General features: G+C 70.8%; 54 protein-coding genes, 1 pseudogene and 1 riboswitch (1 of these 56 only partly in view). Of the genes and pseudogenes, 45 read left to right on the top strand and 10 right to left on the bottom strand.

The features are described from left to right. The 3 genes from AB0E94_RS11390 to AB0E94_RS11380 form a co-directional block, all read left to right on the top strand. A protein-coding gene (locus tag AB0E94_RS11390) for a shikimate dehydrogenase (RefSeq protein WP_360325247.1) crosses the window boundary here: on the top strand, positions 1–448 show its 3' portion. 437 nt of this gene lie to the left of the window's left edge; the window shows 448 of its 885 coding nt (coding positions 438–885); the start codon falls outside the window, past its left edge; it ends in the stop codon at positions 446–448. A gap of 79 nt (positions 449–527) precedes the next feature. Then, on the top strand, positions 528–1706 hold the full coding sequence (aroC, locus tag AB0E94_RS11385) for a chorismate synthase (protein ID WP_360325244.1): 1179 nt from the start codon (positions 528–530) through the stop codon (positions 1704–1706). Beyond that, entirely contained in the window at positions 1706–2206 is a 501-nt protein-coding gene (locus AB0E94_RS11380) for a shikimate kinase (RefSeq protein ID WP_360325241.1), read from the top strand. The genes aroC and AB0E94_RS11380 overlap by 1 nt, the downstream gene beginning before the upstream one ends. Before the next feature lie 510 nt (positions 2207–2716). Here the strand turns inward: AB0E94_RS11380 and AB0E94_RS11375 are convergent. Together AB0E94_RS11375 and AB0E94_RS11370 are read right to left on the bottom strand one after the other, a co-directional pair. Then, positions 2717–3517 (bottom strand): polysaccharide deacetylase family protein, encoded by an 801-nt coding sequence (locus AB0E94_RS11375; protein ID WP_360325238.1) that lies wholly within the window; start codon positions 3515–3517, stop codon positions 2717–2719. A gap of 97 nt (positions 3518–3614) precedes the next feature. Next, positions 3615–4349, bottom strand: coding sequence for a Clp protease N-terminal domain-containing protein (locus AB0E94_RS11370; protein ID WP_360325236.1), 735 nt, complete (start codon positions 4347–4349; stop codon positions 3615–3617). Positions 4350–4427: 78 nt separating this feature from the next. On the opposite strand from AB0E94_RS11370, the gene aroB reads away from it, so the two are divergent. The 4 genes from aroB (at position 4428) to nusB (ending at position 6975) form a co-directional block, all read left to right on the top strand. After that, a complete protein-coding gene (gene aroB, locus AB0E94_RS11365) occupies positions 4428–5492 on the top strand; it encodes a 3-dehydroquinate synthase (RefSeq protein WP_360325233.1) in 1065 nt (354 codons plus the stop codon). Further along, a complete protein-coding gene (gene aroQ, locus AB0E94_RS11360) occupies positions 5489–5908 on the top strand; it encodes a type II 3-dehydroquinate dehydratase (RefSeq protein WP_360325231.1) in 420 nt (139 codons plus the stop codon). Before aroB ends, aroQ begins: the two co-directional genes overlap by 4 nt. 75 nt (positions 5909–5983) lie before the next feature. Next, on the top strand, positions 5984–6541 hold the full coding sequence (gene efp / locus AB0E94_RS11355; protein WP_360325228.1) for an elongation factor P: 558 nt from the start codon (positions 5984–5986) through the stop codon (positions 6539–6541). After that, entirely contained in the window at positions 6541–6975 is a 435-nt protein-coding gene (nusB, locus tag AB0E94_RS11350) for a transcription antitermination factor NusB (RefSeq protein WP_317791255.1), read from the top strand. Before efp ends, nusB begins: the two co-directional genes overlap by 1 nt. 1438 nt (positions 6976–8413) lie before the next feature. On the opposite strand, the gene AB0E94_RS11345 is transcribed toward nusB, so the two are convergent. Beyond that, positions 8414–8902: a transcriptional regulator gene (locus AB0E94_RS11345; RefSeq protein WP_014446326.1), complete on the bottom strand. Its 489-nt coding sequence runs from the start codon at positions 8900–8902 to the stop codon at positions 8414–8416. A 315-nt stretch (positions 8903–9217) separates the two neighbouring features. Here AB0E94_RS11345 and pyrR point away from each other — a divergent pair, with 315 nt between their 5' ends. The 27 genes from pyrR (at position 9218) to AB0E94_RS11210 (ending at position 40665) form a co-directional block, all read left to right on the top strand. After that, complete coding sequence (pyrR, locus tag AB0E94_RS11340; protein ID WP_360325225.1) at positions 9218–9778, top strand: bifunctional pyr operon transcriptional regulator/uracil phosphoribosyltransferase PyrR; 561 nt, start codon at positions 9218–9220, stop codon at positions 9776–9778. After that, positions 9775–10695, top strand: a complete 921-nt coding sequence (locus tag AB0E94_RS11335; protein ID WP_360325223.1) for an aspartate carbamoyltransferase catalytic subunit — start codon at positions 9775–9777, stop codon at positions 10693–10695. The genes pyrR and AB0E94_RS11335 overlap by 4 nt, the downstream gene beginning before the upstream one ends. Continuing rightward, positions 10692–11954, top strand: a complete 1263-nt coding sequence (locus tag AB0E94_RS11330; protein ID WP_360325220.1) for a dihydroorotase — start codon at positions 10692–10694, stop codon at positions 11952–11954. Before AB0E94_RS11335 ends, AB0E94_RS11330 begins: the two co-directional genes overlap by 4 nt. Beyond that, positions 11951–13057: a glutamine-hydrolyzing carbamoyl-phosphate synthase small subunit gene (carA, locus tag AB0E94_RS11325; RefSeq protein ID WP_360325217.1), complete on the top strand. Its 1107-nt coding sequence runs from the start codon at positions 11951–11953 to the stop codon at positions 13055–13057. Before AB0E94_RS11330 ends, carA begins: the two co-directional genes overlap by 4 nt. Before the next feature lie 5 nt (positions 13058–13062). Beyond that, positions 13063–16377, top strand: a complete 3315-nt coding sequence (gene carB, locus AB0E94_RS11320; RefSeq protein ID WP_360325214.1) for a carbamoyl-phosphate synthase large subunit — start codon at positions 13063–13065, stop codon at positions 16375–16377. Next, positions 16374–17402, top strand: a complete 1029-nt coding sequence (locus AB0E94_RS11315) for a quinone-dependent dihydroorotate dehydrogenase (protein WP_360325211.1) — start codon at positions 16374–16376, stop codon at positions 17400–17402. The genes carB and AB0E94_RS11315 overlap by 4 nt, the downstream gene beginning before the upstream one ends. Beyond that, positions 17399–18754 carry an adenosylmethionine--8-amino-7-oxononanoate transaminase gene (locus AB0E94_RS11310; RefSeq protein ID WP_360325209.1) on the top strand — a complete coding sequence of 452 codons (1356 nt, stop codon included), beginning with the start codon at positions 17399–17401 and terminating at the stop codon, positions 18752–18754. Before AB0E94_RS11315 ends, AB0E94_RS11310 begins: the two co-directional genes overlap by 4 nt. A 20-nt stretch (positions 18755–18774) precedes the next feature. Further along, complete coding sequence (gene pyrF, locus AB0E94_RS11305) at positions 18775–19605, top strand: orotidine-5'-phosphate decarboxylase (RefSeq protein WP_360325206.1); 831 nt, start codon at positions 18775–18777, stop codon at positions 19603–19605. Between the two features lie 183 nt (positions 19606–19788). Next, the gene (mihF, locus tag AB0E94_RS11300; protein ID WP_360325203.1) at positions 19789–20106 is read left to right on the top strand and encodes an integration host factor, actinobacterial type; all 318 of its coding nucleotides are present in this window, start codon (positions 19789–19791) and stop codon (positions 20104–20106) included. Positions 20107–20138: 32 nt separating this feature from the next. Continuing rightward, positions 20139–20726, top strand: a complete 588-nt coding sequence (gmk, locus tag AB0E94_RS11295) for a guanylate kinase (protein WP_360325504.1) — start codon at positions 20139–20141, stop codon at positions 20724–20726. A gap of 11 nt (positions 20727–20737) precedes the next feature. Next, on the top strand, positions 20738–21001 hold the full coding sequence (rpoZ, locus tag AB0E94_RS11290) for a DNA-directed RNA polymerase subunit omega (RefSeq protein ID WP_015623990.1): 264 nt from the start codon (positions 20738–20740) through the stop codon (positions 20999–21001). Positions 21002–21088: 87 nt separating this feature from the next. Beyond that, positions 21089–22297 (top strand): bifunctional phosphopantothenoylcysteine decarboxylase/phosphopantothenate--cysteine ligase CoaBC, encoded by a 1209-nt coding sequence (gene coaBC / locus AB0E94_RS11285; RefSeq protein WP_360325200.1) that lies wholly within the window; start codon positions 21089–21091, stop codon positions 22295–22297. Positions 22298–22350: 53 nt separating this feature from the next. Then, on the top strand, positions 22351–23541 hold the full coding sequence (metK, locus tag AB0E94_RS11280) for a methionine adenosyltransferase (protein ID WP_360325198.1): 1191 nt from the start codon (positions 22351–22353) through the stop codon (positions 23539–23541). 499 nt (positions 23542–24040) lie between these two features. Beyond that, positions 24041–24607: a histidine phosphatase family protein gene (locus tag AB0E94_RS11275; RefSeq protein ID WP_360325195.1), complete on the top strand. Its 567-nt coding sequence runs from the start codon at positions 24041–24043 to the stop codon at positions 24605–24607. A 134-nt stretch (positions 24608–24741) separates the two neighbouring features. Then, positions 24742–27300, top strand: a complete 2559-nt coding sequence (locus AB0E94_RS11270) for a primosomal protein N' (RefSeq protein WP_360325503.1) — start codon at positions 24742–24744, stop codon at positions 27298–27300. A 101-nt stretch (positions 27301–27401) separates the two neighbouring features. Further along, positions 27402–27974: a peptide deformylase gene (gene def / locus AB0E94_RS11265; RefSeq protein WP_360325192.1), complete on the top strand. Its 573-nt coding sequence runs from the start codon at positions 27402–27404 to the stop codon at positions 27972–27974. Positions 27975–27978: 4 nt separating this feature from the next. Next, complete coding sequence (gene fmt, locus AB0E94_RS11260) at positions 27979–28908, top strand: methionyl-tRNA formyltransferase (RefSeq protein ID WP_360325190.1); 930 nt, start codon at positions 27979–27981, stop codon at positions 28906–28908. Between the two features lie 37 nt (positions 28909–28945). Beyond that, positions 28946–30415, top strand: coding sequence for a transcription antitermination factor NusB (locus tag AB0E94_RS11255; protein ID WP_360325187.1), 1470 nt, complete (start codon positions 28946–28948; stop codon positions 30413–30415). Between the two features lie 90 nt (positions 30416–30505). Continuing rightward, complete coding sequence (gene rpe, locus AB0E94_RS11250) at positions 30506–31177, top strand: ribulose-phosphate 3-epimerase (RefSeq protein ID WP_360325184.1); 672 nt, start codon at positions 30506–30508, stop codon at positions 31175–31177. Positions 31178–31235: 58 nt separating this feature from the next. Next, entirely contained in the window at positions 31236–32234 is a 999-nt protein-coding gene (locus tag AB0E94_RS11245; RefSeq protein ID WP_360325182.1) for a response regulator, read from the top strand. A gap of 103 nt (positions 32235–32337) precedes the next feature. Beyond that, positions 32338–32511, top strand: a riboswitch (FMN riboswitch). A gap of 129 nt (positions 32512–32640) precedes the next feature. Then, the gene (ribD, locus tag AB0E94_RS11240) at positions 32641–33696 is read left to right on the top strand and encodes a bifunctional diaminohydroxyphosphoribosylaminopyrimidine deaminase/5-amino-6-(5-phosphoribosylamino)uracil reductase RibD (protein WP_360325179.1); all 1056 of its coding nucleotides are present in this window, start codon (positions 32641–32643) and stop codon (positions 33694–33696) included. Next, positions 33696–34295 (top strand): riboflavin synthase, encoded by a 600-nt coding sequence (locus AB0E94_RS11235; protein WP_360325177.1) that lies wholly within the window; start codon positions 33696–33698, stop codon positions 34293–34295. Before ribD ends, AB0E94_RS11235 begins: the two co-directional genes overlap by 1 nt. After that, entirely contained in the window at positions 34288–35496 is a 1209-nt protein-coding gene (locus tag AB0E94_RS11230) for a bifunctional 3,4-dihydroxy-2-butanone-4-phosphate synthase/GTP cyclohydrolase II (protein WP_317791272.1), read from the top strand. The genes AB0E94_RS11235 and AB0E94_RS11230 overlap by 8 nt, the downstream gene beginning before the upstream one ends. Before the next feature lie 45 nt (positions 35497–35541). Continuing rightward, a complete protein-coding gene (ribH, locus tag AB0E94_RS11225) occupies positions 35542–36018 on the top strand; it encodes a 6,7-dimethyl-8-ribityllumazine synthase (RefSeq protein ID WP_360325174.1) in 477 nt (158 codons plus the stop codon). Positions 36019–36109: 91 nt separating this feature from the next. Further along, complete coding sequence (locus tag AB0E94_RS11220; protein WP_360325171.1) at positions 36110–38341, top strand: glycosyltransferase; 2232 nt, start codon at positions 36110–36112, stop codon at positions 38339–38341. A gap of 4 nt (positions 38342–38345) precedes the next feature. After that, the gene (locus AB0E94_RS11215; protein ID WP_360325168.1) at positions 38346–39188 is read left to right on the top strand and encodes a hypothetical protein; all 843 of its coding nucleotides are present in this window, start codon (positions 38346–38348) and stop codon (positions 39186–39188) included. Beyond that, positions 39181–40665, top strand: a complete 1485-nt coding sequence (locus AB0E94_RS11210; RefSeq protein ID WP_360325166.1) for a hypothetical protein — start codon at positions 39181–39183, stop codon at positions 40663–40665. Before AB0E94_RS11215 ends, AB0E94_RS11210 begins: the two co-directional genes overlap by 8 nt. On the opposite strand, the gene AB0E94_RS11205 is transcribed toward AB0E94_RS11210, so the two are convergent. Genes AB0E94_RS11205 through AB0E94_RS11195 form a run of 3 tightly spaced genes read right to left on the bottom strand, consistent with a single transcriptional unit; the run spans position 40643 to position 43091 of the window. Then, positions 40643–41383 carry an amino acid ABC transporter ATP-binding protein gene (locus AB0E94_RS11205; RefSeq protein ID WP_360325163.1) on the bottom strand — a complete coding sequence of 247 codons (741 nt, stop codon included), beginning with the start codon at positions 41381–41383 and terminating at the stop codon, positions 40643–40645. The two genes, AB0E94_RS11210 and AB0E94_RS11205, sit on opposite strands and share 23 nt — an antisense overlap. After that, positions 41383–42222, bottom strand: a complete 840-nt coding sequence (locus AB0E94_RS11200; protein ID WP_360325160.1) for an amino acid ABC transporter permease — start codon at positions 42220–42222, stop codon at positions 41383–41385. The genes AB0E94_RS11205 and AB0E94_RS11200 overlap by 1 nt, the downstream gene beginning before the upstream one ends. Further along, positions 42219–43091 (bottom strand): ABC transporter substrate-binding protein, encoded by an 873-nt coding sequence (locus tag AB0E94_RS11195; protein WP_360325158.1) that lies wholly within the window; start codon positions 43089–43091, stop codon positions 42219–42221. Before AB0E94_RS11195 ends, AB0E94_RS11200 begins: the two co-directional genes overlap by 4 nt. A gap of 60 nt (positions 43092–43151) precedes the next feature. Between AB0E94_RS11195 and AB0E94_RS11190 the strand changes: the two genes are divergently transcribed. From AB0E94_RS11190 to pheT, 9 genes are all read left to right on the top strand, one after another. Continuing rightward, positions 43152–43433, top strand: a complete 282-nt coding sequence (locus AB0E94_RS11190; RefSeq protein ID WP_236642898.1) for a phosphoribosyl-ATP diphosphatase — start codon at positions 43152–43154, stop codon at positions 43431–43433. Positions 43434–43475: 42 nt separating this feature from the next. After that, the gene (gene hisG / locus AB0E94_RS11185) at positions 43476–44318 is read left to right on the top strand and encodes an ATP phosphoribosyltransferase (protein WP_360325155.1); all 843 of its coding nucleotides are present in this window, start codon (positions 43476–43478) and stop codon (positions 44316–44318) included. Beyond that, the gene (locus AB0E94_RS11180; protein ID WP_360325152.1) at positions 44318–44764 is read left to right on the top strand and encodes a PH domain-containing protein; all 447 of its coding nucleotides are present in this window, start codon (positions 44318–44320) and stop codon (positions 44762–44764) included. The genes hisG and AB0E94_RS11180 overlap by 1 nt, the downstream gene beginning before the upstream one ends. Positions 44765–45089: 325 nt before the next feature. Then, positions 45090–45698 (top strand): translation initiation factor IF-3, encoded by a 609-nt coding sequence (infC, locus tag AB0E94_RS11175; RefSeq protein WP_360325149.1) that lies wholly within the window; start codon positions 45090–45092, stop codon positions 45696–45698. A 60-nt stretch (positions 45699–45758) separates the two neighbouring features. Then, the gene (rpmI, locus tag AB0E94_RS11170; protein ID WP_282764755.1) at positions 45759–45953 is read left to right on the top strand and encodes a 50S ribosomal protein L35; all 195 of its coding nucleotides are present in this window, start codon (positions 45759–45761) and stop codon (positions 45951–45953) included. 39 nt (positions 45954–45992) lie between these two features. Continuing rightward, entirely contained in the window at positions 45993–46385 is a 393-nt protein-coding gene (gene rplT / locus AB0E94_RS11165) for a 50S ribosomal protein L20 (protein WP_093613778.1), read from the top strand. 66 nt (positions 46386–46451) lie between these two features. Further along, positions 46452–47225, top strand: coding sequence for an RNA methyltransferase (locus AB0E94_RS11160; protein WP_360325147.1), 774 nt, complete (start codon positions 46452–46454; stop codon positions 47223–47225). Positions 47226–47433: 208 nt separating this feature from the next. Then, a complete protein-coding gene (pheS, locus tag AB0E94_RS11155; protein WP_360325145.1) occupies positions 47434–48495 on the top strand; it encodes a phenylalanine--tRNA ligase subunit alpha in 1062 nt (353 codons plus the stop codon). Between the two features lie 4 nt (positions 48496–48499). After that, complete coding sequence (gene pheT / locus AB0E94_RS11150) at positions 48500–50977, top strand: phenylalanine--tRNA ligase subunit beta (protein ID WP_360325143.1); 2478 nt, start codon at positions 48500–48502, stop codon at positions 50975–50977. Positions 50978–51027: 50 nt separating this feature from the next. Here pheT and AB0E94_RS11145 read toward each other — a convergent pair whose 3' ends face one another. Beyond that, entirely contained in the window at positions 51028–51585 is a 558-nt protein-coding gene (locus AB0E94_RS11145; protein WP_360325141.1) for a TetR family transcriptional regulator, read from the bottom strand. Between the two features lie 105 nt (positions 51586–51690). On the opposite strand from AB0E94_RS11145, the gene AB0E94_RS11140 reads away from it, so the two are divergent. After that, on the top strand, positions 51691–53094 hold the full coding sequence (locus AB0E94_RS11140; RefSeq protein WP_360325138.1) for an FAD-dependent monooxygenase: 1404 nt from the start codon (positions 51691–51693) through the stop codon (positions 53092–53094). 49 nt (positions 53095–53143) lie between these two features. Here the strand turns inward: AB0E94_RS11140 and AB0E94_RS11135 are convergent, their stop codons facing one another. From AB0E94_RS11135 to AB0E94_RS11125, 3 genes are all read right to left on the bottom strand, one after another. Continuing rightward, on the bottom strand, positions 53144–53491 hold the full coding sequence (locus AB0E94_RS11135) for a hypothetical protein (protein WP_360325135.1): 348 nt from the start codon (positions 53489–53491) through the stop codon (positions 53144–53146). Further along, entirely contained in the window at positions 53491–54552 is a 1062-nt protein-coding gene (locus AB0E94_RS11130) for a DUF3616 domain-containing protein (RefSeq protein WP_360325132.1), read from the bottom strand. The genes AB0E94_RS11135 and AB0E94_RS11130 overlap by 1 nt, the downstream gene beginning before the upstream one ends. Positions 54553–54678: 126 nt before the next feature. Next, a complete protein-coding gene (locus AB0E94_RS11125) occupies positions 54679–55437 on the bottom strand; it encodes a GNAT family N-acetyltransferase (protein ID WP_360325129.1) in 759 nt (252 codons plus the stop codon). Positions 55438–55833: 396 nt separating this feature from the next. Between AB0E94_RS11125 and AB0E94_RS11120 the strand changes: the two are divergent. After that, a pseudogene (locus AB0E94_RS11120) lies at positions 55834–56859 on the top strand (hypothetical protein); the annotation flags it as partial.

Here is a 56859-nt window from a genome sequence, read left to right as displayed (position 1 = left end):
TGGCGGCACCGCCCGGGCCGCCCTCGCCGCCGCGGCCGAGCTGGGCGCCGAGTCGGTCTCCGTGGTCACCCGCCGTCCGGAGGCCCGCGAGGAGCTGGGCCCGGTGGCGGTCGCTCTCGGCCTGACCCTCAACGGTGTCGCCTGGGCCGACGCGGAGGGCGCGTTCGACGCCGACGCGGTCCTGTCCACCGTCCCCAAGGGCGCCGCCGACGAGCTGGCCGAGCGGGTCTCCTGGCGGCCCGGCAGTGTGTATTTCGACGCCCTCTACGACCCGTGGCCGACACCGCTGGCCGCCTCCGCCGGCAAGCACGACATCCCGGTGGTCTCCGGGCTGGACCTGCTGCTGGCCCAGGCGCTCAGCCAGTTCGAGCAGTTCACCGGCGTGCCGGAGGCCCCGCAGGAGGCGATGCGGGCGGCTCTCGGCGAGGCGGTCGCCAGCCGGGCCTGAGCAGCGGCACGGGTGTCCGTAGGGCGGGATGCGGGCGGCCTCGTGCCGCGCCGTGCGGGCGCCGTGCCAGACTGTTGCCGTGTTGCGCTGGCTGACTGCAGGTGAATCGCACGGACCGGCGCTCGTCGCGCTGCTCGAGGGTGTTCCCGCCGGGATCGAGGTGACGAGCGCGGACATCACCCGTGACCTGGTGCGCCGCCGCCTGGGCTACGGCCGTGGCGCCCGGATGAAATTCGAGCAGGACGAGCTGGAGCTGATCGGTGGCATCCGGCACGGGGTGACCCAGGGCTCGCCGGTCGCGATCCGGGTCGGCAACACCGAGTGGCCCAAGTGGGAGACCGTGATGGCGGCCGACCCGGTCGACCCGGAGGTGCTGGCCACGCAGTCGCGTAACGCCGCGCTGACCCGGCCCCGTCCCGGGCACGCCGACCTGGCCGGCATGCAGAAGTATGGGCACACCGACGCCCGCCCGATCCTGGAGCGCGCCAGCGCCCGCGAGACCGCGGCCCGGGTCGCCGTCGGTGTGGTCGCCAAGCAGCTGATCAAGCAGGCGCTCGGCATCGACATCGTTTCGCACGTCATCGAGCTGGGTTCGGTCGCCGCCAAGCCGGGTGTGATCCCGACTCCCGACGACTTCGACCGGATCGACGAGGACCCGCTGCGCTGCCTCGACCCGGAGGCCAGCGCCCGCATGGTGGCCGAGGTCGACGCGGCCAAGCAGGACGCGGACACTCTCGGCGGCATCGTCGAGGTGCTGGCCTACAACGTGCCGCCGGGCCTCGGCTCGCACGTGCAGTGGGACCGCAAGCTCGACGCTCGCCTGGCCACCGCGCTGATGTCGATCCAGTCGGTCAAGGGCGTGGAGATCGGCGACGGTTTCACCCAGGCCCGTTCGCGCGGCTCGGTCGCCCACGACGAGATCGTGCCGACACCCGACGGGGTGAAACGGGTGACCGACCGGGCCGGTGGCCTGGAGGGCGGCATCACCAACGGCGAGCCGCTGCGGGTGCGTGCCGCGCTCAAGCCGATCTCGTCGCTGAACCGGGCGTTGCAGACCGTCGACATCGTCACCGGCGAGCCGGCCACCGCGATCAACCAGCGGTCCGACGTCTGTGCGGTCCCGGCCGGCGCGGTCGTGGCCGAGGCGATGGTCGCGCTGGTCCTGGCCGAGGCGGCGACGGAGAAGTTCGGCGGTGACTCGGTCGCCGAGATCCGCCGCAACCTGAAGTCGTACCTCGACAATCTGATCATCCACTGATGGCCCCGGTCGCGGTCTTCGTCGGCGTGATGGGCGCCGGTAAGACCACCATCGGCCAGGCGGTCGCGGCCGAGCTCGGGGTGCCGTTCGGCGACACCGACGCGATCATCGAGGAACGGGCCGGCAAGCCGATCCCGGAGATCTTCGTCGACGACGGCGAGGCCGCGTTCCGCGCCCTCGAGCGCGAGGTCGTGGCGTCGTCCCTGGAGACGTTCGGCGGCATCCTCGCCCTGGGCGGCGGCGCGATCCTCGACGACGGTACGCGTGAGCTGCTAGCCGATCACACGGTCGTCTACCTGTCGGTGGAGCTGACCGACGCGATCCGGCGGGTCGGCCTGGGCGCCGGCCGTCCCCTGCTGGCGATGAACCCGCGGGCCACCCTGAAGTACCTGCTGGACCAGCGCCGCCCGCTCTACCTGGAGGTGGCCACGCACACGGTGACCACCGACGGCCGCGAGGAGCCGGAGATAACCGCCGAGGTAGTGGCAAAGCTCAGCTGACCCCACCCCACATCGCCTCAACCCCTCAACCGCCGGCGATCTTGTGGAGTTCGGCGGTCATGGAGCCGTCTGCGCAGCCATCTCAGCTTGAGAAGGCAGCCTCAGACGGATGACGCGTCCTCGGCCACATCGCCTCCGCCGGTAACGGCTCGCCGCCTCCGCCTCGCCGCCTCCGGCTCGCCGCTTCCGGGTCGCCCGTCTCTGCCTCGTTGCCCGCGGATCTTGCACGAATCTTCACCCTCGCGCCGATCTTGCAGCCCTTTCCACGTCCCGACGGGAAGAAGGCTGCAAGGTCTCCCCGGCGCAGTAGACCTTGCATGACAAACCACACCCAGACGTGAAGAACCATGCAAGATCGCCGCCAACGTGGAAAATCGTGCAAGATCTGCAAGGCCGAAAATGGGACGAATCCCTGCGAATACGACATTACTGACCTCGGGCCGGTGTCTCAGTTGGCCAGACGGTGGCAATAGGTCGGGTCGCGGGAGCTGGCTAGGTGGCGGGAGCGGGTCAGGCTGCGGGGGTGGCCTTTTCCAGGGCTATCAGCTCGGGGACTGTGACGAAACGGAAGCCGCGCGCCTTGAGACCGGCGAACATGGCGCCGAGGCCGCGCAGCGACACCAGCCGGTGTGGCTTGCCGACGTCGTGGGCCAGCACGATCGAACCCGGGCGGACGTTGTCGACGATGTCGCGGACCTGGCCGTCCGGGTCCTTCTCGAAGTACAGCTCGCGCATCAGGTGTGACCACAGCACGATGTCGTAGCCCATGCAGTCGGCGGCCAGCACGGTGGAGCCGCCGAGGTGCCCGTACGGCGGGCGCATCAGGGTCGCGGTCCGCCCGAACACCTTCTGGATCATCTCGTGGGTGCGCGTGAGCTCGTTCATCACGCCGGCCTTGTCCAGGGTGGCGAGGTCGTCGTGCGACCACGAGTGGTTGCCTATCGCGTGCCGTCCCATCCGGTCGCGGACCAGGCCGGCGTTGGCCTCCAGATTTTGCCCGACCATGAAGAAGGTGGCCGGGACCGAGGCCGCGTCGAGGGCGTCGAGCACCATCGGCGTGTAGTCCGGGGCCGGGCCGTCGTCGAACGTGAACGCCACCACCGGCTCGGTGGTCTCGACGTAGTAGCGCACCGACAGCCCGGGCCGGCGTAGGTCGGCGGGCGCGTCGGCGGCCGCGGCGTACCCACCGCTGAGCGGCGGACGATCCCATCCGAACACCCGTGGCAGCCCGGCGGCGCCGGCCGCGCCGAGAGCCACCCCGCCGGTGGCCAGGAGCGCACGGCGCATGACCGTGCGTCGATCGATACCCATGTTGATGTTCCCCCCGTTGCGGTCAGCGAGAGTATCCGAAGACCGCAACGGGAAGTTCAGCGGTTCGAGGGATCTCGTTCCGCCGCGAGCCGCCCGCTCACGCCACGGACGGCGATCCGGAGGCCGGCAGGCGGCTCTCCAGGGCCTCGATGCGGCGGACGAGAGGCGCCAGCTCGGCGCGGACCGCGTTCAGCAGGGCCGGGGGTGCGGCCTGGTCGGTGCTGGTGGCGCGCAGATGGGCGTATCCGGCGACGGCGGCGGCCACGGTCCGGCGGGCGGCCTTGCCGTCGACCGAGCGGGAGCGCAGCAGCTCGCCGGCGGCGCCGTCCGGCTCCGCGGCCAGGCCGACCAGCAGGTGCTCGCACCCGACGTAGTTGTGACCGAATCCGATCGCCTCGCCGACACTGAGCTCCAGGGCGACGGCGGCCGGGCCGCTGAACCGCAGCGCGCCCGGGGCGGCCGCCGGCTCCGCGGTGTCCGGGGCGGTCAGTGAACCGGGGGTGACGTCGATCGCGGTGAGGATCTGGAGCCCCAGGTTCTGCCCCTCGGTGAGCAGGCCGTGCAGCAGGTCGCCGGTGGTCACCGAGCCGGCGCCGGCCTCCCGGGCCCGGGCCGCGGCCAGGTTGAGGACGGTGATCAGCCGGGCGGTGAAGGTGGGCAGGCGCTCGGCGAGCCAGGCCGGATCGACGTCGGTCAGGACGGCCTGGCGGATCGTGGTGATGCGGCGGACCGCGTACTCCAGGGCGCGCTGGCAGATCGGCGAGACAGGCAGGCCGGTCTCCCGGACCGCTTCGGCGAGATCGTCCGGCAGGTACACGTTGATTTTCGGCATGCCCAATGTGTAACCCGCTTGGGGTCATCTGTATATAACCCCATAAGAGCCTGTGGCGGTACGCATAGGGTGTAGCCCGTGGTGACGCGGATTCCGGTGGCGGGCGACCGTCCATATGACGTGGTCGTGGGCCGAGGGCTGGCAGACGAGCTGCCCCCGATGATCGAGGGCGCGGCCCGGGTGGCGGTGCTGCACCCGCCGACGCTCCGCGAGCGGGCCGAGGCGGTCGCCAAGTCGGCCGGCGCGGCGACCGTGGTGCCGATCGAGGTGCCGGACGCCGAGCGCGGCAAGTCGATCGAGGTCGCCGCCCGGTGCTGGGACGAACTCGGGGCGGCCGGCTTCACCCGTACCGATGTGGTGGTCGGTGTCGGCGGCGGAGCGACCACCGACCTGGCCGGTTATGTCGCGGCGGCCTGGCTCCGCGGGGTCCGCTGGGTGCCGGTCTCCACCTCGGTGGCCGGCATGGTCGACGCCGCCGTCGGCGGCAAGACCGCGGTCAACATCGCCGCCGGCAAGAACCTGGTCGGCGCGTTCCACCCGCCGGCCGGGGTGCTCTGCGACCTGGACGCGCTGGACACGCTGCCCACCGAGGACATCGCGGCCGGCCTGGCCGAGGTGGTCAAGGGCGGGTTCATCGCCGACCCGCGGATCCTGGAGTTGGTCGAGGCCGATCCGGCGGCCGCTCTGGACCCGCGCAGCGACGTGCTGCGCGAGCTGGTCGAGCGCAAGATCCAGGTGAAGGCCGACGTGGTCGGGGTGGACCTCAAGGAGTCCGGGCTGCGGGAGATCCTCAACTACGGGCACACGCTGGGTCACGCGATCGAGCGACGTGAGAAATACACCTGGAAGCACGGGCACGCCATCGCGGTGGGCCTGATCTTCGCGGCCGAGCTGGGCCGGCTCACCGGGCGGCTGGACGACGCCACGGCCGACCGGCACCGGGCGATCCTGGAGTCGCTGGGGCTGCCCACGGCGTACCCGGAAGAGGCTTGGAACGACCTGCTGCCCGCCATGCGCGTCGACAAGAAGGCGCGGGCAGCCACCTTGCGGTTCGTGGTTCTGGACGGCCTGGCGAAGCCGGGCATCCTGGCCGGGCCGGACGAGGACCTGCTGCGCCGGGCGTACGCGGCGGTGGCCCGATGATCTACGTGCTGAACGGGCCGAACCTGGGCCGGCTGGGCCTGCGCGAGCCGGGCGCCTACGGGACGTCGACCTATCAGGACCTGGTCGAGATGTGCCAGACCGTCGCCGAGGACCTGGGCCTGACCATCGAGGTGAAGCAGACCAACGCCGAGCACGAGATGCTGGAGTGGCTGTACCAGGCCGCCGACGAGGGCGCCGACGTGGTGCTCAACCCGGGCGCCTGGACGCACTACAACTACGCCGTGCGGGACGCCTGCGCCATCCTGCGCGGCAAGCTGGTCGAGGTGCACATCTCCAACGTGCACGCCCGGGAGGAGTTCCGGCACCACTCGGTCATCTCGGCGGTCGCGACGGGTGTCATCGCGGGCCTGGGTTTCGACGGATATCGGCTGGCACTGGAGCACATCGCCCGGTAGGCCCGATTCGCTCCGGCCAGCTTCACGCCGGTAGAGTGGTTCGGTCACCGAATCGTATAAAGATCAAGGCAGGACATGGCTTCCACCAACGACCTGAAGAACGGCCTGGTGCTCAACCTCGACAAGGAGCTGTGGAGCGTCGTCGAGTTCCAGCACGTCAAGCCGGGTAAGGGTCCAGCCTTCGTGCGGACCACGCTGAAGCACGTGCTGTCCGGCAAGGTGGTGGACAAGACCTTCAACGCGGGCACCAAGGTCGAGACCGCGACCGTGGACAAGCGCACCATGCAGTACCTGTACCAGGACGGCGAGGACTTCGTCTTCATGGACCTGGACACCTACGACCAGATCCACGTCGCCGGCGCCACGGTCGGTGACAACGCCAACTACCTGCTCGCCGAGGCCGAGGCCACGGTCGCGCTGCACGAGGGCGTGCCGCTCTACATCGAGCTGCCGACCAGCGTGTTCCTCGAGGTCACCTACACCGAGCCGGGCCTCCAGGGCGACCGCTCGACCGGTGGCACCAAGCCGGCGACCGTCGAGACCGGCGCCACGGTTCAGGTTCCGCTCTTCATCACCACCGGTGAGAAGATCAAGGTCGACACCCGCGACGGCCGCTACCTCGGCCGCAGCTGATGGCTGAAGGCCCCAAGAAGGAACGGCTCGCGCGTCGCAAGGCCCGCAAGCGAGCGCTGGACGTCCTCTTCGAGGCCGACCTGCGTGATCTGCCGCCGAGCCAGGTGCTCCTGACCTACCTGGACCGGATCGCGAAGCCACACCCCGAGCATCTCGAGTATTCGAAGACGCTCATCGAGGGTGTGGCCAAGCACCTCGACCGGATCGACGAGCTGATCGCCAGCTACGCCGAGGGCTGGACGATCGACCGGATGCCCACGGTCGACCGCAACCTGGCCCGGATCGCGGTCTACGAACTGCTCTTCGAGCCGGACGTGGACGACCCGGTGGCGATCACCGAGGCGGTCGAGCTGGCCAAGGAGATGTCGACCGACGACAGTCCCCGCTTCCTGAACGGTCTGCTGGACCGGATCGCAGCCTTCGCGACCCGCTGACGCGCACGCCTGCCGGTACGGCCCGGACCCCTGAAGGTCCGGGCCGTCCGCGTCGCTTGTCTCTCGCGTCGCTTGTCTCTCGAGGCGTCGCTGTCTTCCGCGGCGCTTGTCCTCCGCGATCTTGTTGACTTCGGTCGCATTCGAGTTTCGCCATTTGGGCAGCTACTTTGCAGGTCAGGGCCCCAGCCGTAGTGAGTCGTGCGTTCGTCCTGGTCAGCGTCATCCCCAGCGAACTCCGCGAGATCACCGTGAGGTCTCATGCCCTTGGACGGGGCCGTCCAGGGGTGATGCCGGGAACGGACTGCCGAGGGTGGGCCCGCCGGCCGGAGCGGTGGTCAGCGCACACGTTCGCCGATTGTGTGCGCTTGCTTCGCTCTGACGGGGACAGGCGCACACGTTGTGCCGTCCGTGTGCGCTGGTCGTCGTCCCGGCGAGGGTGAAGTCGCACGTTGCCGCATTGTGTGCGCTGGTCGTCGCGCGCTGGCGACCACGCCCGGCCGAACACCGGCGACCACGTCTGGCGGCCGCGCGCTGGCGGCCGCGTCTGGCGGCCGCGCGCTGGCGATCGCGCCGGGCCGAGCGCCGCCGACCGCAGATTCGGCCTCGACCGACCTGGTGGATCTTGCGCGGTTCTCCACGCTGGCAGCGATCTTGCATGGTTCTTCATGTTTGGGCGTGGTATTTCGTGCAAGGTCTACTGCGCCGGGGAGACCTTGCAGCTTTCTTCCTGTTGGGGTGTGGAAAGGGCTGCAAGATCGGTGCGAGGGTGGAAAGTCGTGCAAGATCCGCGGGTGGCGAGCCGTAAGCGGCGGAGACGTTGCCGGCGGAGGAGAGGCCGACGTTCATGTGGTGGGTGCCGTCCACCTCGACGTGCAGGCGATAGGCCGGCCAGTAGGCGTCCAGATACCTGTTCCTCCCGTCCGTTCCTTTCCGGATATGTTGCATTTCCGGCTCCGGAAGTCCGTATCGGCGACAGAGAGCGACGAGGTTCGCCTCGCTGAGCGCAGTGGCGCCGCTCGAAGGTCGACCACTCGTATTCACCCGCTTCCTGTCCGGGCGGCTCCCGAAGCACGCCCCACCATGCTTCTTTCGGCGCTCTCCTCGCTTCAGGCCTGTGGATAACCGTCGATCTTGTTGACTTGTACGGGACAGGCGTGACCGAAGTTCACAAGATCGCGGAAAAGCGGGAGAAGCAGCGAGGCGGTGAGGCGGGAGAAGCGGTGAGGCGGGGGACGGGGAGGCAGGAGACGCGGTGAAGCGGGAGACGCGGCGAGGCGGTGAAGCGGGGGAAGCGGGAAGCGGGAGAAGCGGAGAGGTGGGCGGCGGGGGAAGCGGGCGTGGTGGGTCCGCTGGAAAGGCGAAAGCCCGCGTCGGGGGGACGCGGGCTTTACGGGGGGCGCTACTGGGTGTTGCTGATTTCGTTAAGCCGGCCTGTCGGTCAGCTGGCGAAGAACGCGCGCGGGTCGGCCACCAGGACACCCTGCTCGGTCAGGCGCTCGATGAGGCCGGACGGCGAGATGTCGTAGACGATGGCGAGCGCACGCAGGTCGTCGGCCCGGATCGACAGGACCCGGCCGTTGTAGTCGCCACGCTGCTGCTGGATCGCCCGGGCGTACCGCGCCACGTAGGCGAGGTCCTCACCCGTGGTGTCGTACAGCTTCTCCAGGTCGAGGACGATCTTGTTGGTGGCCTCGAGGCGGATGCCACTGCCGTCGGGCAGCAGCTCGGAGACGGGCACACGGTAGAAGTCGGCCAGTTCGGCCAGACGTGACACGGTGACGGCGCGGTCGCCACGCTCGTACGAGCCCACCACGACGGCTTTCCAGCGGCCGTTGGACTTCTCTTCGACACCCTGCAGGGACAGGCCCTGCTGCTGGCGGATGGAGCGCAGGCGGGCGCCCAGCGACTTCGCGTACTCAGACGGCATACGGACACTCCCGGTACTGTGCTGGCCCGGAGGGTTCTTTCCTCACGGATCGCTACGCTGCGTGACGGTACGGAGTTTGCGACCGCCGGTCAAGTGTTGGTTACCGATGAGTCGTGCGGGCCGCACCAAAGTAACCGGCTGTATCCCTAGACGGCGTGATTTGTCCGATCTGCTCCAGTCAGGCACGTCACCATGGCCAACGCCGAGTCCACTGATAACGTAGCGTCAGCCGTCGGGTCTGATTTTCATCAGGAGTCAAACCCGTACCGACGTCCTTTAACGACCCGTCCCGTGAGGCGGGGAAGGAGGTCCGCCGTGGCACAACCACGCGCAGACGCACCCAGCAAGATCATTTTGGCGGAGTCCGACCTGCACCGGGTCGTCGACCGGATCGCCCATCAGATTCTCGAGAAGACCTCCGGCGCCACCGGGACCGTGCTGCTCGGCATCCCGACCCGGGGCGTCCCGCTGGCCCACCGGCTGGCCGCCCGGATTCACGCCTTCGAGGGCGTCCACGTTCCGGTCGGGTCCCTCGACATCACGCTCTACCGCGACGACCTGCGCCTCAAGGCCACCCGCGCGCTCGGCCGCACCGAGCTGCCGCCCGGTGGCATCGACGGCCTGCGGGTCATCCTCGTCGACGACGTGCTCTTCTCCGGCCGGTCGGTGCGGGCCGCCCTGGACGCCCTCAACGACGTCGGCCGGCCCAGCTCGGTGCAGCTCGCGGTGCTGGTCGACCGCGGTCACCGGCAGCTGCCGATCCGCGCCGACTACGTGGGTAAGAACATCCCGACCGCGCTCAGCGAGAGCGTCAAGGTGACCCTCACCGAGACCGACGGCGCCGACGAGGTCAAGCTGCTCGGAGGCCTCTCGTGATCAAGCACCTGCGTTCCGCCGCCGACCTGGACGCCCCGACCGCCACGCTGATCCTGGACACCGCCGCCGAGATGGCCGCGCTCTCCGGCCGCGAGGTGAAGAAACTGCCCGCGCTGCGCGGCCGCACCGTGGTCAACCTGTTCTACGAGGACTCCACCCGGACCCGGATCTCCTTCGAGGCGGCTGCCAAGCGGCTCTCCGCGGACGTCATCAACTTCTCCGCCAAGGGCTCCAGCGTGTCCAAGGGCGAGAGCCTCAAGGACACCGCGCTCACCCTCCAGGCGATGGGCGCCGACGCCGTGGTGATCCGGCATTCGGCCAGCGGCGCGCCGCACCGGCTGGCGAACTGGGTGGAGGGCTCGGTCGTCAACGCCGGCGACGGCACTCATGAGCATCCGACCCAGGCGCTGCTCGACGCGTACACGATGAGGTCTCGTCTTGGTCGTCTCGACGGGCTGAAGGTCGCGATCGTCGGCGACGTGCTGCACAGCCGGGTCGCCCGGTCGAACGTGCTGCTGCTGACGACGCTCGGCGCGCAGGTCACGGTGGTCGGCCCGCCGACGCTGATCCCGCTCGACGTCGCCGCCGCGCTCGCCGAGAAGACCCAGGTCTCCTACGACCTGGACGCGGTGCTGCCGGACAGCGACGTGGTGATGATGCTGCGGGTGCAGACCGAGCGGATGCAGGACTCGTACTTCCCCTCGGCGCGCGAGTACAGCCGCCGCTACGGGCTCGACGTGGCCCGGATGAAGAAGTTGCCGGAGCACGCGATCGTCATGCACCCCGGCCCGATGAACCGCGGGATGGAGATCGCGCCCGAGGTGGCCGACTCCCCCCGTTCCACGATCGTCGAACAGGTCGCCAACGGCGTCAGCGTCCGGATGGCCGTCCTCTACCTGCTGCTGGGAGGCAAGTGATGGCGTACCTGCTCAAGGGCGTCTCGATCCTCGGTGCCGAACCGACCGACCTGTACCTCAACGACGGCGTGATCTCGGCCCCGGTCGAGAACGCCGAAGTGATCGACGCGGCCGGGCTGGTCGCGCTGCCCGGCCTCGTCGACGTGCACACCCACCTGCGCGAGCCGGGCCGGGAGGACGCCGAGACCGTCGAGACCGGCTCCCGCGCCGCCGCCCTCGGCGGTTACACCGCGGTCTGCGCGATGGCGAACACCTCGCCGGTCGCCGACACCGCGGGTGTGGTCGAGCAGGTCTGGCGGCTGGGCCGGGAGGCCGGGCTGGTCGACGTGCAGCCGATCGGCGCGGTCACCGTCGGCCTGGCCGGCAAGCAGATGGCCGAGCTCGGCGCGATGGCCACCTCGGCGGCGAACGTGCGGATCTTCTCCGACGACGGCTTCTGCGTCGCCGACCCCAAGCTGATGCGCCGCGCCCTGGAGTACGTGAAGGCGTTCGACGGCGTCATCGCCCAGCACGCCGAGGAGCCCCGGCTCACCGAGGGCGCCCAGATGCACGAGGGCGAGGTCAGCACCCGCCTGGGCCTGACCGGCTGGCCGGCGGTCGCCGAGGAGGCGATCATCGCTCGCGACGTGCTGCTCGCCGAGCACGTCGGTAGCCGCCTGCACGTCTGCCACGTCTCCACCGCCGGTTCGGTCGAGGTGCTGCGCCAGGCCAAGGCCCGCGGCGTCCGCGTGACGGCCGAGGTAACCCCGCATCACCTGCTGCTGACCGACGAGCTCGCGGCGGGTTACGACCCGGTCTTCAAGGTCAACCCCCCATTGCGTACGCGCAGCGACGTCGAAGCCCTGCGCCAGGCGCTGCTGGACGGGGTGATCGACGTGGTCGCCACCGACCACGCGCCGCACGCCGTGCAGGACAAGGAATGCGAGTGGGCGCACGCCCGCCCCGGCATGCTCGGCCTGGAGACGGCGCTGCCGATCGTGCTGAGCATCTACGGCCCGCAGTGGGAGCTGATCGCCGAGCGGATGTCCCGGGCGCCGGCCCGGATCGCCGGCCTCGACGGGCACGGCGGTGACCTGACCGTCGGCTCCCCGGCGAACCTGACGCTGGTGGACCCGTCCGCGCGCCGGGTCGTCGACCCGTCCGAGCTGGCGAGCCGCAGCCGCAACACGCCGTACGCGGGCATGACCCTGCCCGGTCGCATCGTGGCGACCTTCCTGCGGGGCGAGGCGACGGTTCTGGACGGGAAGGCAGTCAAATGAGCAAGGCGATCCTCGTGCTCGAGGACGGGCGGACATTCCACGGCAGCGCGTACGGCGCGGTGGGGGAGACGTTCGGCGAGGCGGTGTTCACCACCGGCATGACCGGGTACCAGGAGGTCCTCACCGACCCGTCGTTCCACCGGCAGGTTGTGGTGCAGACCGCCCCGCAGATCGGCAACACCGGCGTCAACGACGAGGACGACGAGTCGGACCGCATCTGGGTCTCCGGCTACGTGGTCCGCGACCCGGCCCGCCGCCCCTCCAACTGGCGTTCCACGGGTGACCTCGGTGACCGGCTCAAGGCCGAGGGCGTCGTCGGCATCAGCGGCGTCGACACCCGCGCCCTGACCCGCCACCTGCGCGAACGCGGCGCCATGCGGGTCGGCATCTCGTCTGTCGACCTGGACCCGCGGGCGTTGCAGCAGCGGGTCCTGGCCCAGCCGCAGATGCTCGGCGCCGACCTGTCGGCCCAGGTCACCACGCCGGAGAAGTACACCGTCGAGGCCGAGGGCGAGCACCGCTACACGGTTGCCGCGCTGGACCTGGGCATCAAGCGCAACGTCTCGCGCCGCCTCGCCGCGCGCGGCGTGACCACGCACGTCTTCCCGGCCTCCTCGTCGATCGAGGACCTGCTCGCGGTCGGCCCGGACGCGGTGTTCTTCTCGCCGGGCCCCGGCGACCCGGCCACCGCGGACGGCCCGGTCGCGCTCGCACAGGAGGTGATGCGCCGCCGGGTGCCGCTGTTCGGCATCTGCTTCGGCAGCCAGATCCTCGGCCGCGCGCTCGGCTTCGGGACCTACAAGCTGGGGTACGGCCACCGCGGCATCAACCAGCCGGTGCTCGACAAGACCACCGGCAAGGTCGAGGTGACCAGCCACAACCACGGTTTCGCCGTGGACGCACCCGTAGGCGAGCGCATCGACACCGGCTTCGGCGCCGTCGAGGTGTCGCACGTCTGCCTGAACGACAACGTGGTCGAGGGCCTGCGGGGCCTGGAGGTCCCGGCTTTCACCGTCCAGTACCACCCCGAGGCCGCCGCCGGCCCGCACGACGCGGACTACCTGTTCGACCGCTTCGTCGACCTTGTGGAAAAGAAGGGCTGAAGCAAGTGCCGAAGCGCGAGGACATCAAACATGTGATGGTGATCGGGTCCGGCCCGATCGTCATCGGCCAGGCCTGCGAGTTCGACTACTCCGGCACCCAGGCCTGCCAGGTGCTGCGGGCCGAGGGCATCCGCGTCTCGCTGGTCAACTCCAACCCGGCCACGATCATGACCGACCCGGAGTTCGCCGACGCCACCTACGTCGAGCCGATCACGCCGGAGTTCGTCGAGCTGGTCATCGCCAAGGAGCGCCCGGACGCGATCCTGCCGACCCTGGGCGGCCAGACCGCGCTCAACACCGCGATCGCCCTGCACGAGGCCGGCGTCCTGGACAAGTACGGCGTCGAGCTGATCGGCGCGAACGTCGACGCCATCCGCAAGGGCGAGGACCGCCAGCTCTTCAAGGACATCGTGGCGCTCGCCGGCGGCGAGACCCCGCGCTCGCGGGTCTGCCACTCGATGGACGAGGTCCGCGACACCGTCGCCGAGATCGGCCTGCCGGTCGTCATCCGGCCGTCGTTCACCATGGGCGGCCTGGGCTCCGGCATGGCGCACACCCCCGAGGACCTGGAGCGGATCGCCGGCGCCGGCCTGGCCGCGTCCCCGGTGACCGAGGTGCTCATCGAGGAGAGCGTGCTCGGCTGGAAGGAGTACGAGCTCGAGCTGATGCGCGACAAGCACGACAACGTCGTGGTCGTCTGCTCGATCGAGAACGTCGACCCGATGGGCGTGCACACCGGGGACAGCGTGACCGTGGCCCCGGCCATGACGCTCACCGACCGCGAGTACCAGAAGCTGCGTGACCTGGGCATCGCCGTGCTCCGTGAGGTCGGCGTGGACACCGGCGGCTGCAACATCCAGTTCGCGATCAACCCGGACGACGGCCGGATGATCGTGATCGAGATGAACCCGCGGGTGTCGCGCTCGTCGGCGCTGGCGTCGAAGGCGACCGGCTTCCCGATCGCCAAGATCGCCGCGAAGCTGGCCATCGGCTACACCCTCGACGAGATCCCCAACGACATCACGCTGAAGACGCCGGCCGCCTTCGAGCCGGCCCTCGACTACGTGGTCGTGAAGATCCCGCGGTTCGCGTTCGAGAAGTTCCCGGGCGCGGACAAGGAGCTCACCACCACGATGAAGTCGGTCGGTGAGGCGATGAGCCTGGGCCGCAACTTCGCCGAGGCGCTCAACAAGGCCATGCGCTCGATGGAGACCAAGGCGGCCGGGTTCTGGACCGCGCCGACGTTCACGAGCGTGGACGAGGCCCTGGAGGCGCTGAAGGTCCCGCACGACGGCCGGCTCTACACGGTCGAGGCGGCGCTGCGGCTGGGCGCCACGGTCGAGCAGGTGCACGCCGCGTCGGGCCGGATCGACCCGTGGTTCCTCGACGAGATCCAGGCCCTGGTCGACCTGCGCGCCGAGATCCTGGCCGCCCCGTTCCTCGACGAGGAGCTGCTGCGCCGGGCCAAGCGGTCCGGTCTCTCCGACCGGCAGCTGGCCGTGCTGCGCCCGGAGCTGGCCGGTGAGGACGGTGTGCGCTCGCTGCGGCACCGGCTCGGCATCCGCCCGGTCTACAAGACCGTCGACACGTGTGCGGCCGAGTTCCAGGCGAACACGCCGTACCACTACTCGTCCTACGACGAGGAGACCGAGGTCGTGCCGAGCGACCGGCCCAAGGTGATCATCCTGGGCTCCGGCCCGAACCGGATCGGGCAGGGCATCGAGTTCGACTACTCGTGCGTGCACGCCGTACAGGCGCTGCGTGGTGTCGATTTTGAAACCGTCATGGTGAACTGCAACCCGGAGACGGTGTCGACCGACTACGACACCGCCGACCGGCTCTACTTCGAGCCGCTCACGTTCGAGGACGTCCTCGAGGTGTTCCACGCCGAGGACAGCTCCGGCAAGGCGGCCGGCGGGCCCGGTGTGATCGGCGTGATCGTGCAGCTCGGCGGGCAGACCCCGCTCGGTCTGGCGAACCGGCTCAAGGCGGCCGGCCTGCCGATCGTCGGCACCACGCCCGAGTCGATCGACCTGGCCGAGGACCGCGGCCTGTTCGGCGCGCTGCTCGCCGAGTACGGGCTGCGCTCGCCCGACCACGGCACCGCCACCAGCTTCTCCGAGGCCAAGGCGATCGCCGACACGATCGGCTACCCGGTCCTGGTCCGCCCGTCCTACGTGCTCGGCGGCCGGGGCATGGAGATCGTCTACGACGAGCCGACCCTGAAGGGCTACATCGAGCGGGCCACCGAGATCTCGCCGGATCACCCGGTGCTGGTCGACAGGTTCCTCGACGACGCCGTCGAGATCGACGTGGACGCGCTCTGCGACGCGACCGGCGAGGTCTACCTGGGCGGCGTCATGGAGCACATCGAGGAGGCCGGCATCCACTCCGGCGACTCGGCCTGCTCGCTGCCGCCGATCACGCTGGCCGCCTCGCACATCGCCGAGGTCCGCCGCTACACCGAGGCGCTGGCCCGGGGCATCGGCGTGCGCGGCCTGATGAACGTGCAGTACGCGCTCAAGGACGAGAGCCTCTACGTGCTGGAGGCGAACCCGCGGGCCTCGCGGACCGTCCCGTTCGTCTCGAAGGCGACCGCGGTGCCGCTGGCCAAGGCGGCGGCCCGGATCATGCTCGGCGCCACCATCGCCGACCTGCGCGCCGAGGGCATGCTGCTGCCCGAGGGCGACGGCGGGACGGTGCCGGCGAACGCGCCGATCGCGATCAAGGAGGCGGTGCTGCCCTTCAAGCGGTTCCGCACGCTCGCCGGGCAGAACGTGGACAGCCTGCTCAGCCCCGAGATGAAGTCGACCGGCGAGGTGATGGGCATCGACGCCGGCTTCGGCCAGGCGTTCGCCAAGTCGCAGGCCGCCGCCTACGGTTCGCTGCCGACCAGCGGCAAGGTCTTCGTCTCGGTCGCCAACCGGGACAAGCGGTCGATGATCTTCCCGGTCAAGCGGCTGGCCGACCTGGGCTTCACCATCGTCACCACGGCCGGGACCGGCGAGGTGCTGCGACGGTACGGCATCGACTGCGAGATCGTGCCGAAGCACTACGAGGACCCGGGCAAGCGCAACGCGGTCGAGTTGATCCTGGCCGGCGAGATCTCGCTGATCATCAACACCCCGCAGGGTTCCGGCGCGAGCGCCCGCCTCGACGGGTACGAGATCCGCAGCGCCGCCGTCACCGCCGACGTGCCGAGCATCACCACGGTGCCCGGCGCGGCCGCCGCCGTCATGGGTATCGAGGCGCTCCGGGCCGGCGACATGTCGGTGCGCCCGCTCCAGGAGCTGCACAAGCTGCTCAGGGGTGGCGAGTGAGCCTGTTCACCAGCGTCGCCCGGCCGGCTCTGTTCCGGCTGGGCGGCGGGGACGCCGAGCACGCCCACGAGTGGACGCTGGACCGGCTCGCCAAGCTGCCCGCGCCCGCGCTGGCCGCGATGCGCCGCTGGTACGGCTTCTCCAACCCGGTCGAGGTCTTCGGTGTCCGGTTCCCGAACCGGGTCGGCCTGGCCGCCGGCGTCGACAAGAACGGGCTCGCCCTGCGTGCGTGGCCGGCACTCGGGTTCGGTTTCGTCGAGGTCGGCACGGTCACCGCGAAACCGCAGCCGGGCAACGACAAGCCGCGGCTGTTCCGGGCGAAGGCCAGCGAGGGCATCGTCAACCGGATGGGCTTCAACAATGCCGGCGCGGCCGCCCTGGCCGACCGCCTGGCCGAGCTGGGCCCGCTCGACGTGCCGCTGGGCATCTCGCTCGGCAAGTCGAAGGTCACCCCGCTGGAGGACGCGGTCGAGGACTACCTGACGTCCTACCGGTTGCTGCACCGGCACGCCGACTACATCGCCGTCAACGTGTCCTCGCCGAACACCCCGGGCCTGCGCAATCTCCAGGACAAGGACTCGATCGCGGCGCTGCTCAAGGCGCTGGCCGGCCCGGTGCCGGTGCTCGTCAAGATCGCGCCGGACCTGACCGAGCCGGCCATCGCCGAGCTGCTCGGGGTCTGCCTGGAGCACGGCGCGGCCGGGATCATCGCCACCAACACCACGCTGTCCCGGGACGGGCTCGCGCCGGCCGACGGCCACCTGGCCGGCGAGGCGGGCGGGCTCTCCGGGGCGCCGCTGACCGCCCGGTCCCGCGAGGTGGTCCGGTTCGTGCACACCGAGTCCGGCGGGAAGCTGCCGATCATCGGGGTCGGCGGGATCATGTCGGCCGACGACGCGTCCCGGATGCTCGACGCCGGCGCCGCCCTGGTGCAGCTCTACTCCGGGTTCATCTACCGGGGCCCGGACCTGGTCCTGGAGGTCGCCCGGGGCGCCCGCCCGTCACGGGCGGCAGCGGCCCGATGAGCGCGGCCGAGCGCGACCGCGTTGCGCTCGGCCCGTCGTCAGCTCCCGCGGGACCGGTTTCCGGTTCCCCGGGGGCGGCCGGCGACGGCGCGGCGGCGCTGCTGGCCCTCGATCGGGCGCATGTCTGGCATCCGTACGGCCCGATGCCCGGCCGCAGCGAGCCCTACCTGGTGGAGAGCGCCGAGGGGGTACGCCTGCGGCTGTCCGGTGGGCGCGAGGTGGTCGACGGGATGTCGTCCTGGTGGGCGGCCATCCACGGGTACCGGCACCCGGTTCTGGACGCGGCACTGGCCGATCAGGCCGGCCGGATGAGCCACGTGATGTTCGGCGGGCTCACCCACGAGCCGGCGATCCGGCTGGCCACCGAGCTGGTGGAGATCACCCCGGCCGGGCTGGAGCACGTGTTCCTCTGCGATTCCGGCTCGGTCGGCGTCGAGGTGGCGATCAAGATGGCGCTCCAGGCCCAGCGGGCCCTCGGACGGCCGGGCCGGAACCGTCTCGCGACCTGGCGTGGCGGATATCACGGTGACACGTTTCACCCGATGAGTGTCTGCGACCCGGTCGGCGGCATGCACTCGCTCTGGACCGGGGTGCTCCCGGTCCAGGTCTTCGCCGAGGCGCCGCCCACGGATTGGGACGAAGGCTACGCCGCCCGGCTCACCGACACGATCGAGCGTCACGCGGACGAGATCGCCGCGGTGATCGTCGAGCCGGTCGTCCAGGGGGCTGGTGGGATGCGGTTCCACCATCCGGAGTACCTGCGGGTGCTCCGCGAGGTGACGGCCGCGCACGGGATCTTCCTGATCTTCGACGAGATCGCCACCGGGTTCGGCCGGACCGGGCGGTTCTTCGGGGCCGGCCACGCCGGGGTGAGCCCCGACATCATGTGCCTCGGCAAGGCGCTGACCGGGGGATACCTGACCCTGGCGGCGACCCTGTGCACGGCTGAGGTGGCGGCCGCGATCTCCGCGGGGGAGGGTGGCGGGCTGGCGCACGGCCCGACCTTCATGGGGAACCCGCTCGCCTGTTCGGTGGCACTGGCGTCGCTCAGCCTCTTGCGTACGGGCGAGTGGGCGACGTCCGTACAAAATATCGAATTTGCTCTGAAACGCGGTCTGGAGCCGCTTCGTGGCGCGCGCGGGGTCGCTGACGTGCGGGTCCTCGGCGCCATCGGCGTCGTCCAGCTGGACCGGCCGGTGGACATGGCCCGGGCGACCGCGGCGGCGGTGGCCGAGGGGGTCTGGCTGAGGCCGTTCCGGGACCTGATCTACACCATGCCGCCGTTCGTCACCGACGACGCCGACGTGGCCCGCATTACCGCCGGAATCGCCGCCGCGGTGGCGGCTAGCTGACACGGGAGAGTGAGAAGTTCATGGAAACCTTCGGCGAACGACTGCACGCGGCGGTTGCGGAGCGTGGTCCGCTGTGCGTCGGGATCGACCCGCACGCCTCGCTCCTGGCCCGCTGGGGTCTCTCCGACGACATCTCCGGCCTCGAACGCTTCGCCCGTACGGTCGTCGAAGCACTGGCCGATCGGGTGGCTGTTCTGAAGCCACAGTCAGCTTTTTTTGAGAGATTTGGGTCACGCGGCGTCGCGGTTCTTGAGTCAACTATCCGACAGTCTCGAGAGGCCGGCGCGCTTGTCCTTCTGGATGTGAAACGTGGCGACATCGGCTCGACGATGGCCGCGTACGCCGACGCGTACTTAAATCCGGCGAGCACTCTCTGTGCTGACGCGATTACGGTGAGTCCCTATCTTGGAGTGGGCTCACTCCAGCCCGCGTTCGATTCGGCGGCCGCTCACGGGGGTGGAGTCTTCGTCCTGGCGCTGACCTCGAACCCCGAGGGGCCGGCCGTCCAGCACGCCGTCGCCCGTGACGGAAAAACCGTCGCGCAAACCGTGATCGATGAGATTTCCCAGGTCAACGCGGGTGCGCAGCCGCTCGGAAGCCTCGGCCTCGTGGTCGGCGCGACGATCGGCGAGACCGGCCACGACCTCTCCAAGGTCAACGGCCCGCTGCTCGCTCCGGGCCTCGGAGCGCAGGGCGGAACCCCCGATGACCTGCGAGCCGTCTTCGGTGAGAGCCTTCACAACGTGTTGCCGTCGTACTCACGCGAAGTTCTCGCGGCCGGGCCGGAGATCGGCGAATTGCGGGCCGCGACGGACCGCGTTCTGGCCGGCGTGCGCGCCGCGCTCGGGTGAAACGGCCTGCTTACCAGGCTCCCGATGAGCCGGGGCGGGGGTACCCCCACGTTGCCGAAACCCGGTTTGACCGCTAGTTTTCCCGGCGCCGGGAACCATATGCCCCTTCGGTTCCATGGCACACCACGTTTCACAGAAGCGCCGGTATTGAACTACCGCCGCTCAGGGACCTGAGGAGAACTGGTGCCGCTCCCGTCATTGAGCCCCGAACAGCGTGCTGCTGCGCTGGAGAAGGCCGCGGAAGTTCGCAAGGCTCGGGCTGAGCTGAAGGAACAGCTCAAGTCCGGCAAGACCACCCTCGCCGCCGTGCTCGAGCGCGCGGAAGGCGACGAGGTCGTCGGCAAGCTGAAGGTCTCGGCCGTGCTTCAGGCGCTGCCGGGCATCGGCAAGATCCGCGCGACCCAGATCATGGAGAAGCTGAAGATCGCCGAGAGCCGCCGGCTCCGGGGCCTCGGCGACCAGCAGCGCAAGGCCCTCCTGGGGGAGTTCGCTGCGAACTGACTCATCGGCTCGTGTAGGAATGAGCCGTGAGCATGGATGACGACGCGCAGCCGGAGGCCCGCCTCACCGTTCTTTCCGGCCCCTCAGGGGTCGGGAAGGACAGTGTGATCGAGCTGATCCGGCTGCGCTCGCCGTGGATCAAACTCTCGGTGTCGGTGACAACACGCAAGAAACGCGACTACGAGACCGACGGCGAGCACTACCACTTCGTGACCAGGTCCGAGTTCCAGCGACTGATCGACGGAAATCAGCTGCTGGAGTGGGCGGAGTTCGCGGGCAACCTCTACGGCACGCCCCGCGCGCAGGTCGAGGGCTGGCTCCATCAGGGCCGGCCCGTTTTGCTGAAGATCGACCTCCAGGGCGCTCGTCAGGTCCGTGCGGCCATGCCGACGGCCCAGCTGGTCTTCCTGGCCCCACCGAGCGTCGAGGAGCTCCAGCGCCGTCTCATCGGCCGGGGGACCGACGACGAGGAGACGATCAAGCGCCGGCTCGCGCACGCCGACGAGGAATTGGCGGCCGAGTCCGAGTTCGACGTCACCGTGGTGAACGACTTCGTCGAACGGGCCGCTGATGAGCTGGTAGGATTGCTCGGTTCGTTATACCTGGCACACGAGCATTAAGGATCTACCACGTGGGAACCATCGCGAACCCCGAAGGCATCACCAACCCGCCGATCGACGAGCTGCTCGACAAGACCTCGTCGAAGTACTCGCTGGTGATCTTCGCGGCCAAGCGCGCCCGCCAGGTCAACGCCTACTACAGCCAGCTCGGTGAGGGTCTTCTCGAGTACGTCGGTCCGCTGGTCGAGACCACGCCGCAGGAGAAGCCGCTCTCGATCGCGATGCGCGAGATCAACGCCGGCCTGCTGACCGCCGAGGCGACCGACAACCCGTGACCTAAGTCAATCTGTTGATCCCGCGTCCCGCATCATGGGCGCGGGATCAATTGTTATCTGAGGTGAATTCGTGCCGATGGTGAAGCTGTGACCGAGATCGTGCTGGGTGTGGGCGGGGGGATCGCCGCCTACAAGGCGTGCGAGCTGCTGCGGCTGTTCACCGAGTCCGGCCATGGGGTGCGGGTCGTCCCGACCGATTCGGCGCTCAAGTTCGTCGGTGAGCCCACCTGGGCCGCGCTCTCCGGGCGGCCGGTCGCCACCGGGGTCTGGGACGACGTGCACGAGGTGCCGCACGTGCGGATCGGGCGGGCCGCCGAGCTCGTCGTGGTCGCCCCGGCCACCGCCGACCTGCTGGCCAAGGCCGCCCACGGCATCGCCGACGACCTGCTCACCAACACCCTGCTCACCGCCACCTGCCCGATCGTGTACGCGCCGGCCATGCATACCGAGATGTGGGAGAACCCGGCCACCCGGGAGAATGTGGCGACTCTGCGCCGGCGCGGGGCGGTCGTGATCGAGCCTGCCGTCGGGCGCCTGACCGGCAAGGACACCGGCAAGGGCCGGCTGCCGGATCCCTCGGCGATCTTCGAGGCGGCGTTGCGCGTACTCCGGCGGGGTCTTGATCTTGATCTTGCCGGTCGTCATGTCGTGGTCACCGCCGGTGGCACCCGCGAGCCGCTCGACCCGGTCCGGTTCCTGGGCAACAGGTCCTCCGGAAAGCAGGGATACGCGCTGGCCAAGGCCGCGGTGGCCCGCGGCGCGCGAGTGACCCTCGTCTCGGCGAACGTGTCGCTGCCCGACCCCGCCGGAGTGGACGTCGTGCGGGTCGGCACCACCGAGGAGCTGCGTAAGGCCACCGTCGAGGCGGCCGCTTCGGCCGACGCGGTCGTGATGGCGGCCGCGCCCGCCGACTTCCGGCCGGCGACGGTCGCCGAGCAGAAGATCAAGAAGACCGACGACGGTACGCCCGGCCCGATCACCCTGGTCACGAACCCGGACATCGCCGCTGAACTGGGTGCGGCCAAGCGCCCGGGACAGATCCTCGTCGCCTTCGCGGCCGAGACCCACGACGCCCTGGAGAACGCGCGCGGCAAGCTGGCTCGCAAGCGCGCCGACCTGATCGTCGTCAATGAGGTCGGCCCCGACCTGGTCTTCGGGCAGGACCGCAACACCGTCACCCTGCTGGGGGCGGACGGCTTCACCGCCACTCACGGGGAACTCCCCAAAGACGATGTGGCCGATATGATTTTCGATCAAGTCGCCATTCGATGGAAACCCAGGTCCGCCGACGCTTAGCGACCTGGCTACACTTCCGCGTTACGTTGTATTCGACAAATCTGAGGAGCACCGTGGCACGCCGTCTGTTCACCTCCGAGTCGGTCACGGAAGGCCACCCGGACAAGATCGCTGACCAGATCAGCGACGGGATTCTCGACGCCCTGCTCGCGCAGGACCCGCGCAGCCGCGTCGCGGTGGAGACCCTCATCACCACCGGTCAGGTCCACGTGGCCGGTGAGGTCACCACGCAGGCCTACGCCGACATCCCCAGCATCGTGCGCGACACGATCCTGAAGATCGGTTACGACTCGTCGAAGAAGGGGTTCGACGGCGCGTCCTGCGGCGTCAGCGTCTCCATCGGCTCGCAGTCGCCGGACATCGCGCAGGGTGTCGACACCGCCATCGAGCAGCGCGAGGGTGAGGCCGGCGACCAGCTGGACAGCCAGGGCGCCGGCGACCAGGGCATGATGTTCGGCTTCGCCTGCTCGGAGACCCCCGAGCTGATGCCGCTGCCGATCGCGCTCGCGCACCGGCTGGCCCGCCGTCTGTCCGCCGCGCGCAAGGACGGGACGATCCCCTACCTGCGCCCCGACGGCAAGACCCAGGTCACCATCGAGTACGACGGGCTGCGCCCGGTCCGGCTCGACACGGTCGTGGTCTCGTCGCAGCACGCCGCCGACATCTCGCTGGAGTCGCTGCTCACCCCGGACGTCCGCGAGCACGTGATCGCCCCCGAGCTGGAGGGCCTCGGCCTCGACACCGAGGGCTACCGGCTGCTGGTCAACCCGACCGGCCGCTTCGAGATCGGCGGCCCGATGGGTGACGCCGGCCTCACTGGCCGCAAGATCATCGTCGACACCTACGGTGGCTACGCCCGCCACGGTGGCGGCGCGTTCTCCGGCAAGGACCCGTCCAAGGTCGACCGTTCCGCCGCGTATGCGACGCGCTGGGTCGCCAAGAACGTCGTCGCCGCCGGGCTCGCCGAGCGCTGCGAGATCCAGGTCGCCTACGCCATCGGCAAGGCGCACCCGGTCAGCCTGTTCGTCGAGACGTTCGGCACCGAGAACGTGCCGGTCGACCGGATCGAGAAGGCCATCAACGAGGTCTTCGACCTGCGCCCGGCCGCGATCATCCGCGACCTCGACCTGCTGCGCCCGATCTACCAGCAGACCGCTGCCTACGGCCACTTCGGCCGTGAGCTGCCGGAGCTGAAGTGGGAGAGCACCGACCGCGCCGCCGACCTGAAGAACGCCGCTTCCTGACGGCACGCCTTCCACGAAGCGCCCGCCCCTTCGGGGGCGGGCGCTTCGCCGTATCCGGGGTCGATCCTTCTGCTGTGCGAGGTCTTCCTGCCGAGTCTCCGGGCTATCGCACCGGTCATACAGGCGACTAGGAGGGGGAATGTCGCATTCGCGGCTTATTCGTCCCTGGCCAGCCTTGTGGATCTTGCACGGTTCTACTCGCCGGCAGATCTTGCACGGTTCTCCTCCCTGGCGGCGATCTTGCACGTTTCTTCACGTCTGGGGATGTTTTGTCGTGCAAGGTCTACTGCGCCGGGGAGACCTTGCAGCTTTCTTCCCGTCGGGGCGTGGAAAGGGCTGCAAGATTGGTGCGAGCGTGGAAAGTCGTGCAAGATCCGGAAATCCCGGCGATCTCGGGTGGTGGGAAAGGAAGTGCGGCCGTCTGGTGATCCGTTGGCGCCTGAAATGCGTGTTCGTTCGCATGAGAGTCAGGGGTGGTGAAGGCGCTTACGCTTCCGTGATGACGGGTGTTCAGGGCGATCGGGTGATCGTGGTCCGGCATGCGATGCCGGCAGTCGATCCGGACGTGCCGTCGGAGCAGTGGCAGCTCGCACAGGAGAGCCGCGTCGCGGCCCGCCTGATGCGGCTGCACGTCTGCCATCCGGCCTACTACGTGGCCAGCACCGAGCCGAAGGCCGCACAGACCATGCAGGAGATCGCCGGCGCTCAGCGGGTGGTCCGTGATCCGGGCCTCGCCGAAGTGCATCGGCCGCATGTGTGGTTCACCGACGAGGCGGGCTACCACTCGGCTGCGCAAGCCTATGCGCGAGGCGAGTGCCCCGACGGGTGGGAGCCGCGCGATCAGGTGATCGAGCGGTTCGACGCCGCGGTGGTACGGCACGCGGCCGCCGCCGCCGAACAGAACCGCACTCTCGTCATCGGCACCCACGGCCTGGCGCCGACGGTGTGGATGGCCAGCCGGTACCAGTTGGCGACCGACCCGGCCCGGTTCTGGGCCGACCTGCGGTTCCCGGACATCGTCGAGATCGACCTCCAGGCGCAGACGGTGACCTGCCTCACTCACTGATCGCCGGGCCCGCGGCCGGGGGCGGCGGCGGGCGGAATTGTCAGAGGGTGCGGGCAGAATGTTCGACCATGGGGACCAAGGGGACACGCGGCGAGCGGGAGCCGGCCGAGCGGCTGCCCGTCGCGCGGGTCTGTGTGGACCTGCCACTCGCCCACCTCGACCGGCCGTTCGATTATCTGGTCTCCACAGCTGACGACGAGGCCGCCCAGCCGGGCGTGCGGGTCAAGGTCCGGTTCGCCGGGCAGCAGGTCAGCGGCTTCCTTCTGGCCCGGGCCGAGTCCTCCGATCACGTCGGCAAGCTGGCCTACCTGGAAAAGGTGGTCTCGCCCGAGCGGGTCCTCGATCCCGAGATCGTCCGGCTGGCCCGCGCGGTCGCCGATCGTTATGCGGGCAATCTCGCCGACGTGCTCCGGCTCGCGGTGCCACCACGCCACGCGCGCGTCGAGTCCCAGCCCGTGACACCCCCCGCGGCCGGGCCGGTCCCGGCCTCCGCGCCAGACCGCGCATCCGTTCCGGTGCCGGACGCCGTTCCGGCTCTCACCCCGGTGCCGGCCGCACCCGTTCCAGTTCACACGTCGCTGTCCGCTGCGGCGGCCAGCGCCTCCGGCCCTGCCGATGAATCGGCTCCGCCTCCGGGTGATGCCTCCTCCACTGCACCCGGCTCTGCTTCGGTTCCAGCCACTGACCCGGTGGCGGCTGCTTCGGTTCCTCGTTCGGTGCAGGCCGCTGACCCGATGGCGGCTGCTGGACCAGGATCAACTGTCGGTTCTGTGCCGGCCGCTGGTCTGGCGGTGGCTCCTGGATCGGCGGCGATGGTCGGTTCGAGATCGCCCGACGATCCGGCGGCTGCTGGATCATCGGCGACGGTCGGTTCGGTGTCGGGCGCTGATCTGGCGGCCGTTGCCGATTCGGGTTCGGTCGCTGGTGTGGGAGCGGCTGTCGGTTCGGAGTCGGCGCTGGGCGCTGGGCCGGGCACCGGTTCGGGTTCCGGGCCGGGTTCGGGTTCCGGGCCGGGCACGGGTTCGGGGTCTGTGCCGGGCAACGGTTCGGGGGCTGTGCCGGGCAACGGGTCGGGGGCTGGGCCGGGCGCGGGTTCGGGGGTGCGGGCCGGGCGGTGGGTGGTCGGCGGTATTCGGGAGCCGGCGAGTGGCGGGTGGGACTCGTATGTGGCCGGGGCCGCCTATCTGCGGGCGCTGCGGGATGCCCGGCCGGCCCGTGCGGTGTGGTCGGCGCTGCCGGGGGAGGACTGGCCGGCGCGGATCGCGGAGGCGGCCGCGGCCACCGTGCGCAGCGGGCGCGGGGTGGTCATCGTCGTGGCGGACGCGCGTGACCTCGATCGGGTGGACCGGGCTCTGAGCGCGACCCTGGGTGACGGGCTGCATGTGGCGCTCAATGCGGCTCTCGGGCCGTCCGAGCGCTACCGGCGGTTCCTGTCGGCGAGCCGGCACCAGGTTCCGGTGGTGGTGGGGACGCGGGCGGCGATGTGGGCGCCGGTTCCCGATCTGGGGCTGGTCGTCATCTGGGACGACGGCGACGACGTGCACGCCGAGCCGCGGGCGCCCTACCCGCACGCACGGGACGTGCTGCTCACCCGGGCGCGCCTGGCGGACTGTGCGGCGCTGGTGGGCGGCTTTGCACGTACCGGAGAAGGGCAGTTGCTCCTCGAGACCGGCTGGGCGCGGGAGATCGCCGCGGACCGTGCCGTGCTGCGGCGCCGGTCCCCGGCGATCGCGCCGACCGGGGACGATGTTCAGCTGGCCCGGGATTCGGGCGCGGCCATCGCCCGGCTGCCGAGTGTCGCGTGGCAGGCGGCGAAGCAGGCACTCCAGGCCGGGGCGCCGGTGCTGGTGCAGGTGCCGCGGCGCGGTTATCTGCCGTCGGTGGCCTGCATCGAGTGCCGGACTCCGGCGCGCTGCCCGCACTGTTCGGGGCCGCTGGGGTTGCACGGGGCCCGGGACGTGCCGGTCTGCCACTGGTGTGGGCGGGCCTCGGCCGACTACCAGTGCCCGAACTGTCGTGACCGTCGGCTGCGGGCTTCGGTGATCGGCGCCAAGCGGACCGCCGAGGAGCTGGGGCGGGCGTTTCCCGGGTTTCCGGTGCGGACCTCGGGGCGGGAGCAGGTGCTGACCGATGTGCCCGGCGAGCCGGCGGTCGTGGTGTCCACGCCCGGGGCGGAGCCGCTGGCCGAGGGCGGGTTCGGTGCGGTGCTGCTGCTCGACACGTGGGCGTTGCTGAGCCGCGCCGACCTGCGGGCCGCCGAGGAGACGATGCGTCGCTGGCTGAACGCGGCGGCCCTGGCCCGGCCGGCGCAGGAGGGCGGGCGTGTGGTGGTGGTGGCCGACGGTTCGCTCGCTCCGGTGCAGGCTCTGCTGCGGTGGGATCCGGGCTGGTTCGCCGCGCGGGAGCTGGCCGAGCGCCGTGACCTGGGGTTCCCGCCGGCGGCCCGGATGGCCAGCGTGACCGGTCAGGCGGCCGCGGTCGCCGAGTTGCTGTCCCTGGCCCGGCTGCCGGACGGCGCCGAGCTGCTCGGTCCGGTTCCGGCCGCCGACGAGCAGGAACGGATGCTGTTGCGGGTCACCCGGTCCCGGGCCGCCGACCTGGCGCACGCCCTGCACGAGGCGGCCGGGGTGCGCAGCGCCCGCAAGGCCGCGCTGCCGGTCCGCATCCAGGTCGACCCCTTCGACATGTTCTGAGTTCGGGGGAGCGGCCGGCGGGGCGCTGTCACCGACGGCGTTGCGCGCGTCACTCCGTAGACTGGTCAGGTGCTGCCCACCAGAGTCAGGAGTCTCACCGCGTGACTGTTCAGGCCATCCGTCTCTTCGGTGATCCGGTGCTGCGCACGCCGGCCGATTCCGTCGTGGATTTCGACAAGGAACTGCGCAATCTGGTGAAGGATCTGGTGGAGACCATGCAGGACGAGGGCGGCGCCGGCCTGGCCGCCCCGCAGCTCGGCGTCGGTCTCCGGGTGTTCACCTTCGACGTGGATGACGTGGTCGGGCACATCGTCAACCCGGTGCTGTCCTTCCCCGACGAGGAGGAGCAGGACGGGCCGGAGGGCTGCCTCTCCATCCCGGGCATCTACATCGACACGAAACGACGGCAGAACGTGGTGGCCAACGGGTTCAACGAGTTCGGCGACCCGATTCAGCTGGTCGGTACCGGCCTGATGGCCCGCTGCGTGCAGCACGAGACCGACCACCTGGACGGGGTGCTCTTCCTGGACCGGCTGGACACCGCTTCCCGTAAGGACGCGATGAAGCAGATCAGGTCCGCGGATTGGTATGACGCGGCGAAACCGCCGACGATCAAGGAGAGCCCGCACGGCCGGAGCGTGTTCGGGTCGGGTCTCTTCAGTTCGGGCCGGTGATCGGATGCGCCTGATCTTCGCCGGCACCCCGGCGGTGGCCGTGCCCAGCCTGGACGCGATCGCCGCCTCCGGGCACGAGCTGGTGGCCGTGGTGACCCGCCCGGACGCTCCGGCCGGCCGGGGCCGCCGCCTGGTCCGGTCGCCCGCGGGCGCGTGGGCCGACGAGCGCGGCATCGAGGTGCTGACGCCGGAGAGACCACGCGACCCGGAGTTCCAGCAGCGGCTGCGTGAGCTGGCGCCGGATTGTGTGCCCGTGGTGGCGTACGGCGCGCTGGTCCCCCCGTCGGCGCTGGAGATCCCGAAGCACGGCTGGGTGAACCTGCACTTCTCACTGCTCCCGGCCTGGCGGGGCGCCGCACCCGTGCAGCATGCGGTGCTGCACGGCGACGAGGTGACCGGGGCCAGCGTGTTCGAGCTGGAGGCGGGGCTGGACACCGGCCCGGTCTTCGGCACGCTGACCGAGCAGATCCGGTTCACCGACACCTCCGGCCACCTGCTGGAGCGGCTGGCCGTGGACGGCGCGGGCCTGCTGGTGGCGGTGCTGGACGCGATCGAGGCGGGCACCGCGCGGGCGCATGTGCAGCCGCACGACGGGGTGACGTTCGCGCCGAAGCTGACGCCCGAGGACGCCCGGGTCCGCTGGGACGATCCGGCGTTCGCGGTGGACCGGCGGATCCGTGCGTGCACCCCGGCGCCCGGCGCGTGGACGACGCTGCGTGACGAGCGTCTGAAACTGGGCCCGGTGCGGCCGATCGCGAACGGGCCGGCCGGTTTGCGCCCCGGGGAGCTTCTGGTGGAGCGTAAGCAGGTGCTGGCAGGTACGGCGACGACGCCGGTGATCCTGGGCGAGGTGCGGGCGGCGGGCAAGAAGCCGATGTCCGCCACCGATTGGGCGCGGGGCATGCGGATCGAAGCAGGGGAGAAGCTGGCGTGAACATAGAGTTCGGTACTTCAGAGAGCAGGACGCAAGCGTGACGGAACACAGGGCGCCGCGCCCGCACGGCGGACGGCCGAGCCGGCCGAGCGGCCCGGGCCACCCGCGGGACGGGCGAAGCGGCCGGGCGCCGCGGGCCGGCCGGCCACCGTCGGATCCGGCCCGACAGGCGGCGTATGAGGCGATCGCGGCCGTGCACCGCGACGACGCGTACGCGAACCTGGTGCTGGCCGACATCCTGAGCGGGATGGGCCTGCGCGGGCTGGACGCGGCGTTCGCAACCGAGTTGACGTACGGAACGCTGCGCGCCGTCGGCACCCTGGACCTGATCATCGCGGCGGCCGCCGAGCGGGATGTCGCACGCATCGACCCGCCCGCGCGGGACGCGCTGCGGCTCGGTGTCTACCAGCTGCTCTACACCCGGGTGCCGGCGCACGCCGCGGTCAACCAGACGGTCGACCTGGTCCGCTCGGTGGCGCCGGGCGCGTCCGGGTTCGCCAACGCGGTGATGCGCACGGTGTCCGAGACGCCTCTGGAGGACTGGCTGGAGCGGGTCTCCCCGGCGTACAAGGACGACCCGATCGCGCACCTGTCGGTGGTGCACCACCACCCGCAGTGGGTGATCCGGTCGTTCGCCGAGGCGCTCGGCGGCGACCTGGACGAGACGGCCCGCCTGCTGATCGAGGACAACCAGCCGCCGGCCGTGCATCTGTGCGCCCGTCCGGGCCGGGCCGACGCGGTCGACCTGGCCGACGAGGTGGACGGTGTGCCAGGCGCCTTCTCGCCGTACGCGGTGTACCTGAACGGCGGCGCGCCGCGTGACCTGGCCGCCATCCGGGAGGGCCGCGCCCACGTCCAGGACGAGGGCTCGCAGCTGGTGGCGGCGGCTCTGCTGGCCGCCCCGATCGAGGGCCAGGACACCCGCTGGCTGGACCTGTGCGCCGGCCCGGGTGGCAAGACCGGCCTGATCGGCGCGATCGCGGCGGGCCGTGGCGCGGAGGTGACCGCGGTCGAGGTGGCCGAGCACCGGGCCCGGCTGGTCGACATCGCGACCGAGGGCATGCCGGTGACGGTCCTGCCGATGGACGGCCGGTCGGTGGGCCGCGACCCGGACCTGCCGGAGGAGGCGTTCGACCGGGTGCTGGTGGACGCGCCGTGCACCGGTCTGGGTTCGCTGCGGCGCCGGCCGGAGTCGCGCTGGCGCCGGCAGCCGGCTGACCTGCCGCCGCTCACCCGGCTCCAGCGGGAGCTGCTGGTGGCGGCGCTGCGTGCGGTCCGGCCGGGCGGCGTGGTGGCGTATGTGACGTGTTCCCCGCACATGGTGGAGACGCAGGTGACGGTCAGCGAGGGGGCCCGGCGCAGCGGCGTCGAGGTCGACTTCGTGGACGCCCGGCCGCTGCTGCCGCCGGGTATGCCGGGGCTGGGCGCGGGCCCGACGGTGCAACTGTGGCCGCACCGCCACGGGACGGACGCGATGTTCCTGGCGGTTCTGCGCCGTACCAGCTGAGGGGTTTGCCAGCTGAGGGGTTTGAACGAAGGAAGGCCGGACCGGGATGGTCCGGCCTTCCTCGCATCGCCGGACCGTAGACTTCGGTGCGTGGAACCCATTATCGCGCCGAGCATCCTCGCCTCCGACTTCTCCCGTCTGGCGGAGGAGGTGCAGGCGATCGAGGGCGCGGCCGACTGGGCCCATGTGGACGTGATGGACAACCACTTCGTGCCGAACCTGACGATCGGCCTGCCGGTGGTGACGAGCCTGCGCAAGGCGACGAGCATCCCGTTCGACGTGCACCTGATGATCACCGATCCGCAGCGGTGGGCGCCCGCCTACGCGGAGGCCGGGGCGTACAACGTCACGTTCCACGCGGAGGCCTGCGACGACCCGGTGGCGCTGGCCAAGACGCTGCGGGCGGCCGGGGCCAAGGCCGGTCTGGCGATCGACCGGGACACCCCGGTGGAGCCCTACCTGGAGCTGCTGCCCTACCTCGACACCATCCTGATCATGACGATCAAGGCCGGTTTCGGTGGGCAGGCGTTCATGCCGGAGCTGCTGGACAAGGTGCGTGACGTGCGCCGCCGGGCCCAGGTCAACGACCTGGAGATCCGGATCGAGGTGGACGGCGGCATCGCGGCCGACACCATCGAGCAGGCCGCCGAGGCGGGCGCGGACGCGTTCGTGGCGGGGACGGCCGTTTACGGCGCCGCCGACCCGGCTGAGGCGATCCGCAAGCTGCGCGCCCTCGCGAAGGCCCGGATGGGGCTGGCGTGAGGGCCGGTCCACAGACCATTATCTAGCCTTACGCCCCCGGTGCTTGCAGGAAGGCGCGATGAGCACGGCTGAGCCGCTTCCCGAGATCGATCCCGAGCTGGACCCCGAGGAGGGACCGAGCCTGATCCTGGTGGTCGACGACGACCAGGACATCGCCGGTTTCGTCGAGTTCAACCTCAAGCTGCGGGGTTTCGAGGTGATCCGGGCCCGGGACGGCCAGGAGGCGCTCGACCTGATGGAGACGCACCGGCCCGACCTCGCGGTGATCGACTGGATGATGCCGCGGATGGACGGTGTCGAGCTGATCCGTCAGCTCCGCGCCGAGCCGCTGACCTCGGCCCTGCCGGTGATCATGCTGACCGCGATGGGCCTGACCGGCGACAAGGTGCACGGTCTCCAGGCCGGCGCCGACGACTACCTGGTCAAGCCGTTCGACCTGGAAGAGCTGATCGCGCGGGTCACCAACACGCTGCGACGGCACAAGGACGCCCGTGAGGTGTCGCCGCTGACCGGCCTGCCGGGCAACGCCCGGGTGCGGCGCGAGATCAGCGAGCGGATGCGCGGCGGCGACGACTACTCGGTCGGCTACATCGACGTGGACAGGTTCAAGAGCGTCAACGACGTGTACGGGTTCGACCGTGGCGACGAGTTCATCATCGCCCTGGCCCGGAGCCTGCAACGGGCTGCCTCGCAGACCGGGAAGCCGTCCATCTTCCTGGGCCACATCGGTGGCGACGACTTCGTGTTCATCTGCCACCCGGACCAGGTGCTGCCGCTGACCCAGCGCACGGTGACCGACTTCGAGACCGCGGCCGACCGGCTGTACGAGCCGGGTGACGCCCGGCGCGGCTACATCGAGGTGCCGGATCGGCGCGGCAACAAGCAGAAGGCGGCTCTGGTCACCCTCTCGATCGGGGTGGCTCAGGCGACCGAGGACGGGCGGCGGTTCGCCGATCCGCGGGTGGTGATCGCGGTCGCCTCGGAGATGAAGAAGGTCGCGAAATCGCAGCCCGGATCGTATGTCGCGATCGACCGCCGGCGCAGCGAAGCCGAGTGATAAATCCCAGTGCTTCAGTGGGAATACTTGCGGCGGATGTGAGGTAGGTCGCCAGGGAGGTGGCAAAATCCCGAAGTAGTGCAAGACTCAGGGATGACCCACCACGCGCTGGCGGGACTCGGTGAAATTCCGAACCGGCGGTGATCCGACGCGTAAGCGACGGTAAGCCCGCGACCCGGCTGCCTACCAAGGCAGACGGTGGACCTGGTGAGACTCCAGGGCCGACGGTTGACCGGCTGGAAAGCCGATCAGACAGTCCGGATGGGAGACAGCGCGCGGGATCGGAGCGGGTCGTGCCTTTGTCGGCACGATTCGGCCGGGGTGCGCGAAGCGTACCCTCGGTGTCCGTTTCCTGGCGATAACTCCCTTCAGCGCGTGACCGCACCGCGTTGAGAGGAAGCGCCAGATGGTGACCGAGGACGAGGCGATGCGCCGCGCTGTCGCGCTGGCCGCCCGGGGCCTCGGCACGACCAGTCCCAACCCGGTGGTCGGCTGCCTCCTGCTCGGGCCGGACGGCGAGGTCGTCGGCGAGGGCTTCCATGCGTATGCCGGTGGGCCGCACGCCGAGATCGTCGCCCTCGCCCAGGCCGGCGAGCGGGCCCGTGGCGGGGTCTGCGTGGTCACGCTGGAGCCGTGCAACCACACCGGGCGTACCGGTCCGTGCGCGGAGGCGCTGGTCAACGCCGGGGTGCGGCGCGTGGTGATCGCCGTCGACGACCCGACGCCGGTCGCGGCCGGTGGCGCGGCGACCCTGCGGGCAGCAGGCATCGAGGTGGTCACCGGGGTGCGGCGGGAGGCCGCCGAGGCGGGCAACATCGCCTGGCTGACCGCGGTGCGCCGGGGCCGGCCCTACGTGACGTGGAAGTTCGCGGCGACGCTGGACGGGCGGTCGGCCGCGGCCGACGGCACCAGCCAGTGGATCTCCGCGGCCGAGTCCCGGGCCGACGTGCACGTGCTGCGCAGCACCGTCGACGCGATCGTGGCCGGGGTCGGCACCGTGGTCGCCGACGACCCGCAACTCACCGTGCGCGACCTGCGCGACGGCACGCTGGCGATCAAGCAGCCGCTGCGTGTGGTGGTGGACTCGTCCGGGCGTACCCCCGCTGACGCCCGGGTCCGGGACGCGGCGGCGCCGACCTGGATCGTCACGACGGCCGCCGCCGGCGCCGGGCCGGACGGCCGCGTCGACCTGGCCTCGATGCTGATCGCGCTGTTCGCCCGGGGCGTGCGCAACGTCCTGCTGGAGGGCGGCCCGACGCTGGCCGGCGGGTTCCTGGCGGCCGGGCTGGTCGACCGGGTGGTCGGCTACGTGGCGCCGAAACTGCTCGGCGACGGGCGGGCCGCGCTGATGGACGCCGGTGTCGGCACCATCGCCGACGCCGTCGAACTCGACTTGACGGAAGTGACGCGGATCGGTCCGGACCTGCGTTTCGTAGCAACACTGCGCCCCAAGGAGAACTGATGTTCACCGGAATCGTCGAAGAGCTGGGCGAGATCGTGCGCCTGACCGAGGGAGCCGAGGACTCCGCGGTGATCGCCGTACGCGGCCCGCTGGTCACCTCGGACGCACGGCACGGCGACTCGATCTCGGTGAACGGCTGTTGTCTCACCGTGATCGACAACGTCGACGGGGTGTTCACCGCCGACGTGATGGGCGAGACGCTGCGGCGCACCTCGCTCGGCGCGCTGCGCGTGGGCGGCAACGTCAACCTGGAGCGGGCCGCCGCGCTGGGCAGCCGCCTCGGCGGGCACCTGGTGCAGGGCCACGTGGACGGGGTGGCGCGGATCATCGCCCGCGAGCCGGCCGACCAGTGGGAGGTGGTGCGTTTCTCGCTGCCACCCGAGCTGGCCAGGTACGTGGTGGAGAAGGGGTCGATCACCGTCGACGGGGTTTCGCTGACGGTCATGGAGGTCGACGAGGACAGCTTCGCGGTCGGGATGATCCCGGCCACCTCGAAGCTGACCGTGCTGGGCAGCAAGGCCATCGGAGATCCGGTCAACCTCGAGGTCGACGTGATCGCCAAGTACGTGGAGAAGATGCTGGGGAGCCGCAATGTTTGAGACCATCGAGCGCGCCATCGCCGACATAGCGGCCGGCAAGGCGGTGATCGTGGTGGACGACGAGAGCCGGGAGAACGAGGGCGACCTCATCTTCGCGGCCGAGCACGCCACCCCGGAGCTGGTCGCCTTCATGGTGCGGTACACGTCCGGGTACATCTGCGTCCCGCTCCCGGAGAGCGAGGCGGACCGGCTGGACCTGCCGCCCATGTTCCACACCAACCAGGACGCGCGGGGCACGGCCTACGCGGTGACCGTCGACGCGAAGCACGGCGTCAGCACCGGCATCTCGGCCGCCGACCGGGCGCACACCATCCGCCTGCTCGCCTCGGCCGCCAGCGAGCCCACCGACTTCAACCGGCCGGGCCACGTCGTGCCGCTGCGGGCCAAGGCCGGCGGTGTCCTGCGCCGTCCGGGCCACACCGAGGCCTCCATCGACCTGGCGGTGCTGGCCGGCTGCCGTCCGGCCGGCGTGCTCTGCGAGATGGTCAACGACGACGGCACCATGCAGCGCCGCCCCGACCTGGAGAAGTTCGCCGCCGAGCACGACCTGGCCCTGATCACCATCGAGGAGCTGATCGCCTACCTGCGGCACCGCGAGGGCAGCCAGGTCGAGCGGGTCGTCGAGACGGTCCTGCCGACCGAGCACGGCGTCTTCACCGCGGTCGGCTACCGGACCGCCGCCGACGACGGCGAGCACGTGGCGCTGGTCTTCGGCGACCTCGGCGACGGTGAGGACGTGCTGGTCCGGGTGCACTCCGAGTGCCTCACCGGCGACGTCTTCGGCTCCCGGCGCTGCGACTGCGGGCCGCAGCTGGACGCCGCCCTCGAGCGGGTGGCCGCGGCCGGGCGCGGGGTGGTCCTCTACATGCGCGGTCACGAGGGCCGTGGCATCGGCCTGCTGCATAAGCTCCAGGCGTACCAGTTGCAGGACCGCGGCTTCGACACCGTCGACGCCAACCTCGAACTGGGCCTGCCGGCCGACGCGCGCGACTACGGCACGGGGGCGCAGATCCTCGCCGATCTCGGCATCCGCTCGATGCGGCTGCTGACCAACAACCCCGCGAAAAGAGCAGGCCTGGAGGGGTACGGGCTACGCGTGACCGGTCGCGAGGAGTTGCCGGTCCGCCTGCACCCGGAGAACGTCCGGTACCTGCGTACCAAGCGGGACCGAATGGGTCACCTCTTCGCGGAGTTGGCCTGAACCAGTCCCCGATCGGGGCAACAATGACGATGAAGGGGGACACTCATGGCCGGCTTCGGTGATCCGCACATGCAGACCGTCGACGCGGCCGGGCTCCGGCTCGGCATCGTCGGCTCGCGGTGGCACAACGAACTGGTGGAACACATGATCGCCAGGTCGGTGGCCGCCGCCGAGGCGTGTGGCGTGACGGAGGTGATCACCACCCGGGTGGCCGGTTCGGTGGAACTGCCGGTGGTGGCGCAGGCGCTGGCCCGCCGGGTCGACGCGGTGGTCGCGCTGGGCGTGGTGATCAAGGGCGAGACCCAGCATTTCGAGTACGTGTGTGACGCGGTCACCACCGGCCTGACCCGGGTGGCGCTGGACGAGGGCACCCCGGTCGCGCACGGCGTGCTCACCGTGCACAGTCTCGGGCAGGCCCGGGACCGGGCCGGTCTGGAGGACTCGATCGAGGACAAGGGCTGGCAGAGCACCGTCGCCGTGCTCGACGCGGCCCTCGCCATTCGTGAGGTCTCCAAGCAGTAGGGAGGGTCTTCACTCTCCGGACACCCGTAGTTCGCGGAATAGGCGAACGGCGCCGGGATGCTCGCCCGGTCCGTCGCCTATTCCGGAACTGGTGTCAACAGCGGTGATCCCCCGGCTCAGCATCGTCGTGCCCTTCTACGACGTGGAGCGTTACTTCGGCCCGTGTCTCGACTCGCTGGCCCGGCAGACGTTCCGGGACTTCGAGGTGGTGCTGGTCGACGACGGATCGCGCGACGGCAGCGCCGCGATCGCCCGTGAGTGGTGCGAGCGCGACTCCCGGTTCCGGCTGATCAGCCAGGAGAACCGGGGGATGGGCCCGGCCCGCAACGCCGGCATCGAGCTGGCCCGCGGCGAGTACCTGACCTTCGTCGACAGCGACGACCTGGTGCCCCGGCACGCGTACGAGCTGCTGGTCGGCTCCCTCGACCGGACCTCGTCGTCGCTGGCCGGGGGCAACGCCCGGCGGTTCAACAACACCTCCGGGGTACGGCAGTCGTACGTGCACCGGATCTCCTACGGCGCCGACCGCCCGGCCACCCACGTCACCGAGTGGCCGGAGCTGGCGATCGACCGGATGGTCTGGAACAAGGTGTACCGCCGTACCTTCTGGGACCAGTTCCGCTACGAGTTCCCGGCGATGCGCTACGAGGACTGGCCGGTGGCGCTCAAGGCCCACCTGGACGCGGTCACCGTGGACTGCGTGGCCGCGCCCACCTACTACTGGCGTGAGCGGGAGTCCGGCGAGTCGGTCACCCAGCTGAAGTTCCAGTTCGGCAACCTGGAGGACCGGGTCCGGTCGGCCGGGATGATCCTGGACATGGTCGACCGGCGGGCCCCGGAGCTGCGCTGGAAGGTGCACCGGCATCTCACCCTGATCGACCTGGCCACCGTGGTCCAGGCGTTCGGCTCGGCGCCCGAGCACGAGCTGGAGGCGGTGCTGGCCCTCGGCCGCCGGCTGACCGGGCGCCTCGACCCGGAGGCCTTCGTGGGCGCGTCGGCGATCGAGCGCCTGGAGTACCACGGCCTCCAGTCCGGTGACGTGGAGCTGCTCCAGCGGATCGCCAGGTACCGCGCCGGCGGCGGCCGGCCCTCCGCGGCCCCGGCCGAGCGGCATCCGGTCCTGCCGTGGCGCTACCGGGCGCGCGGCCTGCCGGAGACCCCGGGGACGCCGCCGGACGTGCACCGGCTGTCCCGCGGCGATCTCGAACTGCGGGCCGCCGCCACCAACCTGATCTGGGACCACGACGCGCTGCTGGTCAGCGGCACCGCCGTGATCGACCACCTGCCGCCCGGCGCGGACGACACGCTGCGGATCGCGCTGCTGGCCGGACTGCGGGAGACCCCGCTCACGGTCGACCGGCACCCGGTCCGCGGCAGCGGCGGCGAGGAGCGGCTGATCGGGTTCACCGCGAGGGTGCCCCGGGAGCTGCTCGCCGCAATGCCGGCCAAACGGGAGGCGGTGCGCCTGATCGCGACCCTGCGCAGCGGCTCGGTCCGGCGCCGGAGCCTGCTCCAGATGAACATGCAGTACCCGGTCGGGGATCGGATCGGCGACGCGTGGTTCCAGCCGGTGAAGGCGTCCGACGGCCGGCTGCTGATCCGCCGGATGCGGGGCGAGACCGAGCTGACCGCCGCCGAGGCCGACGGCGGCGACCTGGTGCTGACCGGGCAGCTGCCCCCCGGCGGCACCGCGACCGAGCTGGTGCTCTCCCGGGCGGCCCGGGAGCTGCGGGCGCCGCTGGAGACCGGGCCGGACAACCTGTTCACGGTTCGGATCCCGGTCGCCGAGGTGGTCGACGCGACCAGCCCGGACGACCCGTTCCTGGGCCGGACGAATCTGATCCCGAAGATCGGCGATGCGCTGATCCTGATCACCGGCCTGCCCGGCGCGGTGAGCGTGCAGCAGGGCGACCGGCTGCTCACCGTGGCCCGCTCGCCCGGCCAGTACCTGAACCTGGTGGAGATGCCGGCCCGGGTGACCGCCGCCCGCGTCCACGTCGACGGCTGGTCGGTGACCGTCGAGGGACCCCGCTGGGCGGGCGTGGACTACGAGCGGATCGTGTGGCGGCGGTTCCTGCCGAACTCCGACGACCCGGTCGACGCGATCTGCCGGATCACCCTCGACGGCGACCGCTGGCAGGCCCAGATCGGCCTGGACGACCTGGGACCGGCCGAGGACGCCGACTGGACGCTGTTCGCGGCCGGCGACGGCCTCCCCTACGCGATCCAGGCCGAGACGTTCGCGCTGACCAGCCTGCCGCGCGCGCTGGACCGGCACCGGCTCTACGCGCGGGCCGGAACCCTGCACCTGGAGAAGAACTGATCCGATGCATCACCACAACCACTACTACGGCCAGGCGCACATCCTGGCCCGCTACTGCGGACTGGACGACGAGCATCCGCCGCGGATCCGTGGCTACCTCCAGCACGGGTGGAACGTCGGGTGCGGCTGGAATCCGGTGCACGAGTTCTTCGCCGGCGCCTGGCGCTACACCTGGAGCGACGCGCCCCGGCGGCGCGGCCACTCGCTCGGCCGCCGTGACTACCACGTGGTCGGCGCGCCCTTCCTCTACCTGGACCGGCTGGAGCCCACCCTCGGGGTGGTGCCCGACTACGAGCGGCGCGGCACGCTGTGGTTCCTCTTCCACGGCTGGGAGGGCGGCGGCCGGGGCGGGCGGATCGAGGGGGACCACGCCCGGCTGATCAGCGAGATCAAGGAGACCGAGTCCGAGCCGGTCACCATCAGCCTGTACTACACCGAGTTCGAGCGGCGCGAGGTACGGCGGGCCTACGAGAAGGCCGGCTTCGAGGTGATCTGCTTCGGCAAGCGCGGCTGGAACTACGAGGGCACCGACCGGCGCTTCCTCTACAAGCAGCTGGAGACGTTCCGCCGGTTCAAGCGGGTCGCCGCGAACCGGCTCAGCACCGCCGTCTTCTTCGGCATCGCCGCCGGCTGCGAGCCGGCCGTCTACGGCGACCCGATGTCCCTGGAGGGCGACGACCCGCTCTTCGGCGGGCAGGCCCGGATCGCCCGCCTGTGGCCGGAGATGCTCGGCAAGGAGATCGACCTGGCCGCCGCGCGCGCCACCACCGACATCGAACTCGGGCGGCACCACCTGATGCCGCCCGAGGAGATGCGCATGCTCTTCGATTGGAACCCCCGTGACTGAGACCAAGCTGCCGCCCGTCGTCCGGGGCGAGATCCAGCCGTGGACCGACGACGCCCCGGCCGGTGGGCCGGCGCTCGCCGCCCTCCTCGCCGACCTGCTGCCCGCCGCCGCGGGCCGGGTCCTGCTGGCCGGGCCGCACGACTCAGGCGTGCTCGACCTGGTGGCGAGCCGCAGCGCCGACGTCACCGTGCTGCGCCGTTCGGTCAGCGACGCCGAGGCCCTGCGCGACAGCGGGCACACCGTGGTGGCCGGGGCCCTCGATGGGCTGGCCGATCAGCGGCCCGAGCCGTACGACGTGGTGATCGCCGCGGACGGCCTGGACCGGCTGCTCGGCCCGGACTCGCCGGCCCTGGACTGGCCGGAACGGGCCGCCCTGCTGCGCGGACTGGCCGCCCCGGGCGCGCTCGTCGTGATCGCGGTCGAGAACGGGTTCTCCATCACCGGGCTGCTGGACCAGCGGCCGCGGAAGGACCGGCACGGCGACGACGAGTGGCGGCCACTGCACGACGATCCGCGACGGCCGTCGTCACCGGCCCAGGTCGAGGCGGTGCTCGGGCCGCCCGCACAGCGATATGCGCGATTCGGGCACACCCTGCTGGAATCGGGTGCTCTCGCCCGTACCGGATGGGGGTTGCCCGGCGCCGGGATCGCCCTCGCCGGACTCGCGGCCGAGGCCGAGGGGACGCCCCTGCTCGCGCCGGTGACCGACGCTGCGGAAGCCGCGGCACGGGCCGGAATGCTCGACGCCGTCGCGCCCGGCTGGCTGGTCGTGTTCGGTGACGGCGAGCCGGTGCACACCGCCTACACCCCGTCCGGGGCCGCCGACCTGGAGGCGGACGGCTGGCATTTCGGCGACCGCGTGGTGCCCGATGTCGAGTCGGCCGAGACCGTGCTGTTCCGGCTGGCCGCGGCCGAGGACGTGCCGGGCTTCCGGGCCTACGCCGCGAAGCTCACCGGCGGCGCGTTCTTCGACGAGATTCACGACTTCACCGCGATCGGCGACGGCGACGTCCCGCTGGCCGCGGCCTGGATCCGCTTCCGGGACCGGCTGGTCGGCGGCCACCGCCGGCACCCGTGGCCGCCGTGGATGGCCGACGGCGACGACCTGGTCACCATGTGGCTCGCCATGTCCGGGGTGGAGTCCACCCCGGAGATCCTCGCCCGGGGCCGGGAGGTCGCCGGCGTCGAGCAGCGGCCCGACCTGCTCAGCGCCCTGGCCGACGCGGAGGCCGCCCGCACCACGGTGGCCGAGCAGGCCGGGCACATCTTCGGCCTGGAACGCACGATGCGGTTCCGCGACCAGCAGCTGCGCACCCGGGAACAGCAGCTGCGCAGCATGCGCGACGAGATGCGGCGGCTGCGCGGCGGACGGGCCGTCCGGGCCGCGCAGCTGGCCGGCCGGGTGGCCCGGATGCGCGACCCGAAACAGCTGGCCAAAGCGCTCAAGCGCCGGGCTAAAGCCTTCCTGCGTCGATGATCCGGGTCAGGAACTGACGGGTCCGTGCCTCGACGGGGTCACCGAGCACCTGCTCCGGTGGCCCCTGTTCGAGGACCCGGCCGGAGTCCAGGAAGGCGACCCGGTCGGCGACCTGCTTGGCGAACCCCATCTCGTGGGTGGCCAGCACCATCGTCATGCCCTCACCCTTGAGCTCGCGGATCATCGACAGCACCTCGCCGACCAGCTCCGGGTCGAGCGCCGAGGTGACCTCGTCGAGCAGCAGCAGGCGCGGGTTGTTGACCAGGGCGCGGACGATGGCGACCCGCTGCTGCTGGCCGCCGGAGAGCCGGTCCGGGTAGGCGCCCGACTTGTCGGCCAGGCCGACCCGGTCCAGCCACTGCATGGCCTGGTCCTTCGCCTCCGGCAACGGCCGCTTGTGTACGCGTACCGGCGCCAGCGTGATGTTGTCCAGCACCGTCATGTGCGGGAACAGGTTGTACGACTGGAAGACCAGCCCGATCCGCTGGCGTACTCGGTCGGGGTCGGCGCGCGGGTCGGTGATCTCCTCGCCGTCCAGGTGGATCGTGCCGTCGTCGATCTCGGCGAGTAGGTTGACGCAGCGCAGCAGGGTCGACTTGCCCGAGCCGGAGGCGCCGATCAGGGCCACCACCTCGTGCTCGGCCACGTCCAGGGTGAGCCCGTCGAGGATGACGTGGTCGCCGAAGACCTTCCGGACGTCCCGGCATTCGAGCAGCATCAGGTCCCCGCGTTCTGGCGGCGGGCCGCCCGCAGTGTCACCCAGTCGGTGACCGCGATCAGCGGCAGGGCGAGCAGGACGAACAGAACCCCGGCGACGATGTACGGGGTGAAGTCGGCATCCTGGGCGACGCCGATCTGGGCGGCCCGGATGGCGTCGATCGGCCCCGCGAGGGAGATCAGGCCGACGTCCTTCTGGAGCGCGACGGTGTCGTTGAGCAGCGGTGGGGCGACCCGCCGGACCGCCTGCGGCAGCACCACGTGCCGCATCGCCTGCCGGTAGCTCAGGCCCAGCGACCGGGCCGCCGCGATCTGGCTCGGGTGCACCGACTCGATACCGGCCCGGAACACCTCGGCCAGGTACGCGCCGTACGTCACGATGATCGCCGCGGCGCCCAGCACCAGCACGTCGGGTGTGCCCTTGAGCCGCAGCCCGGGGATGCCGAACGCGAACAGGTAGAGCACGATGATCAGCGGCAGGCCACGGAACGAGTAGGTGTATCCGGTGGCCAGGGCGCGTACCGGGAAGAACACCGGCCCCCGCAGGGTCCGCAGCACCGCGACCAGCAGGCCCAGCGCCAGCGCCAGGGTCGCGCAGACCACCAGCAGCTTGAGGTTGAGCCAGAGCCCTTCCAGGATCTGCGGAAGGTACTTCTGCGCGGTGTCCAGGTCGAAGAAGGACTCCTTGACCCGTTCCCAGCCGGGCGCGCCGGTGATGCCCACGGCGAGCCCGACGCCGACGACAGCCGTCGATGCGGCGGCCAGCAGAACGGAACGGACCGCCCGTCCGCGACGGTAGGCGATCCGTTCCTGTTGCCTGGTGCTCGGTTGGTACGTCACTGGAGCTCGGGAGCCCCGGCGGTGTCGGCGAGCCACGTCTTCTCCAGCACGGCGAGGGTGCCGTCCTGGCGGAGCTGGTCGACCGCCTTGCTGACGCAGCCGGTCAGCGGCGAGCCCTTGTCGAGCACGATGCCGAACTGCTCGGGCACACCGACCTGGGCGACCTGACCGACGATCACGCCGTTCTCCAGCTCGGCGGCGGTGATGTAGAACGCGGTCGGCAGGTCCACCACGATGCCGTCGACGGTGCCGTTCTCCAGCGCCTTCTTGGCGTCGTCGTTGTTGTTGAACACCTGCGGCTGCCCGGCCGGCTTGATCACGTCGGTGATGGCCTGGTAGCTGGTGGTCCCGACCTGGGCGCCGAGTTTGGCGTCCTTGAGCTCGGCCAGCGACTTGGCGCCGGCGATCTTCGAGCCCTTGGTGGTGATCACCGTCTGGCGCACCAGGTAGTACGGCGAGGAGAAGTCGACGGCCTTCTTGCGCTCGTCGGTGATGGAGAACTGGTTGACGTCGATGTCGAACGCCTTCGGGCCGGGCGCGATCGCGTTGTTGAACCCGACCTGCGCCCAGACCACGTCGGACTGCTGGTACCCGAGACGCTGGGCGACCTGGTAGGCGACGGCGGACTCGAAGCCCTTGCCGTTGTCCGGCTTGTTGTCGGCGAACCACGGCTCGTAGGCCGGGGTGTCGGTGCCGACGGTGAGTTTTCCGGCGGTCAGGGTCTTCAGCGAGGCCGGGTCACACGTGGCAGTCGCGGCGGCCGACGGTGTGGTGGTCGTCTCGTCTTCGTCTGCGGGGGCACATGCCGTCACGGCGGCGAGCAGCAGGGCTGCGCCTCCGAGGGCAACGGGGGTGAATCGGCTGACCATGCCCGGGAGCTTAGAAGACGTCCCACGGGCTGGGGGCGTTCGTCATCAAGGCGTGATGAGCTGCCACAATCGGTCCTCGTGAAGACGTTCGAAGAACTGTTTGCCGAGTTGCAAAGCAAAGCGGCGGACAAGACACCCGGTTCGGGCACCGTCGAGGCGCTCGAACGTGGAGTCCACTTCATCGGCAAGAAGGTCGTCGAGGAGGCGGCCGAGTCGTGGATGGCCGCCGAGCACGAGGGGCCGGAACGCGCTGCCGAGGAGATCTCCCAGCTGCTCTACCAGGCCCAGGTCCTGATGATCGCCACCGGACTGGAGCTCAAGGACGTCTACCGACATCTGTGACACGCGTCCACAAGACCCGTTCACACATTGAAGGAGCACGTCATGCTGCGTATCGCCATTCCGAACAAGGGCACCCTGTCCGCACCGGCGTCACAGATGTTGCGGGACGCGGGCTACCGCCAGCGCACCGACCCCAAAGATCTGATCTGCCGTGACGAAGCCAACAACGTCGAGTTCTTCTACCTGCGGCCCAAGGACATCGCGACCTACGTCGGTTCGGGTGACCTGGATCTCGGCATCACCGGCCGCGACCTGCTCGTCGACTCCGGGGTGCCGGCCACCGAGCTGCTCGACCTGAACTTCGGGCGGGCCACCTTCCGCTGGGCCGCCCCGGCCGGGACGCTGACCAGCGTCGACGAGATCGGCGGCCGCCGCATCGCCACCGCCTATCCCGGCGTGGTCGGGCGCTACCTGGCCGAGCACGAGCTCAAGGCGGACGTGGTGCGCCTCGACGGCGCGGTGGAGAACGCGGTCCGGCTCGGCGTCGCCGACCTGATCGCCGACGTGGTGGAGACCGGGGCGACGCTGCGCCAGGCGGGCCTGGTCACCATCGGCGACCCGATCATGCAGTCGTCGGCGATCCTGATCGGGCGCGAGGAGGAGACGCCGGCCGGCGCCTCCCAGCTGCTGCGGCGGCTGCACGGCGTGCTGGTCGCGAGAAACTTCGTGATGCTGGCGTACGACGTCCGCGCCGACCTGCTCGACCAGGCCACCAGCCTGACCCCCGGCATCGAGTCGCCCACCGTCTCCCCGCTGCACCGGGAGGGCTGGGTCGCCGTGCAGGCGATGGTCCAGCGCCTCGACGTGCACCGGGTCATGGACGAGCTGTACGACCTGGGCGCCCGCGCCATCCTCGTCACCGACATCGCGAACTGCAGGCTCTGATGACCGCTGTGCTGTTCCGTCCGAAGAAGATCCGCTGGGTCGCCGGTCCGCTGGCGGCGGGCATCACGCTGCTGTTCACTGTGCTCAGCTTCGGTCTGACCGGCTCGGCCGGCTTCCAGAACTCGAAGGCCAGTTTCCAGCGCGGCGACCAGCTCGCGATGATCGGGCTGGGCGTTCTGCTCGGTCTCGGCATTCTGCTGTTCTGCCGGCCGCGGGTGACCGCCGACGACGCCGGGGTGCGGGTGCGCAACGTGATCGGTGGTTACGACCTGCCCTGGTCGGTGGTGCGCGCTGTCCGGTTCGACCGGAATTCCGCGTGGGCGCACCTGGAGCTGGAGAACGACGACCAGGTCCCGGTGCACGCTTTGCAGGCTGTCGACAAGGACTACGCGCTCGACGGCGTACGCACCCTGAGGGCTCTTCATTCGGCTGCTCAGAGCGCCTGATAGGATTGCGGGCAGTCGACCACGCCCACCACTTGATGAGTGGGCGCGAAAGAGGAGCCCGCTGGTTCCCACCCGAGTCACAGCAGTGGCCGGGTCCGGTCTCCCTGACAGGGGAATATCTTCTGTTGGGTGCGCGTCCTCGTTGGGGCGCCGATGACCGGTCGAGCGGGCCCCGGCGTGCCCTCCTTCGGGAGAGCTGGCGGGGCCTTCTACTTTCCCGGCGTCCCACCTCGGGACACTCGGGGCCGACCGACATTGGCAACGCCCGGCCTACCTGGCCGGGTGAGGTATCAACTGAGGAGGCCCCATCAGCGTCGAACCACGCGTGAACGAACAGATCCGGGCTCGTGAGGTCCGTCTGGTCGGTCCGGAGGGTGAGCAGGTCGGCATCGTGCCGCTCGAGCGCGCTCTCCAACTGGCCGCGGATGTCGACCTGGACCTGGTCGAGGTTGCTCCGATGGCGCGGCCGCCGGTGTGCAAGCTCATGGACTTCGGCAAGTTCAAGTACGAGAGCGCACTCAAGGCCCGCGAAGCGCGGCGCAACCAGCAGCAGACCGTCATCAAGGAAATGAAGCTGCGGCCGAAGATCGACCCGCACGACTACGAGACCAAAAAGGGTCACGTGGTGCGGTTCCTCAAGGCGGGCGACAAGGTCAAGGTGACGATCATGTTCCGTGGTCGTGAGCAGAGCCGTCCCGAGCTGGGTTTCCGGCTCCTGCGCCGGCTCAGCGAGGAGATCTCGGAACTCGGCTTCGTCGAAGCCAGCCCGAAGCAGGACGGCCGGAACATGATCATGGTGCTTGCCCCTCACCGGGCCACCAAGGCTGCTGCCGTCGCTGCTGTCGCCGCCGGTGCCAAGCCCGCCCGTGAGCCGCGTGAGGGTGACGGCGCCGACGTAACGCCGGCAGCTCCTGCCGAGACCACCGCAGAGTAGTTCAGTCAGCTTTTCCCCGCGTCCCCCCGGCCGCGAGGAAAGATCAGAAAGAGGCGTCAAGTGCCGAAGATGAAGAGCCACACCGGCATGGGTAAGCGGGTGAAGGTCACCGGCAAGGGAAAGCTCGTCACCGAGCAGGCCGGTAAGCGTCACCTCCTGGAGCACAAGAGCTCCCGGGTCACCCGCCGGATGACCGGTACGGTCACCGTGGCCAAGGCCGACACCGCTCGTGTGAAGAAGCTTCTGGGCCGCTGACGCGCGCCTGACCCGGTTTTCCTGAAGGAGTAACTAGAAATGGCACGCGTCAAGCGGGCGGTAAACGCCCAGAAGAAGCGCCGCACCCTGCTCGAGACCGCGAGCGGCTACCGCGGTCAGCGCTCCCGCCTGTACCGCAAGGCCAAGGAGCAGGTGCTGCACTCGATGCAGTACTCGTACCGCGACCGTCGTGACCGCAAGGGCGACTTCCGCCAGCTGTGGATCACCCGTATCAACGCGGCGGCCCGGGCCAACGGCCTGACCTACAACCGCCTGATCCAGGGCCTGAAGCTGGCCGAGGTCGAGGTCGACCGCAAGATCCTGGCCGACCTCGCGGTCCACGACGCGGCTGCCTTCGCGGCCATCGTCGAGATCGCTCGTGCGGCCGTCGCGGCCGAGGGCACCGGCGGCGCCGCCGCGCAGGCTGCCTGAGATATCGCGTAGCACGTTCAGAAGCCTCCCGATCTTTTGGTCGGGAGGCTTCTTTGTGAGGAGACCATGTTCACGCCCCGTACCCCCCGCATCGTCGCCGCCCGCCGCCTCCAGCGCCGCCGGGACCGGGACCAGACCGGCCGCTTCCTGGCCGAGGGCCCGCAGGCCGTCCGCGAGGCGCTCGCCGCCGACGCGGTGATCGAGCTGTTCGCTACCCCGGCCGCGATCGACAGGCACGCCGACCTGGCCGCGCTGGCGCCGGAGCTGTCGCCGGTCACCGACGAGGCGCTGGCCGCGCTGGCCGAGACCGTCCAGCCGCAGGGCCTGGTCGCGGTCTGCGAACAGAACGACGTGCCGATCGGCGAGGCCCTGGCCAAGAACCCGCGGCTGGTCGCGGTGGTCGCCGAGATCCGGGACCCCGGCAACGCCGGGACCGTGCTGCGCACGGCGGATGCCGCAGGGGCGGGCGCGGTCATCTTCGCCGGCGACGCCGTCGATCCTTACAACGGCAAGTGTGTACGGTCGTCCGCCGGCTCACTGTTCCACGTGGACGTCGTCCGGTCCCCGCTCAGCGTCGTCGACCTGTTGCAGGACAACGGGTTGCAGGTGCTCGCGACCAGCGGCACCGGTGAGGACGACGTGGACTCCCTCCTCGACGGTGGTCAGCTTGCCGCCCGTACCGCATGGGTGTTCGGCTCTGAGGCCCATGGCCTGCCGTCGGACCTGTTGAAGGCCGCGGACCGGCGGGTCCGGGTGCCGATCTACGGCGGAGCCGAAAGCCTCAACCTCGCCGCGGCGGCCGCCGTGTGCCTATATGCCTCGGCCCGCGCGCAGCGCTGAGGGTATGCTGGGCCGCATGTCAGGTCTTTCGTTTATTCGGCCCGCTGGTCGCGGGCGCCGGATCTGACTCTTCTGCGCGTACCTTCCCGACCGGCGGGCTGCGGCCCAGCCGCGCCTCCGTAGACTGTTCCAGCTCTGTCGCCCTCGTGGTTTTCGCCGCGTCAGGTGCGACCGTTGGCAATCCGGTGTTGAGGGAGTTCGCCCAGCCATGTCCTACCGCAACGATCCGTACGATCCGAAGCAGGCCGTCCTGCTGGCGCCAGAGTCTCTGGAGAGCGCCGTGGCGGAGGCCGAGAAGGCGTTCGCCACCGCTGCCGACCTCGACGCGCTGCAGGCCCTGAAGCCGGCCCACCTCGGTGACCGCTCCCCGGTGTCGCTGGCCCGCCGTGAGATCGGCTCGCTGCCGCCGGCCGCGAAATCCGACGCCGGCAAGCGGGTCAACGTCGCCCGGCAGGCCGTGCAGGCCGCCTACGACTCCCGCCAGGCCGAGCTCGAGGCCGACCGTGCCGCCCGCGTCCTCGTCGAGGAGCGCGTCGACGTCACCCTGCCGTGGTCCCGCCGCCCGCGTGGCGCCCGGCACCCGCTGACCACGCTCATGGAGCACATGGGCGACATCTTCATCGGCATGGGCTACGAGATCGTCGACGGTCCCCAGCTGGAGCTGGAGTGGGCCAACTTCGACGCGCTCAACATCGGACCGGACAACCCGGTCCGCGGCGCGTCCGACACGTTCTTCGTCGACCTGCCCGGCCTGGTCATGCGCACCCACACGTCGCCCGGCCAGGTGCGCACCATGCTCGACCGGCAGCCGCCGATCTACGTGGTCAGCCCCGGTCGCGTCTACCGGACCGACGAGCTGGACGCCACCCACAGCCCGGTGTTCCACCAGATCGAGGGCCTGGTCATCGACGAGGGCATCACCATGGCGCACCTGCGCGGCACCCTCGACCACTTCGCGAAGGCGCTGTTCGGCCCGGACGCGAAGACCCGGTGGCGGCCGCACTACTTCCCCTTCACCGAGCCGTCCGCCGAGTTCGACGTGTGGTTCCCGCAGCACCGGGACGGCCCGCGCTGGGTCGAGTGGGGTGGCTGCGGCATGGTCAACCCGCGGGTCCTCACCGCGTGCGGCATCGACCCCGCGCGCTACAGCGGGTTCGCGTTCGGCATGGGTGTCGAGCGGACCCTGATGTTCCGTAACGGCGTCTCCGACATGCGCGACATGGTCGAGGGCGATGTGCGGTTCACCACGAACTTCGGAATGGAGTCCTGAAGTCATGAAGACGTCACTGTCGTGGCTGCGCGAGTACGTCGAGCTGCCCGCGGGGATCACGGCTTCGGAGCTGGACGCGGCGCTCACCAACCTCGGCATGGAGGTCGAGGGCATCGTCGACCAGGCCGGCACGATCCTCGGTGACCTGGTCGTCGGCCGGGTGCTGACGATCGAGGAGCTGACCGGTTTCAAGAAGCCGATCCGTTTCACCACCGTCGACGTCGGCAACCCGGAGCCGCAGGAGATCGTCTGCGGCGCCCGGAACTTCGCCGAGGGCGACCTCGTCGTGGTCATCCTGCCCGGCGGTGAGCTGCCGGGCGGGTTCAAGATCGGTGCGCGGAAGACCTACGGCCGCAACTCCAACGGCATGATCTGCTCGGCCGCCGAGCTCGGCCTGTCCGGGGACCACTCGGGCATCATCGTGCTGCCCGCCGGCTCCGCATCGCCGGGCGTCGACGCGCGGTCGATCGTGGGGCTGGACGACGTGTTGATCGAGGTCGAGATCACGCCGGACCGGGGCTACGAGATGAGCGTCCGGGGTATCGCGCGGGAGCTGGCCACCCACTTCGGGGTGGCTTTCACGGATCCCGCCGCCATCTCGGCTCCGGCTGGCACCACCGACGTCCCGTGGCCGATCACCATCGAGGACACCGTCGGCTGTGACCGGTTCGCGGCCCGCGTCGTCCGCGGTCTCGACCCGGACGCGCAGTCTCCGGAGTGGATGCAGCGTCGCCTGATCCAGGCCGGCATCCGGGCCATCTCGCTGCCCGTCGACATCACCAACTACCTGATGCTCGAATTCGGCCAGCCGATGCACGTCTTCGACCTGGACCGGCTCAACGGCGGCCTGCTCGTCCGGCGGGCCCGGGCCGGCGAGAAGCTGACCACCCTGGACGGTGTCGCGCGGGTGCTCGACGCCGAGGACATGGTGATCTGCGACGAGACCGGCCCGATCTCGCTCGCCGCCGTCATGGGCGGCGAGACCAGCGAGTGGCAGGAGGGCACCGTCAACGTGCTCCTCGAAGCCGCCCACTGGGACCCGGTCATGGTCGGCCGGACCGCACGGCGGCACAGGCTGTTCAGCGAGGCCGCCAAGCGCTGGGAGCGGGGCGTCGACCCGGCGCTGCCGCTCGCCGCGCTGCAGAAGGCCGTCGACATCCTGCTCGAGCACGCGGGCGGCGACGCCTCCCCGCTCGTGCTGGACATCGACAACGTGGTGGCGCCGGTCGCGCTCACGCTTCCGGCCGACGCGCCGTCCCGTCTCATCGGCCTGCCCTACACAGGCTCGCAGGCTGCTGACCTGCTGCGCAAGATCGGCTGCGAGGTCAGCGGCGACGAGGTGCTCAGCGTCGTGCCGCCGACCTGGCGTCCCGACCTGGTCGCCCCGATCGACCTGATCGAGGAGGTGGCGCGGCTCGGCGGCTACAACGAGATCCCGAGCGTGCTGCCGCCGGCCGGGGCCAGCCGTGGCCTCACCCCGGCGCAGAAGCAGCGCCGGTCGATCGGCCGTGCGCTCGCTGAGAACGGCTACGTCGAGGTGCTGTCGTACCCGTTCGTGTCGCCGGGCACCGCCGACACCCTCGGCCTGCCCCCGGCTGACCCGCGTCGCAGCGCGGTCCGGCTCACCAACCCGCTGTCCGAGGAGGAGCCGCTGCTGCGTACCACGCTGCTCGGCCCGCTGCTCGGCACGCTCAAGCGGAACCTCGGCCGGGGCCGCCGGGACGTGGCGCTCTTCGAGGCCGGCACGGTGTTCCTGCCGCACCTGACCTCGACCGCCCCGCCGGTGCTGGGTGTGGACCGTCGCCCGGCCAACGCCGAGTGGGCCGCCGCCAACGCGATCGTCCCGGAGCAGCCGTGGCACCTCGCGGTGGCGCTCGCCGGCGACCTCGAGCCGGCCGGCTGGTGGGGCGCCGGACGGGCCGCGACGTGGGCGGACGCCATCGAGGCGGCGCGTGTCGCGATCTCGGCGGCGGGCATCGCCGAGGACCGGGTCACGGTACGGGCCGCCGAGCACGCGCCGTGGCATCCGGGCCGGTGCGCCGCCGTCCTGGTCGACGGCGCCGTGGTCGGTCACGCCGGCGAACTGCACCCTGCGGTGCTGGCCGCCCTCGACCTGCCGAAGCGGACGTCGGCCGCCGAGATCAGCCTGGACGCGCTGCCGGCCGCCCCGGTCGTGGACGCCCCGAAGATCTCGACGTTCCCGCCCGCGCTGATCGACGTGGCCCTGGTCCTGGACCGTGCGGTGCCGGCGGCGGAGGTGCAGGCGGCCCTGGCCGAAGGTGCGGGGACGCTGCTGGAGTCGGTGTCGCTCTTCGACGTGTACGAGTCGTCGCAGCTGGGGGAGGACAAGCGGTCGCTGGCCTACAAGCTGACGTTCCGCGCCCCGGACCGCACGCTCACCTCGGAGGAGACCATCGCGGCCCGCGACGCCGCGGTGGCCGTGACGTCGTCCCGGTTCGGCGCCACGCTGCGCGGCGCCTAGTCTCTCCCGTTGGAAAGCCGGGCCGGTGGGGATCCACCGGCCCGGCTTTGTCATGAGACCTCGCCGGTGAGGTAGCGCTGGACGGTCGGGGCCAGCCAGGCCACGGCCTCCTCCGGGGTCAGGCCCACCACCGGGGGTAGCCGGAGGATGTAGCGGCACAGCGCGAAACCCAGCATCTGCGTGGCGATCAGGCCGGCCCGGGTGGCGGCCTGTGCGGGATCCGGGGCGAGCCGGGCGGCGACCGGGCCGACCTGCTGAGCGAAGACCGAGCGCATCCGCTCGGCCGCGGCCTCCTTGGTGACGGCCGTCCGCAGCAGGGCCATCAGCGTCTCGTCGTGCTCCCAGCGGTGCAGGAAGTGCCGGACCAGCGCCGCGCCGATCCGGTCCGGCGGGGTGTCGCCCAGATCGGGCAGGCGCAGATCGAAATCGGCCGCGGCGGCGAAGAGCGCCTCCTTGTTGCCGTAGTAGCGCATCACCATCGACGGGTCGATCCGTGCGTCGGCGGCGATGGCGCGGATGGTGGCGCGCTCGAACCCGTCGGCGGCGAAGCGCTCCCGGGCGGCGACCAGGATGGCGGCCCGGGTGGCGTCGGAACGGCGTGCGGTCATGTCGGCCAGTTTATGCCAACACCTGTTTGCCAACAACTGTTGACTCGATCTTTCCGGCGTGCCTATGGTTGCCAACAGTTGTTGGCAAACGAGTGAGGAGCCGTCATGCACACCACCGTCGCGATCATCGGAGCCGGCCCGACCGGGCTCCTCCTCGCCGGAGACCTGGCCCGCGCCGGAATCCCGGTCACCCTCTTCGAACGCCGGTCGGAGACCTCCAACCTGACCCGGGCGTTCGGCGTCCACGCCCGTACCCTCGAGATGCTCGACGCCCGTGGCCTCGCCGACGAGATCCTGACCGGCGGGGCCAGAGTCGAGCGTCTGCGCCTGTTCGACCGGATCCGGCTGGACCTGACCGGGCTGCCGACCCGTTACCCGTTCCTGCTGATCACCCCGCAGTACCGGGTCGAGGCGGCCCTGGAGCAGCGGGCCCTGGCCGCCGGCGCCCGGATCGAGCGCGGCGCGAGCCTCGGCTCGCTGCGGCAGGACGGCGAGCGGGTCACCCTGGAGTTCGACGACCGCACCGTCACCGCCGACTGGGTCGTCGGCACCGACGGCGCCCACAGCACCGTCCGCCGCTCACTCGGCCTGCCCTTCCCCGGCCAGGCCGTGCTGACCTCGATCATGCTGGCCGACGTGCGCCTGGCCACGCCGCCCGGGGACACTCTCGCGGTCAACGCCGTCGGCGACGCGTTCGCCATGGTCGCGCCCTTCGGCGACGGGTGGTACCGGATCTTCGCCTGGGACCGCCGCCATCAGGTCACCGACGACGTCCCGGTCACACTCGACGAGATGCGCGAGGTCACCCGGCACGTCCACGGCACCGACTTCGGCATCACCGAGGCCCGCTGGCTGTCCCGATTCCACAGCGACGAACGGCAGGCCCCGCACTACCGGGTCGGCCGGGTGTTCCTGGCCGGCGACGCGGCCCACGTGCACTCACCGGCCGGTGGGCAGGGCATGAACACCGGCCTCCAGGACGCCGCGAACCTGTCCTGGAAACTCGCCGCCACCATCCGCGGCTGGGCGCCTGCCGGGCTCCTCGACTCCTACGAGGGCGAACGCCACCCGGTCGGCAAACTCGTGCTGCGCAGCAGTGGCGCCCTCATCCGGATGGCGATGATGCGGTCCGTGGTCGCCCGCCGCCTGCGGAACGCTCTCGGCGCGGCGCTGCTCGCCCTTCCGCCGGTCGTCCGCCGCGCCACCGGCGTCGTCTCCGGCATCGGCATCGGATACCCGGGCGCGCCGCGGGCCGGGGACGTCACCCTTCGCGGTGGCGGCCGCCTCTACGAGGCGTTGCGGTCCGGGCGGCACGTGCTGCTCACCCCCAAACCCTTCTCCGGGTACGGCGAACGCCTCGTCGTGGCAGCCCCTGAGGCGGACTCGACCGAAGCGGTGCTGGTCCGGCCGGACGGCTACGTGGCCTGGCGCGGTCCGGTCACCGGGGTGGCGGCGGCGCTGCCCGCTTTCCTCGGTCCCGAACCGGCCGCCCGTCCCGCCCGCGGCTGAGGTCGGGCGGCTGGTGTCGCCCGCAGACCACGATCCTTCCGGGCCGCCATCAGGGGTTTCTGCGCAGCAGGCGGCGACCGTGTGGCCGTTCGGCGGGGTCCAGCCGGGCACAGCCGGAGTCGATCAACTGCCAGTCGCCGGCGGCCAGCGCCGCGTCGATGCGGCCCCGCACCTCCTCGACCCGGTTCGGTTCGGTGGCGAACAGCACACGCAGCCGCAGACGGTCGTCGTCCGGTTCGTCCACCGGCGACGACGCGGTGTGGTGTGGCGCGAGCGGGCACGGCGGCTCATGCTCCCAGTGGCCACAGAGAGCGACGGTGATCGCGGCGCCGGGCGCGCCCGGATCGGTTCCGGGCGCGAGCACGATCGTCGCCTGATGCGCGTAGACCTGCCGCATCAGGGCAGCTTGAGGACGTCGGCGACGACCGCGCCGTCCGCCTCCAGCCGCACCGCCGCCGGACTGTCGTAGACGACGAGCACCCGATCGGTCCCGACCAGGCTCAGGCCCTCGGCATGGTCGTCACCCTCGCCATAGGTCAGCTCCAGCTCCCGGGTGATCAAATCGTGCCGCACGATCGTCGGCACCTCCGCCACGAACGCGTCGTGCCAGCGGTAGATGCGCACCGGCCCGTCCAGATCCATCGTCGGCCCGGCCAGCACCAGCAGGTCGTTCCCGGCCGGGCAGAGATCCCGGACACCGAGACCTTCAAGATCAAGGACATGTTTGCGGTACGGCAACCCGTCCTCGAACCTGTGCAGGCGCAGTCGTCCCGGCTCGTCGGCCAGCACGTACGGCCGCAGCTCGAGCACGAACGCCCACCCGCGCAGCACCGGCCCCCGCAGCCCGAGGAAGACCCGGTCCTCCCGCACCGCGATGCCCTCGATGTCCAGCCCGTTGTCCTTGCCCGGAATCGGCAGGAACGGCGCCAGATGCTCGTCGTCGCGCAGCAGCCGCCGCAGGTCGTCGCGGGCGCTCAGGCACGCGGCCCGGTGCGGCACCCCGTCGACGGTCAGCTCCCGCACCGGCGTCGGCACCCCGCCGACATCGGTGACCGGCAGCCGGACCAGGATCTGCCGGTTCTCCTGACCCTCGACCCGGGCCAGCCGGCGCAGCGCTTTCGGCCCCTCGTGACGGTCCTTGATCTGCTTGCGGCGCAGACTGTGCGAACCGACCGCCCAGAGGAAGTGGCCGGTGCGGGCCAGCCCCTCCACGTCCGCCTCCTCGTCGGCGTCGGCGCCGGGCAGATCGACGAAGTCGGCCAGCCGGAACCGTGCCTCCTGCCCGAACTCGACGGGCCGTTCCGCGTCGTCGGCGATCAGCCGCTCGATCGTCGCCGTCTCGTCGCCGGCGATCCAGAGCGCCCGGCCGTCGAGCCGGACCGCGGAGAGATTGGTGTGGGTGGCCGCGGCCTGGGACTCGTCGGAGAACCGCAGCCGCACCGTGTAGTCGACGGTCATGGCCACATCGTCGCACCGCAGTGCATCGGAGCAGGTCGAACATAGAGTCCTGTCACGATGGCCTTTCGGGTCGATCATGCCGCTCACGGCCGGTCCGTCCCGGACCGGCCGTTTCGCGTGCGGCGGCTACGACTCGCGGGAGATGTACAGGCGGTGCCCGGCTGGGAAGTAACCCACCCGTTCGTAGACCCGCCACGAGTCGTCGCCGGAGGCCTCCAGCCAGGCGACCTCCACACCACGGTCGAACAGCCGCCGGGTGACGCCCGCGCTGATCGCCGCGCCCAGCCCGCGCCGCCGGAACGGCTCGCGCACGGCGATCCCGGCGACCTCGCTGACCTTGTCGTTCGGCGGTGCGGCCTGGCCGCCGCCGACCCACTCGCCGTCGGCGGTGCGGACGCCGAGGACCACCCCGCCGCGCTCCTGGTTACGGCGCATCCGGGCGACCGCGACCTCGGACCGCTCGTCCGGCAGGTCGCCGAAGGCCTCGTTCTGCGCGGCGACGACTCCGGCCCGGTCCGGGTCCGTCGTCGGTTCCTCGAGGACCAGACCATCCGGTACGGCGTACTCGTTCAGCCGGTCCGGTGGGCAGATCAGGTACTGGTTGCGTTCCTCGACGGTGAACCCGGCCGCGAGCAGCAGATCCTCCAGTTCCGGGGCGCAACTGGTCACGTACTCCAGGCGGGGTTTGCGTCCTGCCCCGGCGAACGCGCTGATCAGATCAGCGACGTCGGCCGGGGTGATCGGGACGCCCGGCTGTGGCGAGGCGTAGTTGATGAAGGGGCTCTCAGTGTCCGGGTCGAGGCCGGCCACGAACGGGCCGATCTCGAGAACCTTCGGACGGGAACGGAGATTGGACACGACACAGCGCTGGATGCGCAGATCCATGATGAATTGAGCCTTTTCGAAAGAAATTCCTGCGGGTGGACATGTGACTACGCAGGACCGCCGCTGGCGGAAGAACGCTCAGCGACGGCCGACTGGCCGGGCGGCGATCACAGGCTTCACTTCTTTCGAACGCATCGAGTGTCGGACGGATCGTGCTCTGCCGCACGATCGCCCAGCGAGGTTTTCACGAACCCATCGCCGCGCGCAAGCCGGTTCGGCGCGGGGGCATCGGCGCGGGCCGGCCGCCTGCGCGGCCCGCGCCGATGGCTTCACTCTGGTCCATCGCGGACAGGAAGTCCATCGCCGTCTATGCGTGCGGGAGCCGTCCCGGATTTTGTCGGTGGGGGTCGTTAGGGTTCAGCCGTCGTCCTGGAACGAGACCTGGGGAGTGGCCCGGTGACCGAAGTGCTGAGCTCCGAGGCGTTCGCCGTGCCGTCGGCGTGGAAGCGGTTCGTGCTGCCCCGGCGGGGTGACGCGACCTCCGCCCCGAAACCACGAGCCGCCGACGTCAAGGCGGCCGGGGAGCTGCTGACCGCGTTCGACGGTGACGTGCGCACCGCGCTGCGCCACCGTCTGATCGCCGGCGACCTGGCCGAGGCCGGGCACGGTTACCTGGCCGCCGGCCCGGATGTCACCCCGCTCGGCGCGGCGGTGGTGGCGCGCGGCATCGGCGGCGCGCTGCCCTGGCTCCGGCGTGACGAGCTGACCGCCTTCGCCGACCTCTGGCGCGCCCGGCACGGCCTGGCGTTCGCCGCGGCCGCCACCGTCGAGCTGGCCGGCTTCTACCTCGGCTCCTCCCCGTCGGCGGCCGCGATCACCAGGTCCGTGCCCGACTCGGACGCCAACGGGTTCGGCACCCGGACCGCGATCCGGATGGCCTACCAGCTGCGCCGGGCGGTCGTGGCCGCGCCACCGGAGGAGTATGCGGCGGTGGTCACCGCGCTGGGCGGCTCGCGCGGCCCGGCGCTGGCACAGCAGGCGCTGGTGTCGGTGATCGCCCCGGACGAGGCGGCCTGGGCCGACGACATCTGCGCCCGGGTGTCCGCCCTGGGCGGCCGGGAGGCGCTGAAGGGCCTGCTGCTCACCGTCGTGTCGGCCGAGCCGCTCGCGTCCCGCCTGGCCGGGCAGTTGTCGGCCTGGGCGGTGCTCTCCGAGAGCGAGCGCATCTACACCTTCACCGCCACGCTCGGCCCGGCTGCGGCCCCGGCGCTGACCGGGTGGCTCGACGCGCCGGTCGTCGACGCGCAGGACCGGCGGAAACTGCTCGGCCTGCTGGCCGCGGTCGGCGGCGACGCGGCGCTCACCGCCCTGATCGAGCGGGCCGGCCGGCCGGACGTGCCGGGGCCCGAAATGCTCGGTGATATGGCGGCTGATGGCATCGGCGACCTCCTGGCGCTGCCCGTGCGACGGCACCAACCCGTC

Source organism: Actinoplanes sp. NPDC026670, from assembly GCF_040638175.1.
In the GTDB taxonomy this organism is placed as follows: Bacteria; Actinomycetota; Actinomycetes; order Mycobacteriales; family Micromonosporaceae; genus Actinoplanes.
Note: the sequence above shows the minus strand (reverse complement) of the source record. Positions and strands in the feature narration are given on the sequence as shown.

What these genes read in the sequence shown, in the direction of transcription:
- AB0E94_RS11380 (WP_360325241.1), top strand. Translation starts at nt 1,706, where the DNA reads ATGGCCCCGGTCGCGGTCTTCGTCGGCGTGATGGGCGCCGGTAAGACC.
- AB0E94_RS11375 (WP_360325238.1), bottom strand. Translation starts at nt 3,517, where the DNA reads ATGGGTATCGATCGACGCACGGTCATGCGCCGTGCGCTCCTGGCCACC.
- AB0E94_RS11370 (WP_360325236.1), bottom strand. Translation starts at nt 4,349, where the DNA reads ATGCCGAAAATCAACGTGTACCTGCCGGACGATCTCGCCGAAGCGGTC.
- aroQ (WP_360325231.1), top strand. Translation starts at nt 5,489, where the DNA reads ATGATCTACGTGCTGAACGGGCCGAACCTGGGCCGGCTGGGCCTGCGC.
- efp (WP_360325228.1), top strand. Translation starts at nt 5,984, where the DNA reads ATGGCTTCCACCAACGACCTGAAGAACGGCCTGGTGCTCAACCTCGAC.
- nusB (WP_317791255.1), top strand. Translation starts at nt 6,541, where the DNA reads ATGGCTGAAGGCCCCAAGAAGGAACGGCTCGCGCGTCGCAAGGCCCGC.
- AB0E94_RS11345 (WP_014446326.1), bottom strand. Translation starts at nt 8,902, where the DNA reads ATGCCGTCTGAGTACGCGAAGTCGCTGGGCGCCCGCCTGCGCTCCATC.
- carA (WP_360325217.1), top strand. Translation starts at nt 11,951, where the DNA reads ATGAGCAAGGCGATCCTCGTGCTCGAGGACGGGCGGACATTCCACGGC.
- AB0E94_RS11310 (WP_360325209.1), top strand. Translation starts at nt 17,399, where the DNA reads ATGAGCGCGGCCGAGCGCGACCGCGTTGCGCTCGGCCCGTCGTCAGCT.
- pyrF (WP_360325206.1), top strand. Translation starts at nt 18,775, where the DNA reads ATGGAAACCTTCGGCGAACGACTGCACGCGGCGGTTGCGGAGCGTGGT.
- gmk (WP_360325504.1), top strand. Translation starts at nt 20,139, where the DNA reads ATGGATGACGACGCGCAGCCGGAGGCCCGCCTCACCGTTCTTTCCGGC.
- AB0E94_RS11275 (WP_360325195.1), top strand. Translation starts at nt 24,041, where the DNA reads ATGACGGGTGTTCAGGGCGATCGGGTGATCGTGGTCCGGCATGCGATG.
- fmt (WP_360325190.1), top strand. Translation starts at nt 27,979, where the DNA reads ATGCGCCTGATCTTCGCCGGCACCCCGGCGGTGGCCGTGCCCAGCCTG.
- AB0E94_RS11245 (WP_360325182.1), top strand. Translation starts at nt 31,236, where the DNA reads ATGAGCACGGCTGAGCCGCTTCCCGAGATCGATCCCGAGCTGGACCCC.
- ribD (WP_360325179.1), top strand. Translation starts at nt 32,641, where the DNA reads ATGGTGACCGAGGACGAGGCGATGCGCCGCGCTGTCGCGCTGGCCGCC.
- AB0E94_RS11235 (WP_360325177.1), top strand. Translation starts at nt 33,696, where the DNA reads ATGTTCACCGGAATCGTCGAAGAGCTGGGCGAGATCGTGCGCCTGACC.
- AB0E94_RS11230 (WP_317791272.1), top strand. Translation starts at nt 34,288, where the DNA reads ATGTTTGAGACCATCGAGCGCGCCATCGCCGACATAGCGGCCGGCAAG.
- ribH (WP_360325174.1), top strand. Translation starts at nt 35,542, where the DNA reads ATGGCCGGCTTCGGTGATCCGCACATGCAGACCGTCGACGCGGCCGGG.
- AB0E94_RS11215 (WP_360325168.1), top strand. Translation starts at nt 38,346, where the DNA reads ATGCATCACCACAACCACTACTACGGCCAGGCGCACATCCTGGCCCGC.
- AB0E94_RS11205 (WP_360325163.1), bottom strand. Translation starts at nt 41,383, where the DNA reads ATGCTGCTCGAATGCCGGGACGTCCGGAAGGTCTTCGGCGACCACGTC.
- AB0E94_RS11195 (WP_360325158.1), bottom strand. Translation starts at nt 43,091, where the DNA reads ATGGTCAGCCGATTCACCCCCGTTGCCCTCGGAGGCGCAGCCCTGCTG.
- hisG (WP_360325155.1), top strand. Translation starts at nt 43,476, where the DNA reads ATGCTGCGTATCGCCATTCCGAACAAGGGCACCCTGTCCGCACCGGCG.
- AB0E94_RS11180 (WP_360325152.1), top strand. Translation starts at nt 44,318, where the DNA reads ATGACCGCTGTGCTGTTCCGTCCGAAGAAGATCCGCTGGGTCGCCGGT.
- rplT (WP_093613778.1), top strand. Translation starts at nt 45,993, where the DNA reads ATGGCACGCGTCAAGCGGGCGGTAAACGCCCAGAAGAAGCGCCGCACC.
- AB0E94_RS11160 (WP_360325147.1), top strand. Translation starts at nt 46,452, where the DNA reads ATGTTCACGCCCCGTACCCCCCGCATCGTCGCCGCCCGCCGCCTCCAG.
- pheS (WP_360325145.1), top strand. Translation starts at nt 47,434, where the DNA reads ATGTCCTACCGCAACGATCCGTACGATCCGAAGCAGGCCGTCCTGCTG.
- pheT (WP_360325143.1), top strand. Translation starts at nt 48,500, where the DNA reads ATGAAGACGTCACTGTCGTGGCTGCGCGAGTACGTCGAGCTGCCCGCG.
- AB0E94_RS11145 (WP_360325141.1), bottom strand. Translation starts at nt 51,585, where the DNA reads ATGACCGCACGCCGTTCCGACGCCACCCGGGCCGCCATCCTGGTCGCC.
- AB0E94_RS11140 (WP_360325138.1), top strand. Translation starts at nt 51,691, where the DNA reads ATGCACACCACCGTCGCGATCATCGGAGCCGGCCCGACCGGGCTCCTC.
- AB0E94_RS11135 (WP_360325135.1), bottom strand. Translation starts at nt 53,491, where the DNA reads ATGCGGCAGGTCTACGCGCATCAGGCGACGATCGTGCTCGCGCCCGGA.
- AB0E94_RS11130 (WP_360325132.1), bottom strand. Translation starts at nt 54,552, where the DNA reads ATGACCGTCGACTACACGGTGCGGCTGCGGTTCTCCGACGAGTCCCAG.
- AB0E94_RS11125 (WP_360325129.1), bottom strand. Translation starts at nt 55,437, where the DNA reads ATGGATCTGCGCATCCAGCGCTGTGTCGTGTCCAATCTCCGTTCCCGT.